47 protein-coding genes, 3 tRNA genes and 27 pseudogenes (1 of these 77 cut by a window edge) are annotated in these 56,161 nt (G+C 68.6%); 42 read left to right on the top strand and 35 right to left on the bottom strand.

All coding sequences use genetic code 11. From position 1 onward, the window contains the following. Positions 1–73, bottom strand: a tRNA-Leu gene (locus tag ACZ8AI_RS15850); it reaches 13 nt to the left of the window's first position. Between the two features lie 18 nt (positions 74–91). On the opposite strand from ACZ8AI_RS15850, the pseudogene ACZ8AI_RS15845 reads away from it, so the two are divergent. The 10 genes and pseudogenes from ACZ8AI_RS15845 to ACZ8AI_RS15800 form a co-directional block, all read left to right on the top strand. Continuing rightward, positions 92–451 (top strand): annotated as a pseudogene (locus tag ACZ8AI_RS15845) (DUF3662 domain-containing protein); the annotation flags it as partial. 100 nt (positions 452–551) lie between these two features. Continuing rightward, entirely contained in the window at positions 552–842 is a 291-nt protein-coding gene (locus ACZ8AI_RS15840; RefSeq protein WP_464858971.1) for an FHA domain-containing protein, read from the top strand. Continuing rightward, positions 839–1,390, top strand: a complete 552-nt coding sequence (locus ACZ8AI_RS15835) for an FHA domain-containing protein FhaB/FipA (RefSeq protein ID WP_464858970.1) — start codon at positions 839–841, stop codon at positions 1,388–1,390. Before ACZ8AI_RS15840 ends, ACZ8AI_RS15835 begins: the two co-directional genes overlap by 4 nt. A gap of 6 nt (positions 1,391–1,396) precedes the next feature. Continuing rightward, complete coding sequence (locus ACZ8AI_RS15830; protein WP_464858969.1) at positions 1,397–2,755, top strand: Stp1/IreP family PP2C-type Ser/Thr phosphatase; 1,359 nt, start codon at positions 1,397–1,399, stop codon at positions 2,753–2,755. 118 nt (positions 2,756–2,873) lie between these two features. Further along, positions 2,874–4,187, top strand: coding sequence for an FtsW/RodA/SpoVE family cell cycle protein (locus ACZ8AI_RS15825; RefSeq protein ID WP_464858968.1), 1,314 nt, complete (start codon positions 2,874–2,876; stop codon positions 4,185–4,187). Next, a complete protein-coding gene (locus ACZ8AI_RS15820) occupies positions 4,184–5,302 on the top strand; it encodes a penicillin-binding transpeptidase domain-containing protein (RefSeq protein ID WP_464858967.1) in 1,119 nt (372 codons plus the stop codon). The genes ACZ8AI_RS15825 and ACZ8AI_RS15820 overlap by 4 nt, the downstream gene beginning before the upstream one ends. Continuing rightward, a pseudogene (locus ACZ8AI_RS15815) lies at positions 5,260–5,382 on the top strand (hypothetical protein); the annotation flags it as partial. The gene ACZ8AI_RS15820 and the pseudogene ACZ8AI_RS15815, both read left to right, overlap by 43 nt. A gap of 31 nt (positions 5,383–5,413) precedes the next feature. Continuing rightward, positions 5,414–5,521, top strand: a pseudogene (locus tag ACZ8AI_RS15810) (hypothetical protein); the annotation flags it as partial. 117 nt (positions 5,522–5,638) lie between these two features. Continuing rightward, a pseudogene (locus ACZ8AI_RS15805) lies at positions 5,639–6,825 on the top strand (protein kinase domain-containing protein); the annotation flags it as partial. Between the two features lie 773 nt (positions 6,826–7,598). After that, positions 7,599–7,883: pseudogene (locus ACZ8AI_RS15800) on the top strand (Stk1 family PASTA domain-containing Ser/Thr kinase); the annotation flags it as partial. 416 nt (positions 7,884–8,299) lie between these two features. Here the strand turns inward: ACZ8AI_RS15800 and ACZ8AI_RS15795 are convergent. Beyond that, on the bottom strand, positions 8,300–8,581 hold the full coding sequence (locus ACZ8AI_RS15795) for a hypothetical protein (RefSeq protein ID WP_464859273.1): 282 nt from the start codon (positions 8,579–8,581) through the stop codon (positions 8,300–8,302). Between ACZ8AI_RS15795 and ACZ8AI_RS15790 the strand changes: the two genes are divergently transcribed. After that, positions 8,559–9,233: a PASTA domain-containing protein gene (locus ACZ8AI_RS15790; protein WP_464858966.1), complete on the top strand. Its 675-nt coding sequence runs from the start codon at positions 8,559–8,561 to the stop codon at positions 9,231–9,233. The two genes, ACZ8AI_RS15795 and ACZ8AI_RS15790, sit on opposite strands and share 23 nt — an antisense overlap. Positions 9,234–9,553: 320 nt before the next feature. On the opposite strand, the gene ACZ8AI_RS15785 is transcribed toward ACZ8AI_RS15790, so the two are convergent. Next, on the bottom strand, positions 9,554–10,195 hold the full coding sequence (locus ACZ8AI_RS15785; RefSeq protein WP_464858965.1) for an anthranilate synthase component II: 642 nt from the start codon (positions 10,193–10,195) through the stop codon (positions 9,554–9,556). An 81-nt stretch (positions 10,196–10,276) separates the two neighbouring features. Between ACZ8AI_RS15785 and ACZ8AI_RS15780 the strand changes: the two are divergent. After that, a pseudogene (locus ACZ8AI_RS15780) lies at positions 10,277–10,524 on the top strand (cell division protein CrgA); the annotation flags it as partial. Positions 10,525–10,947: 423 nt separating this feature from the next. On the opposite strand, the gene ACZ8AI_RS15775 reads toward ACZ8AI_RS15780, so the two are convergent. From ACZ8AI_RS15775 to ACZ8AI_RS15765, 3 genes and pseudogenes are all read right to left on the bottom strand, one after another. Further along, positions 10,948–11,448, bottom strand: a complete 501-nt coding sequence (locus tag ACZ8AI_RS15775) for a rhomboid family intramembrane serine protease (protein ID WP_464858964.1) — start codon at positions 11,446–11,448, stop codon at positions 10,948–10,950. After that, the gene (locus ACZ8AI_RS15770) at positions 11,445–11,606 is read right to left on the bottom strand and encodes a hypothetical protein (protein ID WP_464858963.1); all 162 of its coding nucleotides are present in this window, start codon (positions 11,604–11,606) and stop codon (positions 11,445–11,447) included. Before ACZ8AI_RS15770 ends, ACZ8AI_RS15775 begins: the two co-directional genes overlap by 4 nt. Positions 11,607–11,814: 208 nt before the next feature. After that, positions 11,815–12,355: pseudogene (locus ACZ8AI_RS15765) on the bottom strand (peptidylprolyl isomerase). A gap of 116 nt (positions 12,356–12,471) precedes the next feature. On the opposite strand from ACZ8AI_RS15765, the gene ACZ8AI_RS15760 reads away from it, so the two are divergent. Both ACZ8AI_RS15760 and ACZ8AI_RS15755 read left to right on the top strand, forming a co-directional pair. Continuing rightward, positions 12,472–12,792: a hypothetical protein gene (locus tag ACZ8AI_RS15760; protein WP_464858962.1), complete on the top strand. Its 321-nt coding sequence runs from the start codon at positions 12,472–12,474 to the stop codon at positions 12,790–12,792. Continuing rightward, a complete protein-coding gene (locus tag ACZ8AI_RS15755) occupies positions 12,789–13,205 on the top strand; it encodes a hypothetical protein (RefSeq protein ID WP_464858961.1) in 417 nt (138 codons plus the stop codon). The genes ACZ8AI_RS15760 and ACZ8AI_RS15755 overlap by 4 nt, the downstream gene beginning before the upstream one ends. Positions 13,206–13,483: 278 nt before the next feature. Here ACZ8AI_RS15755 and ACZ8AI_RS15750 read toward each other — a convergent pair. From ACZ8AI_RS15750 to dnaA, 19 genes and pseudogenes are all read right to left on the bottom strand, one after another. Next, positions 13,484–13,556: transfer RNA gene (locus ACZ8AI_RS15750), tRNA-Ala, on the bottom strand. A 32-nt stretch (positions 13,557–13,588) separates the two neighbouring features. Then, positions 13,589–13,665: transfer RNA gene (locus ACZ8AI_RS15745), tRNA-Ile, on the bottom strand. 75 nt (positions 13,666–13,740) lie between these two features. Continuing rightward, a pseudogene (locus tag ACZ8AI_RS15740) lies at positions 13,741–14,148 on the bottom strand (DUF3566 domain-containing protein). A gap of 260 nt (positions 14,149–14,408) precedes the next feature. Continuing rightward, entirely contained in the window at positions 14,409–14,555 is a 147-nt protein-coding gene (locus tag ACZ8AI_RS15735; RefSeq protein ID WP_464858960.1) for a hypothetical protein, read from the bottom strand. A gap of 30 nt (positions 14,556–14,585) precedes the next feature. Beyond that, positions 14,586–14,843 (bottom strand): hypothetical protein, encoded by a 258-nt coding sequence (locus tag ACZ8AI_RS15730; protein ID WP_464858959.1) that lies wholly within the window; start codon positions 14,841–14,843, stop codon positions 14,586–14,588. Between the two features lie 160 nt (positions 14,844–15,003). Beyond that, a complete protein-coding gene (locus ACZ8AI_RS15725) occupies positions 15,004–15,879 on the bottom strand; it encodes a hypothetical protein (protein ID WP_464858958.1) in 876 nt (291 codons plus the stop codon). 2 nt (positions 15,880–15,881) lie between these two features. Next, positions 15,882–16,661 (bottom strand): annotated as a pseudogene (locus ACZ8AI_RS15720) (DNA gyrase subunit A). A 415-nt stretch (positions 16,662–17,076) separates the two neighbouring features. Then, the gene (locus ACZ8AI_RS15715; protein ID WP_464858957.1) at positions 17,077–17,295 is read right to left on the bottom strand and encodes a hypothetical protein; all 219 of its coding nucleotides are present in this window, start codon (positions 17,293–17,295) and stop codon (positions 17,077–17,079) included. Then, positions 17,279–17,815 carry a hypothetical protein gene (locus tag ACZ8AI_RS15710; protein ID WP_464858956.1) on the bottom strand — a complete coding sequence of 179 codons (537 nt, stop codon included), beginning with the start codon at positions 17,813–17,815 and terminating at the stop codon, positions 17,279–17,281. The genes ACZ8AI_RS15715 and ACZ8AI_RS15710 overlap by 17 nt, the downstream gene beginning before the upstream one ends. Beyond that, positions 17,760–18,164 (bottom strand): hypothetical protein, encoded by a 405-nt coding sequence (locus tag ACZ8AI_RS15705; protein WP_464858955.1) that lies wholly within the window; start codon positions 18,162–18,164, stop codon positions 17,760–17,762. Before ACZ8AI_RS15705 ends, ACZ8AI_RS15710 begins: the two co-directional genes overlap by 56 nt. Next, positions 18,062–19,000 (bottom strand): ATP-binding protein, encoded by a 939-nt coding sequence (locus tag ACZ8AI_RS15700; RefSeq protein WP_464858954.1) that lies wholly within the window; start codon positions 18,998–19,000, stop codon positions 18,062–18,064. The genes ACZ8AI_RS15705 and ACZ8AI_RS15700 overlap by 103 nt, the downstream gene beginning before the upstream one ends. Before the next feature lie 93 nt (positions 19,001–19,093). Continuing rightward, positions 19,094–19,465, bottom strand: coding sequence for a DciA family protein (locus ACZ8AI_RS15695; protein WP_464858953.1), 372 nt, complete (start codon positions 19,463–19,465; stop codon positions 19,094–19,096). A 19-nt stretch (positions 19,466–19,484) separates the two neighbouring features. Continuing rightward, the gene (locus ACZ8AI_RS15690; RefSeq protein WP_464858952.1) at positions 19,485–19,637 is read right to left on the bottom strand and encodes a hypothetical protein; all 153 of its coding nucleotides are present in this window, start codon (positions 19,635–19,637) and stop codon (positions 19,485–19,487) included. 124 nt (positions 19,638–19,761) lie between these two features. Then, on the bottom strand, positions 19,762–19,911 hold the full coding sequence (locus ACZ8AI_RS15685; RefSeq protein WP_464858951.1) for a hypothetical protein: 150 nt from the start codon (positions 19,909–19,911) through the stop codon (positions 19,762–19,764). A gap of 4 nt (positions 19,912–19,915) precedes the next feature. Next, positions 19,916–20,359, bottom strand: coding sequence for a hypothetical protein (locus ACZ8AI_RS15680; protein WP_464858950.1), 444 nt, complete (start codon positions 20,357–20,359; stop codon positions 19,916–19,918). Then, positions 20,317–20,952: a hypothetical protein gene (locus ACZ8AI_RS15675; RefSeq protein ID WP_464858949.1), complete on the bottom strand. Its 636-nt coding sequence runs from the start codon at positions 20,950–20,952 to the stop codon at positions 20,317–20,319. The genes ACZ8AI_RS15680 and ACZ8AI_RS15675 overlap by 43 nt, the downstream gene beginning before the upstream one ends. 56 nt (positions 20,953–21,008) lie before the next feature. Next, a pseudogene (gene gnd, locus ACZ8AI_RS15670) lies at positions 21,009–21,909 on the bottom strand (phosphogluconate dehydrogenase (NAD(+)-dependent, decarboxylating)). 67 nt (positions 21,910–21,976) lie between these two features. Further along, positions 21,977–23,125 (bottom strand): annotated as a pseudogene (gene dnaN / locus ACZ8AI_RS15665) (DNA polymerase III subunit beta). Positions 23,126–23,633: 508 nt separating this feature from the next. Further along, a pseudogene (gene dnaA, locus ACZ8AI_RS15660) lies at positions 23,634–25,116 on the bottom strand (chromosomal replication initiator protein DnaA). Positions 25,117–25,616: 500 nt separating this feature from the next. Here dnaA and rpmH point away from each other — a divergent pair. From rpmH to ACZ8AI_RS15610, 10 genes and pseudogenes are all read left to right on the top strand, one after another. Continuing rightward, positions 25,617–25,747, top strand: a pseudogene (rpmH, locus tag ACZ8AI_RS15655) (50S ribosomal protein L34); the annotation flags it as partial. Between the two features lie 66 nt (positions 25,748–25,813). Continuing rightward, positions 25,814–26,095 (top strand): annotated as a pseudogene (locus ACZ8AI_RS15650) (ribonuclease P protein component); the annotation flags it as partial. A 65-nt stretch (positions 26,096–26,160) separates the two neighbouring features. After that, a pseudogene (locus ACZ8AI_RS15645) lies at positions 26,161–26,298 on the top strand (hypothetical protein); the annotation flags it as partial. Positions 26,299–26,655: 357 nt separating this feature from the next. Then, complete coding sequence (yidC, locus tag ACZ8AI_RS15640; protein ID WP_464859232.1) at positions 26,656–27,117, top strand: membrane protein insertase YidC; 462 nt, start codon at positions 26,656–26,658, stop codon at positions 27,115–27,117. A 196-nt stretch (positions 27,118–27,313) separates the two neighbouring features. Continuing rightward, complete coding sequence (locus tag ACZ8AI_RS15635; protein ID WP_464858948.1) at positions 27,314–27,544, top strand: hypothetical protein; 231 nt, start codon at positions 27,314–27,316, stop codon at positions 27,542–27,544. Further along, positions 27,545–27,979, top strand: a complete 435-nt coding sequence (locus ACZ8AI_RS15630; RefSeq protein WP_464858947.1) for a DNA-binding protein — start codon at positions 27,545–27,547, stop codon at positions 27,977–27,979. It abuts the gene before it with no gap. A 148-nt stretch (positions 27,980–28,127) separates the two neighbouring features. Next, positions 28,128–28,719, top strand: a pseudogene (gene rsmG / locus ACZ8AI_RS15625) (16S rRNA (guanine(527)-N(7))-methyltransferase RsmG). A 221-nt stretch (positions 28,720–28,940) separates the two neighbouring features. Continuing rightward, positions 28,941–29,897, top strand: a complete 957-nt coding sequence (locus tag ACZ8AI_RS15620; RefSeq protein ID WP_464858946.1) for a ParA family protein — start codon at positions 28,941–28,943, stop codon at positions 29,895–29,897. An 82-nt stretch (positions 29,898–29,979) separates the two neighbouring features. Then, the gene (locus tag ACZ8AI_RS15615; RefSeq protein ID WP_464859231.1) at positions 29,980–30,135 is read left to right on the top strand and encodes a ParB N-terminal domain-containing protein; all 156 of its coding nucleotides are present in this window, start codon (positions 29,980–29,982) and stop codon (positions 30,133–30,135) included. After that, positions 30,132–30,632 (top strand): ParB/RepB/Spo0J family partition protein, encoded by a 501-nt coding sequence (locus tag ACZ8AI_RS15610; RefSeq protein ID WP_464858945.1) that lies wholly within the window; start codon positions 30,132–30,134, stop codon positions 30,630–30,632. The genes ACZ8AI_RS15615 and ACZ8AI_RS15610 overlap by 4 nt, the downstream gene beginning before the upstream one ends. Before the next feature lie 701 nt (positions 30,633–31,333). Here the strand turns inward: ACZ8AI_RS15610 and ACZ8AI_RS15605 are convergent. The 9 genes and pseudogenes from ACZ8AI_RS15605 to ACZ8AI_RS15565 all read right to left on the bottom strand — a co-directional run bounded on the left by ACZ8AI_RS15605 (position 31,334) and on the right by ACZ8AI_RS15565 (position 39,891). Continuing rightward, positions 31,334–31,987: a D-alanine--D-alanine ligase family protein gene (locus ACZ8AI_RS15605; protein ID WP_464858944.1), complete on the bottom strand. Its 654-nt coding sequence runs from the start codon at positions 31,985–31,987 to the stop codon at positions 31,334–31,336. Positions 31,988–32,585: 598 nt separating this feature from the next. Further along, positions 32,586–33,891: pseudogene (locus tag ACZ8AI_RS15600) on the bottom strand (aminotransferase-like domain-containing protein); the annotation flags it as partial. A 280-nt stretch (positions 33,892–34,171) separates the two neighbouring features. Further along, positions 34,172–34,498 (bottom strand): thioredoxin, encoded by a 327-nt coding sequence (gene trxA, locus ACZ8AI_RS15595; RefSeq protein WP_464858943.1) that lies wholly within the window; start codon positions 34,496–34,498, stop codon positions 34,172–34,174. 130 nt (positions 34,499–34,628) lie between these two features. Beyond that, a pseudogene (gene trxB / locus ACZ8AI_RS15590) lies at positions 34,629–35,626 on the bottom strand (thioredoxin-disulfide reductase). Between the two features lie 92 nt (positions 35,627–35,718). Further along, on the bottom strand, positions 35,719–36,528 hold the full coding sequence (locus tag ACZ8AI_RS15585) for a lipid II flippase MurJ (protein ID WP_464858942.1): 810 nt from the start codon (positions 36,526–36,528) through the stop codon (positions 35,719–35,721). Positions 36,529–36,562: 34 nt separating this feature from the next. Continuing rightward, a pseudogene (locus tag ACZ8AI_RS15580) lies at positions 36,563–36,940 on the bottom strand (lipid II flippase MurJ); the annotation flags it as partial. 62 nt (positions 36,941–37,002) lie between these two features. Beyond that, a pseudogene (locus ACZ8AI_RS15575) lies at positions 37,003–37,956 on the bottom strand (DUF6049 family protein); the annotation flags it as partial. A gap of 26 nt (positions 37,957–37,982) precedes the next feature. Beyond that, positions 37,983–38,147 carry a hypothetical protein gene (locus ACZ8AI_RS15570; protein WP_464859272.1) on the bottom strand — a complete coding sequence of 55 codons (165 nt, stop codon included), beginning with the start codon at positions 38,145–38,147 and terminating at the stop codon, positions 37,983–37,985. A 70-nt stretch (positions 38,148–38,217) separates the two neighbouring features. Beyond that, entirely contained in the window at positions 38,218–39,891 is a 1,674-nt protein-coding gene (locus ACZ8AI_RS15565) for a DUF6049 family protein (RefSeq protein ID WP_464858941.1), read from the bottom strand. Between ACZ8AI_RS15565 and ACZ8AI_RS15560 the strand changes: the two genes are divergently transcribed. The 6 genes and pseudogenes from ACZ8AI_RS15560 to dnaB all read left to right on the top strand — a co-directional run bounded on the left by ACZ8AI_RS15560 (position 39,890) and on the right by dnaB (position 45,185). After that, entirely contained in the window at positions 39,890–41,326 is a 1,437-nt protein-coding gene (locus ACZ8AI_RS15560) for a CCA tRNA nucleotidyltransferase (protein ID WP_464858940.1), read from the top strand. The genes ACZ8AI_RS15565 and ACZ8AI_RS15560 overlap by 2 nt on opposite strands. Before the next feature lie 200 nt (positions 41,327–41,526). Next, positions 41,527–41,910: a 30S ribosomal protein S6 gene (gene rpsF / locus ACZ8AI_RS15555; RefSeq protein ID WP_071291675.1), complete on the top strand. Its 384-nt coding sequence runs from the start codon at positions 41,527–41,529 to the stop codon at positions 41,908–41,910. Between the two features lie 3 nt (positions 41,911–41,913). Beyond that, positions 41,914–42,499 (top strand): annotated as a pseudogene (locus tag ACZ8AI_RS15550) (single-stranded DNA-binding protein). Positions 42,500–42,546: 47 nt separating this feature from the next. After that, a pseudogene (gene rpsR, locus ACZ8AI_RS15545) lies at positions 42,547–42,805 on the top strand (30S ribosomal protein S18). 14 nt (positions 42,806–42,819) lie between these two features. Continuing rightward, positions 42,820–43,263, top strand: a pseudogene (gene rplI / locus ACZ8AI_RS15540) (50S ribosomal protein L9); the annotation flags it as partial. Positions 43,264–43,818: 555 nt separating this feature from the next. Continuing rightward, positions 43,819–45,185, top strand: a pseudogene (gene dnaB, locus ACZ8AI_RS15535) (replicative DNA helicase). 237 nt (positions 45,186–45,422) lie between these two features. Here the strand turns inward: dnaB and ACZ8AI_RS15530 are convergent. Continuing rightward, complete coding sequence (locus tag ACZ8AI_RS15530) at positions 45,423–45,683, bottom strand: hypothetical protein (RefSeq protein WP_464858939.1); 261 nt, start codon at positions 45,681–45,683, stop codon at positions 45,423–45,425. 105 nt (positions 45,684–45,788) lie between these two features. Here ACZ8AI_RS15530 and ACZ8AI_RS15525 point away from each other — a divergent pair, with 105 nt between their 5' ends. From ACZ8AI_RS15525 to ACZ8AI_RS15470, 12 genes and pseudogenes are all read left to right on the top strand, one after another. Then, the gene (locus ACZ8AI_RS15525; RefSeq protein ID WP_464858938.1) at positions 45,789–46,571 is read left to right on the top strand and encodes a UTRA domain-containing protein; all 783 of its coding nucleotides are present in this window, start codon (positions 45,789–45,791) and stop codon (positions 46,569–46,571) included. A gap of 175 nt (positions 46,572–46,746) precedes the next feature. Beyond that, positions 46,747–47,034: pseudogene (locus ACZ8AI_RS15520) on the top strand (glutathione ABC transporter permease GsiC); the annotation flags it as partial. Positions 47,035–47,141: 107 nt separating this feature from the next. Then, complete coding sequence (locus ACZ8AI_RS15515) at positions 47,142–47,663, top strand: ABC transporter permease (protein WP_464858937.1); 522 nt, start codon at positions 47,142–47,144, stop codon at positions 47,661–47,663. Next, the gene (locus tag ACZ8AI_RS15510; RefSeq protein ID WP_464858936.1) at positions 47,660–48,208 is read left to right on the top strand and encodes an ABC transporter permease; all 549 of its coding nucleotides are present in this window, start codon (positions 47,660–47,662) and stop codon (positions 48,206–48,208) included. Before ACZ8AI_RS15515 ends, ACZ8AI_RS15510 begins: the two co-directional genes overlap by 4 nt. A gap of 10 nt (positions 48,209–48,218) precedes the next feature. Further along, positions 48,219–48,530: pseudogene (locus tag ACZ8AI_RS15505) on the top strand (ABC transporter permease subunit); the annotation flags it as partial. A 49-nt stretch (positions 48,531–48,579) separates the two neighbouring features. Next, positions 48,580–50,097 carry an ABC transporter substrate-binding protein gene (locus tag ACZ8AI_RS15500; RefSeq protein WP_464858935.1) on the top strand — a complete coding sequence of 506 codons (1,518 nt, stop codon included), beginning with the start codon at positions 48,580–48,582 and terminating at the stop codon, positions 50,095–50,097. 10 nt (positions 50,098–50,107) lie between these two features. Next, positions 50,108–50,782 carry a cysteine hydrolase family protein gene (locus ACZ8AI_RS15495; RefSeq protein ID WP_464858934.1) on the top strand — a complete coding sequence of 225 codons (675 nt, stop codon included), beginning with the start codon at positions 50,108–50,110 and terminating at the stop codon, positions 50,780–50,782. An 81-nt stretch (positions 50,783–50,863) separates the two neighbouring features. Then, a pseudogene (locus ACZ8AI_RS15490) lies at positions 50,864–52,541 on the top strand (dipeptide ABC transporter ATP-binding protein). A gap of 106 nt (positions 52,542–52,647) precedes the next feature. Beyond that, the gene (locus ACZ8AI_RS15485; protein ID WP_464858933.1) at positions 52,648–53,331 is read left to right on the top strand and encodes a flavin reductase family protein; all 684 of its coding nucleotides are present in this window, start codon (positions 52,648–52,650) and stop codon (positions 53,329–53,331) included. A gap of 58 nt (positions 53,332–53,389) precedes the next feature. After that, positions 53,390–54,778: an NtaA/DmoA family FMN-dependent monooxygenase gene (locus ACZ8AI_RS15480; protein WP_464858932.1), complete on the top strand. Its 1,389-nt coding sequence runs from the start codon at positions 53,390–53,392 to the stop codon at positions 54,776–54,778. A gap of 46 nt (positions 54,779–54,824) precedes the next feature. Continuing rightward, positions 54,825–55,619 carry an LLM class flavin-dependent oxidoreductase gene (locus ACZ8AI_RS15475; protein WP_464858931.1) on the top strand — a complete coding sequence of 265 codons (795 nt, stop codon included), beginning with the start codon at positions 54,825–54,827 and terminating at the stop codon, positions 55,617–55,619. Between the two features lie 2 nt (positions 55,620–55,621). Continuing rightward, on the top strand, positions 55,622–56,113 hold the full coding sequence (locus tag ACZ8AI_RS15470) for an LLM class oxidoreductase (protein ID WP_464858930.1): 492 nt from the start codon (positions 55,622–55,624) through the stop codon (positions 56,111–56,113). The last annotated feature ends 48 nt before the right edge of the window (positions 56,114–56,161 follow it).

The raw sequence follows: 56,161 nt of genomic DNA, 5'->3' as shown, positions 1-56,161 counted from the left end.
GGACTTGAACCCCCACGCCGTTTCCAGCACACGGACCTGAACCGTGCGCGTCTACCAATTCCGCCACTCGCGCCAGCCCGAGAACACTACCATGCACAGACGCTGCCAGATGCCAACCACTACCATGCGTAAGGTCAGCGACCGAGAACACTGGAGACCCATGGGCCTGTTGGACAGCTTCGAGCGAGGGCTGGAGCGCGCCGTGAACGGCGCGTTCGCGAAGACCTTCCGCTCCGGCGTGCAGCCCGTCGAGATCTCGAGCGCACTCCGCCGCGAGCTCGACACGAAGGCTGCCGTGGTGTCGCGCGAGCGCATCCTCGTGCCGAACGAGTTCACCGTGCGCCTCGCGCCGCCGGACTTCACGCGGATGAACGACATCGGTCGTCCGCTCATCGACGAGCTCTCGCAGATGGTGCAGCAGCACGCCGTCGCGCAGAACTACTCGTTCTCCGGACCGGTGACGATCGCCCTCAAGCAGGACGGCACGCTGTCCACCGGGATCCTCGAGGTCGACTCGACCACCGTGCAGCGGGACGTCGTCTCGGGTCGCCGTGCTCGACATCGGTTCGCAGCGCCACAAGCTCCAGCGCGGGCGCACCGTCATCGGCCGCGGGACCGACGCCGACATCACCGTCGCGGACACCGGCACGAGCCGGAAGTACGTCGAGGTGATCTGGGACGGCAAGCACGCCCAGGCCAACGACCTGGGGTCGACGAACGGCTCGAAACTGAACGGCGAGCGCTTCCAGCAGGCCATCGTTGAGCCGGATTCCACGATCGAGATCGGTCGTACCCGTATGGTGTTCCGGGTGATCCCCGAGAACGACGGAGGTACCAGGTGACCACAGGGCTGACCCTGCTCGTCCTGCGCTTCGCGTTCCTCGCGGTGCTGTGGCTGTTCGTGTTCGTGATCGTCTTCGCGCTGCGCAGTGACCTGTTCGGTCAGCGCGTGCGCACCATCCCCACCGATCCGAAGGCCGGTGCGTCCGGTCCGACGACCCCCGCGGTGCCGGCAGCAGCGGCGCCGGCTCCGGCATCCAACGGTGCGTTCACGGATCTCATCGGACAGCCTGGAGGCGCGCAGCAGTCCGCCATGCCGGTCGCCACCCGACTGGTCATCACCGAGGGATCGCGCGAGGGCATGGAGATGCCGCTCGGCGGCGGACCGATCACGATCGGCCGGTCCAGCGAGTCCAACGTGGTCATCCGCGACGACTACACCTCGACCAACCACGCCCGCCTCGACCTGCGCGCCGACGGCTGGCTCCTCACCGACCTCGAGTCCACGAACGGCACCTTCGTCAACGGTCAGAAGGTGACCGCGCCCGTGATGATCGCCGAGCGGACGCCGATCACGATCGGGACGACGACGTTCGAGCTGCGGCGGTAACCCCGGATGACGGCTCGCACGCTGAGCGCCGCTGTGTCCCACGTGGGGCGCATCCGTGCCAACAACCAGGACTCCGGCTACGCCGGACAGCACCTGTTCGCGGTCGCGGACGGCATGGGCGGACACGCCGGCGGCGATGTCGCGTCGGCGATCGCGATCCGTCGCATCAGGGAAGTCGACCGCGAGTTCCCCTCCGCGCACGACGCCGAGTTCGCCCTGCAGTCGGCCCTCATCGCGGCCAACCAGCTCATCACCGAGACGGTGTTCGAGCACCAGGAACTGACCGGCATGGGCACCACGGTGTCCGCGATGATCCGGGTCGGCGACCAGATCGCGATCGCCCACATCGGCGACTCGCGCATCTACCGGCACCGTGACGGCGAGCTGCAGCAGATCACGTCGGACCACACCTTCGTGCAGCGCCTCGTCGACAGCGGCCGCATCACCCCGGAAGAGGCCGCGGTCCACCCGCGCCGCTCTGTGCTCATGCGCGTGCTCGGCGACGTCGACGCCGCACCCGAGGTCGACACCGCGATCATGGACATCCAGCCGGGCGACCGCTGGCTGCTGTGCTCGGACGGCCTGTCGTCGTACCTGGCGGAAGAGCGCATCCGGCACGCCCTCGCGTCGAACATGGACGCGAACCAGGTGACGCAGCGCCTCGTGAAGGAGACGCTCGACCACGGCGCGCCCGACAACGTGACCGTCGTGGTGATGGATGTCACCGACACCGAGCCCGACGACGACGACGACGCGGCCACCACCGTCGGGTCCGCCGCCGCACCCCTGACCTTCGAGGCGTCGACCGGCCGGAAGCCGATCCGCCTCCCTACGATCCTGCTGCACCCGCTCAAGGTCACGACCGCGCCCGAGGACTCGCACTTCGAGCCGGAGTCCGACCAGTTCTTCGCCGAGCTCATCGCCGAGGACCGCCGTCGCCGGATCCGCCGCCGGGTGTCGTGGACGATCGCCCTCGTGGTCGCCGTCGCCGTGCTCGTCGGCGCCGTCTTCCTCGGCTGGCGCATCATCCAGGACCACTACTACGTCGGCACCGACCGTGGCACCGTCGCGATCTACAAGGGCGTGCAGCAGTCGATCGGCCCGATCGCGCTGTCCGACGTCTACGAGGACACCGACGTCACCGTGTCCTCCCTGCCCGACTACACGCGGGAGAACGTCCGCTCGACGATCAACGCGCAGTCGCTCGACGACGCGCGCGACATCGTCGACCGCCTCCGGAAGGCCGCCGCGACCGGGCAGGACCAGGCCGGCACGGGTGGTGACGGCGGCTCGTCGTCGCCGACCCCCACACCGTCGGGCTCCCCGTCGTCGTCGCCCTCGTCCTCGCCCGGTGCGAAGCGATGAGCAACGCCACGGCACAGTCCTTCACGCAGGCGATCACGATCAAGCTGCGTGAGCCCGCGCGCGCCTGGAACCTCGAGCCGCGCTGCTCGTCATCGCGTGCGGCATCTGCGCCGGCGCGATGGTGCTCGTGCAGCTCGGCACGAAGGGGCGGCTGTTCGACACCTCGGCGCTGTGGGTGGGCGCGGGGATCCTCGGGCTCGCACTCGTCATGCACGTGGTGCTCCGCGTCGTCGCGAAGAACGCCGACCCGTTCATCCTGCCCGTCGCCCTCGCCCTGAACGGCATCGGCATCGCGGAGATCTACCGCATCGACGTCCACGCCGACCACTTCGGGTGGGCCGCGTTCGGGGTCAAGCAGATGGTCTGGACGATGCTCGCCATGGTCGCCGCCATCGTCGTGCTGCTGCTCGTCCGGAACCACCGGTTCCTCCAGCGGTACCGCTACATCTTCATGTTCGCGACGATCGCGCTGCTGCTCCTGCCGATCGTGCCCGGGCTCGGGCTGAACGTCGGCGGCGCGAGGGTCTGGATCAAGATCGGCTCGTTCACGTTCCAGCCCGGCGAGCTCGCGAAGATCACGATGGCGTTGTTCTTCGCGGGGTACCTCGTGACGGCACGCGACTCGCTCTCGATCGTCGGCCGGAAGTTCCTCGGCATGACCTTCCCCCGGGCCCGCGACCTCGGCCCGATCCTGGTCATGTGGGGCGCCGCCATGGGTGTCCTCGTGTTCCAGCGCGACCTCGGCACCGCGCTGCTGTACTTCGGCCTCTTCCTGGTGATGATCTACGTCGCCACCGGCCGGATCAGCTGGGTGGTCATCGGCCTCGCGCTCTTCGTCGGCGGCGCCCTCGTTGCGCAGTCCGCCTTCGTGTACGTGCACGGCCGGTTCGAACAGTGGCTCGACCCGTTCAACCCCGTCATCTACAACCGCCTGTCGCAGGGCAGCGGGCAGTTGGTGACCGGGCTGTTCGGCTTCGCGAGCGGCGGCATCACCGGTACCGGTCTCGGCCAGGGACGCCCGTACCTGACCCCTGTCGCGAACGCCGACTACATCGTCGCCTCGCTCGGTGAGGAACTCGGCCTCATCGGCGTCTTCGCGATCCTCGCGCTGTTCATCATCCTGGCCTCGCGCGGCATGCGGGTCGGCTTCATGGCGCAGGACGACTTCGGCAAGCTGCTCGGCGTCGGCTTCGGGTTCCCGATCGCCCTGCAGGTCTTCGTCGTCGTCGGCGGCATCACCCGGGTGATCCCGGTCACCGGCCTCACCACGCCGTTCATGGCAGCCGGTGGTTCCTCGCTCATCGCCAACTGGATCATCGCCGCGATGTTGCTGCGCCTGACCGACGCCATCCCCGCCGAGCAGCGCGTGCAGCAAGGCGCGATCCCAGCCGCTCGCGGACGTGGCACGACCAAGAAGGAGCGCACCCGATGAACCGACAGCTCCGCCGTGTCTCGACCGTCATCGTGCTCATGTTCGTGGCACTGTTCGTGTCGACGACGTCGATCCAGTTCTTCGCCGCGGACTCGCTCCGCGCCGACCCCCGGAACTCGCGCACGATCCTGAACAGCTACTCCACGAAGCGCGGGGCGATCCTCGTGCAGGGCAGCCCGATCGCCGAGTCGACCGCCGTGGACGACCAGTACCAGTACCAGCGGAAGTACACGAACGGCGACCTCTACTCGGCCGTCACCGGGTACTTCACCATCGGGCAGGGCAGCGCCGGCGTCGAGGCCGCCGAGAACTCCGTGCTGTCCGGCAACTCGGACGCCTCGTTCTTCCAGAACCTCAACGCGATCCTCACCGGCCAGGACGTCCAGGGCGACAACGTCAACCTGACGATCGACCCGAAGGTGCAGCAGGCGGCGTACGACGCGCTCGGCACGAACTCCGGCGCGGTCGTGGCGATCCAGCCGAAGACGGGCAAGATCCTGGCGATGGTCTCCAAGCCGTCCTACGACCCGAACACGCTCACGTCGCACGACACGGCGGACGTCGTCGCGAAGTTCAACGCCCTCGACCAGGCTGACAGCCACCCGTTGAAGAACCGCGCGTACGGCGGCGACCTCTACACGCCGGGATCGGTGTTCAAGCTCATCGTCGCATCGGCGGCGCTCGAGGGCGGCAAGTACACGCTGGACTCAGAGTTCCCGAACCCGTCGCGGCTAGCAGCTCCCCGGTACCAGCACGTACATCAACAACGCCGAGGGCGGCTCGTGCGGCGGCGGCGACAAGGTGAAGCTGCGCACGGCGATCCAGTACTCGTGCAACATCCCCTTCGCGGAGCTCGGGCAGAAGCTCGGCTACGACGCGATCAAGAGCATGGCCGACAAGTACGGCTTCGGCGACGCGATCGAGATCCCCATGCGCGCCACCGCCAGCCAGTACCCCGAGGTCGACTCGACGGCGCAGCTCATGCTCAGCTCGTTCGGGCAGGCCAGCGTCCGGGTGTCCCCGCTGCAGATGGCGATGGTCTCGGCCGAGCATCGCGAACGGCGGCAAGGTCATGCAGCCGTCCGTCGTCGACTCGATCACGACGAGTGATCTGAAGACGGTCGAGTCCTTCTCGCCGAAGCAGTACAGCGACCCGCTGTCCGCTTCCGAATCCGCCGACCTGACCGAGGCCATGCAGAGCGTCGTCAGCTCCGGGACCGGCACCAATGCCAAGATCAACGGTGTCGACGTCGCGGAGGAAGACGGGCACGGCCGAGGGCGGCACGGGCGACCCGTACACGCTCTGGTTCACGGGCTTCGCCCCGGCGAAGGACCCCGAGGTGGCCGTCGCGGTCGTCGTCGGGAACGGCGGCGGGCTCGGTCAGTCCGGGGGTCGGCAACACGGTCGCGGCCCCGGTCGCGAAGAAAGTCATGGAGGCGGTGCTGAACAAATGAGACCCACCAGCGGACTCACCTTCGGTGGGCGGTACCAACTCTCGTCCCGGGTCGCCATCGGCGGCATGGGAGAGGTGTGGCAGGCCACCGACCTCGTCATCGGTCGCACCGTGGCACTCAAGATCCTCAAGGACGAGTACCTCGGCGACCCGGGCTTCCTCGAGCGCTTCCGCGCGGAAGCCCGTCACGCAGCGCTCGTCAACCACGAGGGCATCGCCAACGTGTTCGACTACGGCGAGGAGGACGGCAGCGCCTACCTCGTGATGGAGCTCGTCCCCGGCGAGGCGCTCTCGACCATGATCGAGCGGGAGCACACGCTGCCGGTCGACAAGGTCCTCGACATCGTGGCGCAGACGGCGAACGCCCTGCAGGCCGCGCACGCCGTGGGCCTCGTGCACCGCGACATCAAGCCCGGCAACCTGCTCATCACGCCGGACGGCCGCGTCAAGATCACCGACTTCGGCATCGCCCGGATCGCCGACCAGGTCCCGCTCACCGCGACCGGCCAGGTCATGGGCACCGTGCAGTACCTCTCGCCGGAGCAGGCGAGCGGACACCCCGCGTCGCCCTCGACGGACATCTACTCGCTCGGCATCGTCGCGTACGAGGCCTGGCGGTCGCCGTCCCTTCACGGGCGAGTCGCAGGTCGCGATCGCCATGGCGCACATCAACGAGCAGCCGCCGGCGCTCCCCGGGGACATCCCGGAGCCGGTCTCGGCCCTGGTGATGTCCTGCATCGTGAAGAAGCCCGCCGACCGTCCGGCCACCGCGGCCAACCTGGCGCGGGCCGCGCAGGCACTCCGTCGCGGTGACGTCGCGGCGGCCACCGTCGCCGTGCCGGCCAATCGCCGCCGGTGGCACCGTGGCGTTCAACCCGCCGCAGGGCCAGGGGAACGACGCGGCGACCGCGCTGATCGGCACGACCCAGGCCGGTGCGGTCACGGGTGGTCCCGGAACGCCGGGTTCCCCGATCGACGGCGAGGACGAGGAGCCGAAGAAGCGCCGTGCGTGGATCTGGTGGCTCGTCGGGGTCATCGCCGTGCTGGTCATCGGCGGGGTCGTCGCAGCGTTCGCGTTGAACGGCAACCAGCAGCCCGAGCCGACGCGCTCGTCCACGAGCTCGTCCCAGTCCACGCCGACCCGGTCCCAGACCCCGTCGTCGCCGAGCGCCACGCCCACCCAGACGCGCGTGCTCGTCAACTCGGCGGACTACGAGGGGCTCTCCGTCACCGACGCCCAGACCATGGCCTGAGTCGGTCGGCCTGACCTCGCGCGTCGAGGACGGCGACCCGGCCCCGAGCGCCGACAAGGCGAACACGGTCCAGTCGATCAGCCCGACCGGCAGCCTCGCCCTCGGATCAGCTGGTCGTCATCCAGCAGTACACGGCGCAGCCGACCGTCAACCAGCCGAACTCGGCGTCGCCGGGCACGGTGTCGGCCGACGGCCAGGTCACCTTCAGCTGGGCAGCCGCCACGGTGCTCCGACGGGCTACACCGTGGCGTCGTACGCGTACACGATCACGGGCGGCAAGGACACCTCGAGCCAGACCTCGGGCACGCTCGACGCCGACCACCGCTCGGTCACCGTGCAGATCGACGCCGTCGGCAAGTCCGCGTCGCTGAGCTACACCGTGACGTGCGGCAACCTGACCGCGTCGGCCGCGTCGGAGAGCGCCCGCGAGCGACACCTGGCAGGCCACGGGCGAGCCGACGGTCGACCCGACGGACGGCAACAACCCCAGCCAGGCACCGCAGGACTGACCCTCGGACGGGGGCTCGCGACACCGTTGCGTAACGGTTCGGTCGGGGCCCCCGTCCCCAGCGTCTCACCAGGAACGGCTGCCGTACACTGGCCCGGACGGACATTCGGAGGAGTACGTGCCAGAAGGTGTGACCGCGGGGATCACCCTCCTCGCCAACCGCTACGAGATCGGTGAAGTCATCGGTCGGGGCGGCATGGCCACTGTGCATCTGGGCAACGACACCCGCCTCGGACGCAAGGTCGCGGTGAAGTTGCTCAAGCCGAGCCTCGCCAACGACCCGGCCTTCCGTACCCGGTTCCGGCAGAAAGCCCAGGCCGCCGCGCGCATGGCGCACCCGACGATCGTCCGGGTCTACGACGCGGGCGAAGAGACCGTCACCGAGACCTCGGGTGCCGAGGTGCAGGTGCCGTTCATCGTCATGGAGCACGTCGAGGGGCGTCCGCTCTCCGACATCATCGGCGACGGCCCGGTCGCACCGGACGAGGCCGTGCGCATCACCGAGGGCATCCTCACCGCGCTCGAGTACTCCCACCGTGCTGGGGGTCGTGCACCGCGACATCAAGCCCGCCAACGTCATGGTCACGCACTCCGGCCAGGTCAAGGTCATGGACTTCGGCATCGCCCGGGCCATCACCGACACCTCGGCGACGGTCGCGCAGACCACCTCGATCCTCGGCACGGCGTCAGCACTTCTCGCCGGAGCAGGCGCGCGGCGAGACCGTCGACGCCCGCACCGACGTGTACTCGACCGGTGTCGTGCTCTTCGAGCTCCTGACCGGCCGTGCGCCCTTCATCGGCGACTCCCCGGTCGCGCGTCGCCTACCAGCACGTCAGCGAGCAGCCGGTCGCACCGTCCACGCTCGTCCCCGCGGTCCTCACCCGCGCTCGACGCCGTCACGCTGCACTGCGCTCGTGAAGGACCGCACCCGCCGCTACCAGAACGCCGCCGAGTTCCGCACGGAGCTGCAGCAGGCCGCCGCGGGGCACGTCCCCGCCTCGACCCGCAAGCTGCACCAGGCCTCGGCCAACGACGCCTCGACGATGTTGTTCGGGGTCAACCCCCCGCCCGACGTCGAACCCGGCGGTCGCCTTCCGCGAGCTCGACGACGACACCGCCGAGCACCGACCGCAGCGCACCCAGAACCGTCCGCCCGTGGCGTGGATCTGGGTCGGCATCCTGCTGACCGCCGCCGTCATCGTGGCCGTGGTGTTCTTCGTCGCCAACCTGCAACCGGGCAAGCCGCCGATGTCGTCGTCGGTCAGCGTGCCGGCCAACGTCGCCGGTGCCACGTGGGAATCCGCTTCGACCGCGCTCGAGAAGCGCGACCTCGGTGCCGTCAAGGTCGAGGAGAACTCCGACGACGTCGAGAAGGGCACGGTCATCCGCACCGAGCCCGGCTCCGGTACCAACATCGCCCGCAGTCAGGACGTCCGCGTCGTCGTGTCGCTCGGACCACAGCAGATCGCCATCCCCGACCTGGCGAGCCAGGCGCAGGCCGCCGCCGAGAAGACCCTGAAGGACGCCGGCTTCGCGGTCGGCGCCATCAACTCGGACTACTCACCGGACGTCCCCGAGGGCACGGTCATGAGCACCGACCCGGCGAACGGCACCCAGCACACGAAGGGCACCGTGGTGAACCTCACGGTGTCGAACGGGAAGGTCGAGCTGCCGGACGTCACGCAGCAGCCGTTCTCGACGGCCAACGCCACGCTCGCTGCCCTCGGGCTACGGTCACGCCCGCGCCGACGAACTCCTGCACGGGCGGCACCGTCACGCAGCAGAACGCCCCCGCCGGTGACATCGCTCAGGGCAGCACCGTCGTCCTGACGCACTGCGCCGCAGCCGCTCAGCCGAGCCAGCCGGCGGCGCCGGGCGGAGAACGACAAGCGGCGGCGACAATGGTGGCGACAACGGCGGCGGCGACAACGGCGGGGACGACGGTCGCTGACCGACGCCGGACCGACGTGAGGCCCGTACCGGACACGTGACGTGCCTCCAGGCCCGTGTCACGGATCCAACGGAACGCGACCTGCCGAGCTGGCTGCCCGCGAGAGCACGGATCGCCTCCGGACAGCCCCGCCGGGGTGGGCGCCGGTCCACGGCCGCCCACCGGTCCGCGTCAGGACGCGCGGTGAGCAGTCGGACTCTCAGGCGCGGTGCGCGGCGATGAGCGGGTTGAGTCCCGCTGCGCGGTCTACGGCGCCGTCGAGACCGGTGGTCTCGAGCCAGTTGCCGACCATGCGGTAGCCGCCCTCGGTCAGCACGGACTCCGGGTGGAACTGCACGCCGTAGACGGGGTGCTCGCGGTGCTGCACGCCCATGATCACGCCGCCACCCGTCCGCGCGGTGACGGTGAGCTCATCGGGGACGGTGCCGTCGACGATGGCGAGCGAGTGGTACCGCGTCGCGGTGAAGGGGTGCGGGACGCCGGTGAAGAGCGCACTGTCGTCGTGGTCGACCTCCGACGTCTTGCCGTGCATGAGCTCTTCGGCGTGCGTGACGGTCGCCCCGAGGGCCTCGGCGATGGCCTGCGTGACCGAGGCAGACCCCGAGCAGCGGTGTGTCCGCGGTGATGGCTGCGTGGACGGTCGCGATGGAGATGCCGGCGTCGGCGGGTGTTCCCGGCCCGGCGACAGCAGCACGCCGTACTCGGCGATCCGGTCGGCGATCTCGGACTCGGGGAACGCGTCGTTCCGGACCACGTCGGTGTCGGCGCCGAGCTGCTGGACGTACCCGTTCAGCGTGTAGACGAAGCTGTCGTAGTTGTCGACGACGAGGATCCTGGTCATGGCGCTCCACCGTACTCGTGGGGGATGTGTGCAGCGGGCTGAGAGTCTTCCCACACACGTGGTCACGGTAGGATACCGGCCATGGCCAAGGACAAGGACCGCACCAAGCCCGCCCGGAGGACCCGAGCCGACTCGGTCGAGACCGCGGGGGACCAGCCGAACCCCGTCTGGTTCAAGCCGGTCATGTTCGGCTTCATGCTCATCGGGCTCGCCTGGGTGATCGTCTTCTACATCTCGAACACGACCCTCCCGGTGCCGTCACCGGCTCCTGGAACATCCTCATCGGGTTCGGCATCATGTTCGTCGGCTTCCTCATGACCACCCGCTGGCCCCAGCACCGGCCCATCGCTTCCCGACGCCCGTCGCACCGCAAGGTGCGGCGGGCGTCGTCGTTCCATCGGCGTGGCCGGAGCCGTCGTTCCCGGTCGCGCCAAGCGTCGTCGTTCCCGAGGGGGCGCGGTCCGAATCTGTTCTCCACAAGCCCGAGCAGCGCGTGGACCCGCTCTCCCCATGCTCGGACCGGTTCTCCACAGTTCTCCACACTTTCCACACTGCTGTCCACACCAGCCCCGAAGTTATCCACAACTCAGTCCACAGTGGGGATAATCACACCCGTGTAACTCACCGGTTTATCCACACCTGTGGACAACTCGCTCGTGCACGTGTGGAAAGCGTCACCGGACGACTCCGGGGCGAAACGACGAACGCCCCGTCGCGGAGGGCGACGGGGCGTTCGAGGAAGCGCAGGCGGGTCAGATACCGATCCCGACCTGCAAGGCGGTGTAGGCGGCGAAGATCGCCGCGATGACGACGACGGCCTCGGCCACGAGCAGGCCGATCTGCAGGCCACGCTGCCGGACGTTGCGCGTCTTCGAGAACACGAACCCGGTGATGAACCCGAGGACGATGCCGCCGACGTGCGCCTGCCACGAGATGTTCGTGCCGGGCAGGAAGCCGACCACGAGGTTCAGACCCATGATCACGAGGAGCTGGACGGCGTTGTACCCGAGGCTCCGCTGGATCACGAAGAACGCCGCGAAGAGGCCGAAGATCGCTCCGGAGGCGCCGACGACCTGGGTCCCCGGGCTCAGCCACGCGACCGCGAGGTCACCGCCGAGGCCGGCGAGGAAGTACAGCGCCAGGAACCGCCACGTGCCGAGGATGTTCTCGAGCATCCGCCCGAAGATCCACACCGCCCACATGTTGAACAGGATGTGGAAGAACGACGAGTGCACGAACAGGCCGGTGATCAACCGCCACGGCTGCGAGCCCACGAGGGCGTGTAGAAGCTCAACCAGGCGTTGACGTACCCCCCGCTGACCTGGTTGAGGAGCCACAGCACGACCGAGACGACGACGATGACGACCGTCGCCTTCTGGTCGAGCATGGCGAGCCGCCGGGCGACCGTCATCCCACTGGGACCGTTCGCCCGGCGGTTCGCCGTGAACTGTGCGCGCTGTTCACGCACGCACTCCGGGCAGTGCACCCCGACCGCTGCCGGCGTCTGGCACTCGGGCAGATCGTCCGCCCGCACCGCTGGCAGAGGACGAAGCTCTGCCGGTCGGGGTGCCGGTAGCAGGTGTTGTTCGAGTTGTACGCCGGATCACTCACGTGGTGGCTCAGACGTCCTCGACGTCGATGCTCTGGATGACGACGTCCTCGAGCGGCTTGTCACGGCCGTCCGTGGCGACACCCTCGATCGCGTCGACGACGGCGCGGGACTCGTCGTCCGCGACCTCGCCGAAGATGGTGATGCTTGCCCTGCAACCACGGCGTCGCCACCGTCGTGATGAAGAACTGCGAGCCGTTGGTGCCGCGACCGCCCTGGATGCCGGCGTTCGCCATCGCGAAGATGTACGGGTTCTGGAAGGTGAGCTCCGGGGAGATCTCGTCGTCGAAGCGGTAGCCCGGGCCGCCGATGCCCTGGCCGAGCGGGTCACCCGCCCTGGATCATGAAGTCCTTGATGATGCGGTGGAAGACCACACCGTCGTAGAGCTTGTCCGTCGACACCTTGCCGGTCCCGGGTGGGTCCATTCCTGCTTGCCCGTCGCGAGGTCGACGAAGTTCTTGACGGTCTTCGGAGCGTGGTTGCCGAACAGGTTGACGCGGATGTCGCCCTTGTTCGTGTGGATCGTTGCGACAGCAGTGTGCAGAGACATGTTCCGATTCTCGCATGTGTGACCTGCGTACAGACGAGACACATAGGGACGGCTCCGTGACCTGTCAGGCGCCCTGGTGGCAGGATGGGCACACGCCGTTCCGATGGAGGTACCAGATGACGACGATCGAACTGCCGCGCAAGCGCCGGAAGCAGATCAAGAAGCTCAAGGGCAAGACCGCCTCGCTCCTCGGCGAGCAGCGCAAGGTGCTCGAGCACGCGAACGAGATCCTCGCCGAGGCCCGCGCGCACGCCGCCGATGCAGCACGCAAGGACATCGCCCCCCGGGTGCAGAACGCGATCGACAACGGGATCCGCCGGCCGTGGCCACCGGTGTGCACGCTGCCACCTCGGCTGCGCAGACCGCTTCGCACCGCTTCCAGGCCGAGGTCATCCCGGGCTGGTCTCGACGGCTGGCTCCGTCCTCAGCGTGGGTGACCTCGCGAAGGACCCGCGGGTCAAGAAGCTCGAAGAACGCGCAGAAGAAGGCAAGAAGGCCCGCAAGGCTGCCGCCAAGTACGTGCCGGCCGCGCAGCGAAGAAGAGGGCCTCGGCTTCGGTGGCGTCGCGCTCATCGTGGTCGGCGTGGTCGCCGTCGCCGGTGCCGCGTACGCCGCGTACCAGACGCTCCGCGCTGACGACGACCTCTGGGTCGCCGACGACGCCGACACGGCGGAGAAGCCCATTCTCCGCCTGACCTCCCGGTTCGTACGAAGGGCCCGGCCTGCCGGGGCCGCTTCGTCGTTCCTCGGCCGAGCGGGTGGACAACGTCTCGCTCCCAACCGAGCGTGCCGTCTCGCACCCGCTCGGCGGACTGCCGACGGCAGGTCACGCCCGTACGCACCCACCTGACGGTCTGGAGGCGCGCACCGGCCCCGCCCCGCGCCTCCAGGCCCGCAGATGCGCCGCGCCGACGGCCGCGAGATCGCACTCCCGCGCCCCGACCCAGCCCACACACGCGCGCAATCGCGATCTCACCCGCACCCGCACCCGAGCCGGGCGCATACCGAGCGCAGGCCGAACGCCGGACGGGACCCATCGCGGAGCGGCGCGCCGAAGGTGCCGACGAACACGACCGGAACGAACCGGCGAGGCGAAGAACGAGCCGAGCAGCGTCGGCTTGAGTGGAGTGGAGCCTGGGAGAATCGAACTCCTGACATCCTGCTTGCAAAGCAGGCGCTCTGCCAACTGAGCTAAGGCCCCGAGACACCCATGGTACGGATGTCGGAGGGAAGTGGTGGGGCTACAAGGACTTGAACCTTGGACCTCTTCGTTATCAGCGAAGCGCTCTAACCGCCTGAGCTATAGCCCCTCAGACCGGATGAAAGCCTACCGTACCGATCCCGGAGAACGAAATCGAGTGGTCGGCCTCATCCGGCCGGGTGTGTCAGTTGTTCGTGAAGCCCACGGAGCAGGCCGCCCGTGATCCGCACACTGAGGTTGTAGAGGACGCTCACGATCGCGCCGAGCACGGTGCCGACGACCACGTTGAGGATGCCGACGATGGAGAACCCGAGTACCTGGCCCAGCGAGAACTGGTCCATGATCGAGTAGTTGTTCTGCCCCGTGACGTCCTTCAGGAGCGAGTCGATCTCGCCGAAGACACCGGTCTGGTTGAGGATGACCCACACGGAGCCGCCGTTGCCACGACGATCACGATGGAGTCGGCCAGGGCGATGAGGAAGCTGAGCTTCACCATCGACCAGAAGTCGACGTACACGAGCCGCAGTCGCACCTGACGGGTGCCGACGGGCCGCTTCGCCTTCTTCTGGAGCTTCTCGGCGACCCACTTCATTGCTCGGCTGGTCCTCTCGGCCTGGCTGGTCGCCAGGCGCGGTGTCAATGGGATCGGTGGAATCGAGCTTCTTGCCTCAGCGGGGCTCACTGGTACTCCACCGGTGCCGCGGGCTCGATCTCGGCGTCATCCTGGTCGTCCGGGTTCCGCTCGGTCATTCAGAATACACTGCGATGATCAGGTCGTTCTCCGCGAACCTCCTTGAAGACCACACCCATCCGTCTCGCGACCCTTGGCGAGCACCTCGGCCACGGCAGACCTTACCACCTTGCCCGATTGCAGCACGATGAGCACCTCGTCGTCCTCACCCACGATGAGAGCACCCACAGCGAGTCACCTCGGTCGGCGGCCAGCTTGGCCACCTTGATGCCGAGACCACCGCGGCCCTGCACGCGGTACTGGTCCACCGAAGTGCGCTTGGCCGTAGCCGCCCTCGGTCATGACCCGCAGCGTAGCCTTGTCGTCCGGGGCGGCCAGGGCTGCGAGGCGCGTCGTCGTCGCGGAACGACATGCCCTTCACGCCCGAGGTCCGAGCGACCCATCAGGCGCAGGGTGTCGTTCGTCGCGGTGAAGCGCAGAGACATGCCGTGCTTCGGTACGAGCAGCAGGTCGTCGTACTCGTCGACGAGCAGCGCCTGCACGAGGGTGTCGCCGTCGCGCAGGTTGATCGCGATGATGCCGCCGGTGCGGTTCATGATGTCGTACTCGGTCAGCGCCGTCTTCTTGACGTACAGGCCGTAGGCCGGTCACGGGCGCCGTACTGCCGCCGCCTCGTAGTCACGGATATCGAGCACCTGCTGGGTCTCTTGCTCGTCCGGCTGCATCGCGAGCAGGTTCGCGGCGTCCACGCTGGCCTTAGTCGCGGCTGGCCTGCACCTTGCAGTTCATGCACCTTGGCCGAGCTACGCGGCCTGGTCGGTGAGGAACAGCGGCCTTCGTGGTGCCGTCGTCGTCAGCGAAGAAGTGCTCGGCGACCTTGTCGTCCACGCAGAGCTGCGCGCCGCATCCGACCACCGAACCGCGGTGCTGCGAGCGGTAGTTGTCGCTGCCCAGGTCCACTTGACGTACCCGCCGCGGGTGATGGTGACCACCATCTCCTCTTCGAGGTAGGGGAAGGTCCTCCATGGACATGTCGCCGTCGAAGCCGAGCGGGATCTCGCTCCGACGATCGTCACCGAAGCGGTCCACGATCTCGTCGAGCTCGTCGCCGATGATCGTGCTGCTAGCGAGTCTCCGAGCCCAGGATGTCCTGGAAGTCGGCGATCTTCCGCTCGGTCTCCTCGGCTTCGTCGTCGGACCTTCTCCGGAACGCCTCGAGGCGCGTCCGGACGACTTGAGCAGCATGGTTCGGGAATCGCAACGCGCCTGGATCTCGTCGAGCGGACATAGATCCATCAGGCCGGTGCGGGCCTCTTCGACGATCGGGCGAACGGCAGGACGAGCGCGTTCGGCCTCGTCGAGGGCGTCGAGCGCCGCCAGGTAGCCGCCCATGGAGTTGCGCGCACCTTCTCGGCCTCGCAGCAGCCAGGTACACGCGGGTCCGGCGGACCCGGCGATGGCGTCGATCTGGTGGTCGACCCACGCTGAGATGAAGCCGTCGAGGGCGGGCGTGCGCAGCACCCCGTCGACGATCGCCGAGCATGTTCGCTTTCGAAGACCTTCTCCTGCAACTGCGTGCGACCAGTACAGGTTGTTGAGGACGACCTTGGCGACCGCGTCGCGCTTCAGCACGATCACCGAGGCGCTGGCCGTTGCGACCAGAGGGTCTCGTCGCGGATGTCGGCGATGCCGGAGAGCTTGCCGTCCTTGACGCCCTCGGCGATGCGGATCGCCAGGTTGTCCGGGTTCACCTGGTACGGCGGCTCGGTGACCACGAGGCCGGTACCGGCCCTGGATCTCCTCGACGTTGACGACCGCGCGCATCGTGGTCGAGGCCGACCGGTGCGGTAGGCGTCCTGGATGCCCTTGGTGCCGAGGATCTGCACACCGGTCTGGAAGTCGGGCCCTTGATCCCGCTGCATCAGTGCGGCGAGGAGTTCCTCGCGCGTCGCGTCGGGGTGCTCGAGCGCCCACTTCCGCGCCAACGCCGACCTCGCGCAGGTTGTGCGGCGGGATGTTCGTCGCCATGCCGACCGCGATGCCGACCAGGAACCGTTGGCGAGCAGGTTCAGGAGCCGAGGCGGCAGGATCGCGGGCTCCTGCGTGCGGCCGTCGTAGTTGTCCTGGAAGTCGACGGTGTCCTCGTCGATGTCCCGGACCATCTCCATGGCGAGCGGCGCCATCTTGGTCCTCGGTGTACCGGTGGGCCGCGGCGCCGTGGTTGCCCGGGGAACCGAAATTGCCCCTGGCCGAGCGCGAGCAGGTAGCGGGCAGCCTTCGCGGCTTCACGAGGCGGACGAGGTGCGGTCGTAGATCGCGCTGTCACCGTGCGGGTGGAACTGCCCCATCACGTCGCCGACGACGCGGAACACTTCGAGGAACGCGCGGTCGGGGCGGTAGCCGCCGTCGAACATCGCGTAGATCACGCGGCGGTGCACCGGCTTCAGTCCGTCGCGGACCTCGGGGAGGGCGCGTCCGACGATGACGGACATCGCGTAGTCGAGGTACGAACGCTGCATCTCGAGCTGCAGGTCGACCTGCGAGATGCGGTCTCCGGAGACGACGATGTCCCCGCTGTCGCCGTGGACGATCTCGGGCTGCTCTCGGCGCCGTTCTCGTTGTCGTCAGCCACGGCGGGCTTGGTCACCTTTCTGGTGGCCACTCCGGAGCGATGGCCTGGAGGCACTGGTTCCGCTTCGTCGCGCCGGGCGCGACGACCGACGATCGGGACTGGTCGACGCGGCTGGCACCGCGCCTCCTGTCCTCAGATGTCGAGGAAGCACGTCCTTGGCGTTCTGCTGGATGAACTGGCGTCGGGACTCGACGTCCTCACCCCATCAGCGTCGCGAAGACGCTGTCCACCGCCGCCGCGTCCTCGAGCGTGACCTGCAGGGGCATCCGGGTGTCCGGGTTCATCGTGGTGTCCCACAGCTCTTGTAGTCCATCTCGCCGAGGCCCTTGTAGCGCTGGATCCCGTTGTCCTTCGGGATGCGCTTGCCCTCGCAGGCCGGCCTGCATGAGGGCGTCGCGCTCACGGTCGCTGAACACGTACTCGTGCGCCGAGTTCGACCACTTCAGGCGGTACAGCGGCGGCTGCGGCGTGCACGTAGCCGCGCTCGATGAGCGGTCGCATGTAGCGGAACAGCAGGGTGAGCAGAAGCGTCGTGATGTGCTGGCCGTCGACGTCGGCATCGGCCATCAGCACGATCTTGTAGGTACCGGGCCTTGTCCGGGTCGATCCTCGCCGATGCCGGCGCCGAACGCCGTGATCATCGACTGGATCTCCTGGTTGGCCAGGGCGCGGTCGAGGCGTGCCTTCTCGACGTTGAGGATCTTGCCGCGGAGCGAGGAGGATCGCCTGCGTCATCGGGTTGCGCCCCTGCACGGCGGAGCCGCCGGCGGAGTCACCCTCGACCATGAAGATCTCGGAGACCGTCGGGTCCTTCGACTGGCAGTCCTTGAGCTTGCCGGGCATGCCGCCCGACTCCAGGAGGCCCTTGCGGCGGGTGGTCTCACGCGCCTTGCGGGCGGCGAGGCGATCCTGCGACGCCTGGATCGCCTTGCGCACGACGTCGCGGGCCTGCGTCCGGGTTGCTCTCGAACCAGTGGGTGAGCTCGGTGCCGACGACGCGCTGCACGAAGCCCTTGGCCTCGGTGTTGCCGAGCTTGGTCTTCGTCTGGCCCTCGAACTGCGGCTCGCCGAGCTTCACGGAGATGACGGCCGTCAGCCCTTCGCGGATGTCGTCACCCGTGAGGTTGTCGTCCTTCTCCTTGATGATCTTCGCCTCGCGCGCGTACTTGTTCACCAGGTACGTCAGCGCAGCGCGGAAGCCCTCTTCGTGGGTACCGCCCTCGTGCGTGTTGATCGTGTTCGCGAAGGTGTGGACGCTCTCCTGGTAGGAGGTGTTCCACTGCATCGCGACCTCGAGCGCGATCTTGCGCTCCGGTCCTCGGCCTCGAACCCGATGTCCGGGTGCACGAGGTCGGCCTTCTGGGCGTTGAGGTACTCGACGTAGTCGGCGAGCCCCCGCTCGTAGAGGAAGGAGTCCTGACGGGCCTCTTCCCCTTCGTCCGGGGGGCGCTCGTCCTGAGCGTGATGCGGAGCCCCCTTGTTGAGGAACGCCATCTGCTGGAAGCGGGTGCGCAGGGTCTCGTAGTCGAAGACGACCGTCTCGAAGATCTCCGCGTTCGGCCAGAACGTGATCGTGGTGCCGTGCTCGTCGGACTCCTCGTCCCAGAGCGGTGCGACCGGGACCCGTCGGTGTAGCTCTGGCGCCCAGACGTGGCCCTGCCGGCGGACCTCGACGTCGAGTTCGAGCTCAGCGCGTTGACCACCGACGAACCGACACCGTGCAGACCGCCGGACACCGCGTACCGCGCCGCCGCCGAACTTGCCGCCGGCGTGCAGGACCGTCAGGACGACCTGGACGGTGGAGACGCCCTCGGCCGCGTGGATACCGACCGGGATGCCACGGCCGTTGTCGACCACGCGGACGCCGCCGTCTTCGCGGATCGTGACGTTGATGGTGTCGCAGTAGCCCGCGAGCGCTTCGTCGACGGAGTTGTCGACGATCTCCTGCACGAGGTGGTGCAGACCGCGCGGCCCCGTGGACCCGATGTACATGCCCGGACGCTTCCGGACGGCTTCGAGCCCTTCGAGCACCTGGATCTGGTCTGCGCCGTACGCTTGGTCGCTCTGCGGGGTCGGCTCGGCGGTCGAGTTCTGTCGGTCGTCGTCAGATCCGGATGTCATTCGAGGGTGCTCCTGCCTGCGCGCGGAACACCCGCGCACTGCACTTCTCAGTCTACCTCAGGACCCCCTCGTCCGAGGGCCGAAATCGGCCGTTCAGCGGCCGAAATCGGTACCAGAGGATGATTTCGTCGGCTCAACCGGTAGGTATCGCGAGGACCACGCCCCTGGACCGTCCTGGGGCCGCGTTTCCAGGTGGGGGCGTCGGGGCCGGAAACCCGGATCGACTCGACCCCGGCTTCCGGGGTGCCGCTCGGCGATGGTCGTCGTGACGGTGCTCCGCATCAGTCGGAGCTGCGTCGCCCACGCCGTCGAGTCGCACCGGATGACCAGTGCACCGTCGTCGATCGTCATCGGGCGGGAGTGCTTCGCGAGTTCGTCACCGACCACCGCGGGCCAGTCGACGAAGAGCTCGGACCGGGCGAGTGGCTCCGTCCATCCGAGTTCCTGGGCGAGAGAACCGACCACGTCGCCGAGGCCCTTCGGCTCACGACCCGCGGCCGTACGGCACGGAGTCCGGGTCGAGCGCGCTCATCCGTCGTCGCCGGGCGTCGACACCACGCTTCGACGGGTCGCCGAAGACGGCACGGAGGTGGCGGTACGCGCGGGAGGGCTCGGTGGGCTTCCAGGGCTCCGGCATCAGGCGCCCACCCCCGTCGGATCGGGTGCCGTCGCGTCGTCCGCGGTGGCCGCGTCGGGTGCTGCCGTTGCGTCGTCCGCGGTGGCCGTCGGACTGGAGGCGCGGCTCGCCGCCGCCTCGTCGGTCACGATGGTGCCGGCCTCGATCCGACGGTGTGCGCGGCCAGCTGTCCGGGAACGTCGCCGAACACCGCCGCGGTGATGAGCACCTGTTCGTAGTCGGCGACCGCTCCGGCCAAGCGCTCCCGACGGGATTCGTCGAGTTCGGCGAACACGTCGTCAAGGATGATGATCGGGTCGCCGAGGCTGGACTCGGCCTCGGGGAATCGAGGCGCTGGCGAGCTGAATCGCGAGCGCGAACGACCACGATTCGCCGTGACTCGCGTACCCGCGCGCAGGTAACCCGTTCAGCTGGAAGAGCACGTCGTCGCGGTGCGGTCCGACGAGCGTCAACCCGCGGTCGAGTTCGTCGCGTCGGCGCCGTTCCAGCGCCGCGCGGAAGGCGTCGGCGGCAGCGGTCACCGAGACCGGTTCGTCGGGCGTCCCGAGCACCGGGTCCGTCGCGTTCGCGTCCTCGGGGTCGCCGCCCCGGACGCTCAGCACGCCCGCGATCGACGCCTCGTGCCGTTCGCCGGCGACGGTCGCGTACGCCTCGGCCACGAAGGGCGCCAGCCGCCGGGTCAGGTGGTCGCGCGCGGCGAGGATCTCGGCCCCGAACGCCACGAGCCGGTCGTCCCAGACGTCGAGCGTCGCCAGCGAACCGACTTCGCGCCGGTCGCCCGCGCCGACTTCAGCAGGGTGTTCCGCTGGCGGAGTGTCCGGTCGTAGTCGGCGAGGACGCCCTGCATGCGCAGCGCGATCTGGCCGAGGAGCTTGTCGAGCATCCGACGTCGGCCGGCCGGTTCACCGCGGACGAGTGCGAGGTCCTCGGGCGCGAAGAGCACGCGCTCGTGCAGTACCAGCGGAGCTCCCGGGGCTGGATCGCCGAGCGGTTGACCTGCGCGCGGTTCGCACCCGTGCGGTTGATCTGCACCTCGGCGAGGATGCGCACGTCCTCGTGCGGCGAGCCGCGCGCGGACGATCGCCGCGTCGCAGCCCCTGCCGCACGAGTGCCGCGTCGGTGGGGACGCGCGGTGCGAGCCGAGGGTGGAGAGGTACTCCGATCGCCTCGACCAGGCTGGTCTTGCCCCGGGCCGCTCCGTCCGACGAATAGGCCCTGGCCCGCGTGCGAGCCCGGCCGACGTCCGCCTCCCCCCCCCCCCCCCCCCCCCCCCCCCCCCCCCCCCCCCCCCCCCCCCCCCCCCCCCCATTTCCAAGTCGGTGAGCTGGAGATGGTCGTGACGTGCACGCGGGCCGATACGGGTCGAGGTGGTTACCTCGGCAGGACTACGCCTTTCTTGACGGCGTGACCGCCGAACTGGTTGCGGAGCGCCGCGACGGCCTTCATCGTCGGGGACGCACTGCCCTGACGCGAGACGAAGCGGGCGAAGATCGACGCCGAGAGCGCGGGCATCGGCACCGCGAGCTCGATGCCCTCTTCCAGTGTCCAGCGGCCCTCGCCCGAGTCCCTCGACGTAGCCCTCGAGCTCGTCGAGCTTCGGGTCCTCGTTGAGGGCGAGCACCATGAGGTCGAGCAGCCAGGAGCGCACGACGGTGCCGCGCTGCCATCCGGCGAAGACGGCGGGGACGTCGTGGATGATGTCCTTCGCCTCGAGGAGCTCGTAGCCCTCGCCGTACGCCTGCATGATCGCGTACTCGATGCCGTTGCGGACCATCTTCGCGTAGTGACCGGCGCCGATCGGGCCGGCGTGCGAGAAGCCCTCTCGCGCGGCCCTCGGGGCGGAGCGCGTCGAAGACCGGCATGGCGAACTCGACGTCCTTGACGTCACCGCCGACCATGAGGCCGTAGCCGTTGTCCTTGCCCCAGACGCCACCGGAGACGCCGGCGTCCATGTAGCGGATGCCCTTGCGCCGAGCTGCTCGGCGTGGACGGTGTCGTCCAGCCACTTCGAGTTGCCGCCGTCGATGACCAGGTCGCCCTCGGCGAGGACGCCGGCGAGCTCGGTGATCACGTCGTCGGTGATCTTGCCGTGCGGGACCATGACCCACACGAGCTTCTGGCCCTCGGGGAGCGCTGCCGCGAGGTCGGCGAGGTTGGCCACATCGGAGACGGCGGGGTTCGCGTCGTACCCGGTGACCTCGATGCCTGCGTTGCGGAGACGGGCACGCATGTTGTTGCCCATGCGACCGAGGCCGACAAGACCGATGTGCATGATTTCCTTCTGTTCGTCGTCGCGCTGATGCAGGTTGGCGCGTCAGCGCAGTGTTCGGTTGCTGCGCTTACCGCAGCAGGAGATTGGGTTGCAGCAGGTACCGGTATCCGTCCGCAGCCGGTGCCTCTTGGGGAGGTCTGACCGGTGATGAGCACTGGCCCCGGCTTGTTGGGGTTCTCCGTCTTGGTGAAGGAGATACGGACGAACTCGGAGTGCACCGCATTCAACCCGTCCAGGAGGAACGCGGGCTTCAGGGAGACCACCGTTTCCTCACCGGTCAGCAACGCACTGATCGACTCTGACGCCTGCGCTTGTTCGGAACCGATCGCCTCGAGCGTGAGCCCGTCGACCGTGAAGGAGAACCGGAGCGCGGCTTCGCGCTCCAGGACGAGGGAGACCCGTCACACCGCCTCGACCAGTTCCGCGGTGTTGATCACCGCGTGGTCCTGGACGGTCTCGGGGAAGAGCCGGCGCACCGGCGGGTAGTTGCCCTTGATGAGCAGCGACGTCACCGTCTTGTCGTCGGCGTGGAACGCGATGAGCTCGCGTTCGAGGAGCCGCTGATCGACACCGAGACCGTGGACGCCGAACCGAAGGTGCGGCCGACCTCCTGCAGGGTGCGGGCCAGCACGAGCGTGCAGCGGTGCGCTCTCGGTCTCGCCGGTGCGGCCGGAGTCCCACTGGATCGTGCGGACGGCGACGGGTACCGGTCGGTCGCGATGAGGGAGACGTCGTGGTCGCCGACCTCGAGCTGCACGCCGGTGATCACCGGGGTGACGCGTCGCGGCTGGCGGCGACGGCCACCTGGGACACCGCTTCGGAGAACGCGTCGCCGGGGATGACACCGGTCTGCGCACCGATCTCCGGGAGGGTGGGGTACTCCTCGACCGGCATCGACAGCAGCGTGAAGTGCGCGGAACCACAGCTGACCGAGATCTTGGCGTCCTCGGTGGTGAAGGTCACAGGGCGTTCGGCAGGCGGCTCGCGATGTCGTTCAGCAGCCGGCCGGAGACGAGCACGGTGCCGGGATCGTCGATCTGCGCGGTGATCGACGTCTGCGCCGAGACCTCGTAGTCGAACGAGGAGAGCGTGAGCCGGTCGCCCTCGGCGTGGATGAGGACGCCCGAGAGGATCGGAGGGTCGTGCGCTGTGGGAGGAGTTTCACCGCGAAGGAGACGGCTTCGGAGAAGACGTCCCGGTTGACCTCGAACTTCACAGCTGGAACCCCTGTCGATCGGTTGGACTGTCCGGCCGCCCTACTAGGCACAGCCCGGCGGAGCCAGGATTTCTTGTCATCCCGCCGTCCACAAGGTTGGCCCACTGAGATCAATCGTTAACCAGGAGTAATGGTATTAATCGCCTCATGCAACACCCTGTGGATAACCCTGTTGATGCCGCTCAGCGACAGGGAACTACAACCGTGTGACTTGTGAGCGGCGTGTGGGCGACCTCTGGATGAGTGAACCTCAGCTATCCACTTCCATCCCCAGTTTCCACAGTTGCGGCCCCTCCACCTGTGAACAACCGGGCGGCGTGTCCTCCACAGCGTTATCCACAGGCTTTCCACACTGTGAGAAGTCCGGCGCATGGAACCGTCTCAGATGTGGTGGATGCGCCGCCGAGGTGGGCCGATCCCACGGTCGTCAGTCGTACCTCCAGGCCTGGTCGACCCGATCTCGGACGGACGCGACGAGCGCGTCGGGAGACGGATCCCGGGACCGCGATCAGCGGTAGCGGCGGTCCTGCTTGATGCGGCTCGTGAGTTCGGTGACCTGGTTGTAGATCGACCGACGCTCCCGGCACCAGCTCGGTGATCTTCTTGTTCGCGCACATGACCGTGGTGTGGTCGCGGTTGCCGAACAGCCGCCCGATCTTGGGCAGGGACAGGCTCGTCAGCTCACTGCACAGGTACATCGCGATCTGTCGTGCGGTGGCGATGGCCTGCGAGCGGGACGAGCCGTAGAGGTCGCCGACGGAGAGCTTGAAGTACTCCGCGGTGTGGTTGATGATGTCCGTCAAGCGCGACCACGTTGTCGTCGTCGAGGGTGATCAGGTCCTTTCAGGACGGTCTGCACGAGCGCCATGTCGACGGCAGTCCGGTTGAGGCTCGGGCGGAACGCGGTGACGCGGATGAGCGTCCCCTCGAGCTCGCGGATGTTGCTCGACACCTTCGACGCCATGAACTCGAGGATGTCGTCCGGCACCTGCAGGTGGTCGGACTGCGCCTTCTTGCGGAGGATCGCGATGCGCGCCTCGAGCTCGGGCGCCTGCACGTCGGTGATGAGACCCCACTCGGAAGCGTGAGCGCATCCGGTCCTCGAACCCGGTCAGGTGCTTCGGTGCGACGTCGGACGTGATGACCACCTGCTTGTTGTGGTCGCGCAGCGTGTTGACCATGTGGAAGAAGGCCTCTTGGCGTCGAGTCCTTCCGCAGGTGAACCGGATGTCGTCAATCAGCAGGATGTCGATGTCGCGGTACCGCTGCTGGAACTGGTTCGAGCGGTTGTTCGCGATCGAGTTGATGAAGTCGCTCGTGAACTCCTCGCTCGACACGTACCGGACGCGGATCCCCGCCGGTAGAGGTCTCTCGGCGGAGTGCCCGATGGCGTGCAGGAGGTGCGTCCTTGCCGAGACCGGAGTCCCCGTAGATGAAGAGGGGGTTGCAGGCCTTGGCCGGGGCCTCGGCGACCACGACCGCCGCGGCGTGCGCGAAGCGGTCTTCGACGAGCCGATGACGAAGTTGTCGTAGCTGTACCTTCGGGTTGAGCCGCGACTCGGGACGGCCGCTGGCGCCCGGGGAGTCGATCTGGCTCGGGACGAAGGGCGCCTTGATGTACTTCGCCGGGGAGCGGCACTCTGCTCGACGGGCGCCGCTGCACGGGCTCCGCGTACTTCGGGGACGTGCGACGCGACGGTCGGGTCGACCCGGGGCTCGGACGCCATGTCCGGGTTCACGGTGATGGCGAAGTTCGCGACCGTGTCGTCACCGATGCGGGAGACGGCCTCGGTGATCGGGATCCGGATGCGCTGTTCGAGCATGCCGCGGGTGAGGTCGTTGGGGACCCCGAGGTAGAGGGTATCGACGAGGACGCCCTTCGGTTCGACCAGGTGGAGGAAGCCCTTGCGGCTGCGGGGTAGACGCGGTCGTCCTCCGAGAGGAGTTCCGAGGACCGATGACCAGAGGTCCTCGACGGGGTCGGCCGGCATCGTCAGCGTCGCGCTCGTCTCCTGGTCTTGTGTCGGCCGGGGGCCGTTCCGGGCCGCGCTCGACCGGCGTAAGTCTTCCGGCGGGGCGTCCGTGTCCGGGCGGCTTCTTCGACGGCCCGGGCCGCGTGTCGCCCCGCGGGTGACCCACAGGGTTGCCCACAGTCTTGTCCACGTCCGCCGGTGGTGCACATCGGGGAGACCCCCCCGTCCTGCCGGGCAACAGGCGGATCGATCACCCCACTGTAAAGGACCGGGGCGCGTCGTACCGAACGCACGTTTTCCCCAGTGTGGATAATGATCGTGCGCGGCCCCTCCGCGCAAGGGTCCGCGTCCCGCGTTTGACCTGCTCGCTGCTGTCACGTACCGTTAACCAGTTGACTGCGGCCGTCTGGTCGCGCCCATCCTGCGTCGTTCGGCACCGAGCGGCGACACATACGCGACGGCTGCGCTGCGTTCTTCCCGCCGAGGACGGAACCCGGGGCAGCCATGTGGAGATCATCATGAGCAAGCGCACCTTTCCAGCCGAACAACCGTCGTCGTGCCAACTGGCTTCCGTGCCCGCATGCGCACCCGCGCCGGCCGCGCCATCCTCGCCGCGCGTCGTTCCAAGGGCCGCACCGAGCTCAGCGCCTCGAACGAGTCCTCACCTGACCGGATCTCGTCCGGTCCGGTCCCGGCTGGGAACCTGGTAGCGATCGTGCTGGCGCGTGCCAACCGCATCGTCCGTGGTGACGACTACCGGTCCGTCGTGCGTCGTGGTCGCAGGAAGCGCCACGGCGCACGCCGTCGTATCGGTGGTCCGTCGCACCACCGACGACGGCGTGGTCGACCCTGGCCGACGCGGTTCGGCTTCATCGTCGCCGGCAAGACGGTGGGGAACGCGGTGACGCGGAACCTGGTCCGGCGTCGCCTCAAGGCGATCGCGCACGGGCTGCTGCCGGACGTCCCCGTCGGGTACGACGTGGTGGTCCGCGCACTGCTAGCGCGCTGCGCAGGCCGGGCTAGCCTACCCTGCTCGAAGATCGTCCCTGCGCTCCTGCGCGCGTGGTGTGGAGAAGGCAGCATGAACCCGCTGACCCGCCTCGCCTGGGGCATCGCAAGTTACTCCCGCGCAACGTGTGCGCCGTCGCGCTGCGTGCGTACCGGGCCGTCATCTTCCCGCTCTACGGGAACGTCTGCCGCTACCACCCCTCGTGTTCGCGGTACGCGCTCGAAGCCATCCAGCAGTACGGCGTGGTCCGGCGGATCGGCGATGGGCGCATGGCGCATCGCCCGCTGCAACCCCTGGGCAGCCGGGGGCATCGACGACGTCCGGCACGCGGCGTCGCCCCTACGACGTCAACCGGTTCGGGTTCGTGCTCGCGCCGAACCCGCAGCAGCCGCAGACCGCGGTCGGGACTCCCTCCCGGTCCTGCTCCCCCAGCGCACTTCGAAAGGCGTGACCGTCCCCATGGACCTCATCGGTACGATCCTCTGGCCGCTCAAATGGGTGGTCTCGGCCATCCTCGTCGGCTTCCACCGATCTTCGAGAACATCGGCATGGACCCCGGCGCGGGTATCACCTGGGTGCTCTCGATCATCTTCCTGACCTTCGTGGTCCGCGCCGCGCTGATCCCGATCTTCGTGCGCCAGATCAAGTCGCAGCGTCGCATGCTCGAGGTCGCGCCGCAGCTGAAGAAGATCCAGGACAAGTACAAGGGCAAGAAGGACCAGTTCTCGCGTGAGGCCAGCGAGCCGCGAGACCATGGCGCTCTACAAGCGGAGACCGGGACGAACCCGCTGAGCTCCTGCCTGCCGCTGGTCATCCAGATGCCGATCTTCTTCGTCAGACGCAGGTGCTGCACGAGGCGCAGATCAACAAGACCGGCATCGGCCTGCTCACGAACGACCTCGCCGGCTCGTTCGGCAACGCGTCGCTGTTCGGCGCTTCCGCTGCACGAGACGTTCACGAACGCCTCGGGCTGGGAAGTCCGCGCGATCGCCGGCTTCATATCGTCGTGATGACCGCGTCGCAGTTCATCACGCAGCGGCAGCTCGTGGCGAAGAACATGTCCCCGGAGACCAAGGCGTCGCCGATGTACCGCCAGCAGAAGATGATGCTGCCACATCCTCCCGCTGGTCTTCGTCATCTTCAGGTCTGTCCTTCCCCCTCGGAACGTCAACGCGTTCTACTGGCTCGTCCTCGAACATCTGGACGATGGCCCAGCAGTACTTCGTCATCCGCAGCATGCCGACCCCCCGTCCGAGGCCGCCCTCGCCCGAGAAGCCCGCCTGGCGAAGAAGGCTCAGCGTCGCGGATCGGTTACCCCGGTCCCCGCCGAGGCACGGTGCCGGTGCCGGTGCGGCCGAGATCGAGGCCGCGCGCGTCACCACGCAGCGTCAGCAGCCGGTGGGCAAGAACCGCTCCAAGAAGAACGGGAAGACGTAAGTGACCGAGCAGGACACGCGGACTCCGTCGAGGACTTCCGTCGAGACCGTCGAGAACGACGCTGAGGACGCCCGCGACGAAGCGACACGCAGCCGACTACATCGAGGAACTCCTCGACATCTGCGACCTCGACGGCGACATCGAGATCGAGGAGCGCGCGGAAGTCGCGTCTACCATCTCGGTGACCGACGAGGGCGATGCTCGGGTGCTCTCGAAGCCGGACACGGTGTCGGCGCGCTCCAGGAACTCACGCGCATCGCCGTGCAGGCGGAGACGGGCGAGTTCAGTCGGCTGATCCTCGACGTCGGTGGTTCCCGCGACGCCCGTGCCACCGAACTCCAGCGGCTGGTCGACACGGCGATCGAGCGCATCGAGGGCGGCTCTGTCCGCTCCGGCGGCACTCCTCGGCGATATCCTCGTACGAGCGCAAGATAGTCCACGATCTGGCCGCCGAGAAGGGCTTCCACCTGGAGTCCGAGGGTGAGGGTCGGGACACCACACGGTCGTCACCCGATGACGGAGACCGCTCCGCCGGTGCTCGAAGACGAACCCACTTGCCGCAGCGACGCTCTTCGGTGACCGGATCGACGTCGCTCGGTCCTTCACGAACGAGCTCGCCCTGCAGAGCGAAGAGCTCGGTCTGGATCGGTCCCCTCGAGCTGCCTCTGGCTCTGGACGCGACATATCCTCAATTCCGCGGTCCTCGCGCCCCTCCTGGAGGCGCAGGGTCGCGTTGCCGACGTCAAGTCTCGGTGCCGGTCTGCCCGGCCTGGTGCTGGCCATTGCGCGCCCCGACGTGCAGTTCCTCACGCTGGACCAGCTCGATGGAGCGTCGGGTGGACTGGCTCGGCACGTCGGAGGCGGCGCGACTGGGACTGACCAACGTCGATGTGGTTCGTGCACGTGCCGAAGACGTTGCGGACGAGATCGTCGTCGACCAGGTGATCGCCCGGGCCGCCAGCGCGCTGTCGAAGCTCATCCCGCTCATGACGGTGCCGCTCGTCCGCTCGGGCGGGCAGCTCATCCCGATGAAGGGCGCCCGCGTCGAGGACGAGATGGAGAAGGCTCGCAAGGTCATCCTCCGCAAGCGCCGGACCGACGTCGAGGTGCTCGAGCTCGGAGTCGGCGTAGCCGAGTGGAGACTCTACCTGAGTCTTCCGGGCTACATGCGCTGACTGGACGCGCTGCGGCCTGGGCCGAGTACCACCTCGGCCGCCAGTGGCTCCGCGTTCCACGTGAAACACCGAACCGGGGAAGAGGCACTGTTGGAGTTCATCGGGCCGATTACGACGCGTCGACACCGCTCGCTCGCGAGATCGCCGATCTGAACCGCCGTCGGCGCGCGATCGCGACGCAGCAGCTCAAGCTGCCCGCGAAGACTCGGGTCTTCACGGTGGTGTCCAACCAGAAGGGTGGCGTCGGGAAGACGACCACCACCGTGAACCTGGCGGGCAGCGCCGGCGCACGGCGGGGCTCGGGTGCTGGTCATCGACCTCGACCCGCAGGGGAACGCCTACAGCCCCTCGGTGTGGACCACCAGGCGGAAGTCGCGAGCATCTACGACGTGATCGTCGACGAGGCACCGATCGCCGACACCGTGCAGCGGTCCCCCGAGTCCGACACGCTCTGGCGTGTGCCTGCGACGATCCACCTTGCCGGCGCCGAGATCGAGCTGGTGTCGCTGGTCGCCTGCCGTGAACAGCGCTCTGCGGACTGCGCTCGACGAGTACCTCGCGTCACCTTCGAGGAGCCGTACCACTACGTCTTCATCGACTGCCCACCGTCGCTCGGCCTCCTGACGATCAACGCCTTCGTGGCAGCGCAAGAGGTCCTCATCCCGATCCAGTGCGAGTACTACGCGCCCGAGGGGCTGAGCCAGCTCCTGCGGAACATCGAGCTGATCGAGCGGCACCTCAATCCGAACCTCCGCGTCTCGACGATCCTGCTGACGATGTACGACAGCCGTACGAACCTGTCGAACCAGGTCGCGGCAGACGTTCGGGAGCACTTCGGTGGCCAGGTGCTGAACGCGGTGATCCTCCGGTCGGTCCGGGCGTCAGTGAGGCACCGAGCTACGGCCAGAGCGTGGTCGCGTACGACGTCAACTCCACCGGGTCGCTCTCCTACCCGGAGGCAGCGGCCGAGATCGCAGCACGAGGAGCACAAGCCTGATGGCACCGAAGCGAACTTGCCCCGCCGAGTGCACGCCCTGATCCCCACCGCCACGGAGCAGCAGGAACGCCCCGTCGACGTGTTCTTCCTCACCGTGGTACGCCCACCGGCGGTACGCCGTCCTCAGCGCCGACCGCAGAGGACCTCGTGGCCGTGCCCGGCGCCCGTCTGGCGAACCTGAACCCGCTCGACGTGGTCCCCGAACGCGCAGCAGCCCCGCAAGGAGTTCCGCGAGGAAGAGCTGCAGGAGCCTCGAGCACTCGATCCGCGAGATCGGTGTGCTGCAGCCCATCGTCGTGCGCCCGATCGCCGGTGCGACCGGCACGGCCCCCCAGTACGAGCTCATCATGGGTGAGCGTCGGCTATCCTGCCTGCGACGAAGGAGCTCAGCGGGCCCAGTACGATCCCTGCGATCGTGAAGGACACCCCCGATGACGCGATGCTCCGGGACGCGCTCCTGGAGAACCTGCACCGTGCGAACCTCAACCCGCTGGAAGAGGCCTCGGCGTACCAGCAGCTCCTCGCCGACTTCGGGATCACCCAGGAGCAGCTCGCTCAGCGCATCGGGCGTTCTCGTCCGCAGATCACGAACACCATCCGGTTGCTCCACCGCCCTCCCCGTGCAGCGGCGTGTAGCCGCCGGCGTCCTGTCGGCCGGGCACGCTCTGCGCGATCCCTTGCTGCACCGGATGCCGAGGCGATGGAGTACCTCGCCGAGAAGATCGTGAACGAAGACCTGTCCGTCCGTACCGCCGAGGCGCTCGCCCAGCAGCTTGCGGCGAAGACCCCGGTGAAGTCCAAGCCGGAGCCCCTCGAAGCGACGGTGGTCCACTTCATCGGCCACCTCCGAGCGCCTGGGGATCGGCTCAACACCCCACGTCAAGATCGCCGTGGGGGCTCGGAAGAGCTCAGTTGACGATTGATTTCGCCAATGGTGACGACCTCAACCGGATCTTGAGCGAGCTCGGCGTCGCGGACGTCTGGTAGCCCTCCTCGCCCGCTGTGCGCCCTGCTGAGACGTCGGGGCGGCGCGAGCCGGTATCCTTCCCAGAGACGGCCAGGCAGGCCCTCCAGGCGGCGTCCTGGGCGCTGAGAGTGGATGTTCCATTGGACCCGCCCTACAGTCCGCCAGAGTACGCACATCTCCGTAACGTAGGTATTTCACGTGGAACGCCCCCCGTGCGCTCAACGCGGCGAAGCGTCCGGAGTCTTCCGAAGCCCGACGGCAGCGAACAAGTGGCTTGAAGAGCGCCATTTCCCCGAGTCGGTAGTCGTCGGCCGCAGCAGGCGGGGTGCGAGATCGGGACGCTGCCGAAGCAGGTAGGCCCGGGCCTTCTCTGCGTGGAGTCCGTTCGACGAGAGATGATCCGGTCGAACTGCTCCAGCAGGGCAAGACGACATTCGAGACGTTCTTCCCATGTGGAACGGCTGTCGCGATCAACCAGGACAGACCCGGGCCAGTTCAGACGATCGACGATGAACGCGCGGAGCAGGCTCGAGCCTCGACAGTCCCGTGGACTGCTCCCCCACTCGCGATCAGCGTCAGGATCGTGACCGTGGCGCTGCATAGCACCTGCCGTCGCACTGCGATCCGCGCACGCCATCGGTTGATCGTGTTCACACGCAGAGACCCGCCGTTCCGGAACCCGAGAACGACGACGGCGACCAGCTCCCAGGGCAGCAACGCTGGGAGTCGCCGGGCTCGCAGGGACGTCGACACGTGGACCAATTCGCCCCAGCCAAGGACAGGCGGCAGCGGCGGTAGCAGCGGCAGGCTGGAGCGCAGGTGTTCCACGTGGAACACGCCGCTTCATTGATCAGGCCCGGTGGTCGCGGATGGCCTGCTCGGCAAGCTCGACGTAGGTCCACCCGGAGATCGAAGCCGGAAGCGGACAGGGCCTGCGGGACCAGAGAGGTCTCGGTGAGCCCCGGCAGCACGTTTGCCTCCGAGGAACCACGGTGTCCCCGCAGCGTCGATGATGATGTCGACGCGCGAGATGTGTCGAAGGCCGAGTGCCTCGTGTGCGGCGACCGCGGCTTGCAGAACGCTGACTGCGCGTTCTCCTCTGACAGGCGAGCAGGCGTATGAAAGTCGTCTCCCCCGGCGTTGTAGCGGGCCTCGAAGCCGTAGATCCCGCTCCGCGGGACGATCTCGACGGCCGACAGCGCCACGGGGCCGTCGCCCGTGTCGATGATGCCGACCGCGACCTCGGTCCCCGTGATGAGTTGCTCCACCACGACGTCGTCGCAGTACGTGTACGCCGTCACCATGGCTCATGCGCCAGGTCGTTGACGTCGTCGACCAGTGTCACCTCCTTGTGCGCTGCCGCCCCGGGCCGGCTGGTACCGCGAGGGCACGGGGTACTCGGGACGGCGATGCTCTCGAGGACTCCGACAGCCCCGAGCTCGCGGAAGACGTCGTGCGACAGGGTCACCGACCGCGGGGTGCGGACGCACCGGCACGGGCGACGAGTGCGGAGGCCGTGGGCTTGTCCCATGCCAACCGAGCCGATGTCGAACGCGAGCCGACGAACGGAGTGTCGAGCGCCTCCAGGATGCCCCGCAGGGCCCTGTCCCTCTCCGGAGGCGCCGTGCAGAGCCGGCCACACGACGTCTGGGCGGGTCTCCCGCAGGTGGGTCGGCAGGAGGGACGCGTCAGCGTCCCGCAGGTCGACCTGCCAGCCGTAGCCCGTCGTGACGGCAACCCGACGGCCCGATCGCAGGGAGACATACGCTCGTGTAGAGATCCACTCCGGCGACGACGACGACGTGACGACGAGTGAGCTCGGCCATGCGAGAGGACCTCCGGGCCGCGCGTGTAACGAGGGGCTGATCCGTCAACGATCGCGATGAAAGCGCTGATCAGAGTGTTCGGGGGCGGGGCGCTGACCGACGAGGTCGGGCGCACCACCGCGTTCGGACGAGTGGCCGCACCGAAGGTCCCGACCAGTTCGAGCTCGTCGTTCACCACGTTGGCGAGGCGGCACCACCGACGCGGATCTGCTCCGGCGTCGGGTAGCAGAACGACAAGCCGGATGTATTCGCCGCCGCGACCGTCCGCGTAGAACGCGGTCCCTGGCGTGTAGGCGACGAGCTCCTTCACGGCACGCGGCAGCAGCCGCCCTTCGAGTCCAGGCGTCTCCGGCAGGGTGAGCCAGACGAAGAAGCCACCGTTCGGCTTCGTCCATGAAGGTCGGCAGGAACTCCCCCAGCGCCGACAGCATGGCGTCCCGTCGCTCGGCGTAGATACCGCGGAACGGAAGTCGACCTGCCCCTTCCAGTCGATGGCCGCGTCGAGGTAGGCGTTGACGACGTACTGCCTGAAGGAGTTCGGGGCGAGGACCGCGGACTCGTTCGCCAGCACGAGCTTCTCGCGGATGGCGTGCGGGGCGAGTGCCCATCCGACCACGGAACAGGGCGAGGGCTTCCCGAAGAACAGGCCGAGGTAGACCACGCCACTCCTCGTCGATGGAGCGGATCGCCTGCGGCGCGGGCTCGTCGAACCAGAGGAGTCCGTACGGGTTGTCCTCGAGCACGAGGATGTTGTTCAGGCGGCAGACGTTGTCGAGGATCTCGATGCGACGCTCGCGGCTCAGCGTGACGCCGGCCGGGTTGTGGAAGTTCGGGATCGTGGTAGAGGAACTTGATGCGTTTGCCCTGCGTCACCAGGTTGGCGATCGCCTCACGCAGGGCCTCGGGCACGAGACCGTTCTCGTCCGTTTCCGTCGTGCACCGTCTCGGCCTGGTACGACCGGAAGACCACCGATCCACCGACGTAGGACGGTGATTCTGCCAGGACGACGTCGCCCGGATCGATGAACAGCCGCGTGACGAGGTCGAGCGGTGCTGCGAGCCGGTGGTCACCACGACGTCCTCGGCGCGGCAGGATGCCCTCGAGGCTCATCACGTTCACGATGTGCTCGCGCAGGGACCGCAGACCCTGCCCACCGCCGTACTGCCAGCGCCATGGCGGCGTCCTGCGCCATCACACGGTCGAGGGAGCCCGTGACGAGCTCACGCGGCAGCGCGGAGACGTACGGCATGCCGCCGGCGAGCGAGACCACCTCGGGACGCGACGCGACGGCGAACAGGGCTCGGACCTCGGAGGCGCTCAGCCCGGCGGTGCGCTGGGCGTAGGAGTCGTACCAGGGGTCGAGGCTGTTGCCGTTCGTCATCAGTGCTCCGTTTCAGTGGGACATTCCCGCCACACTACGACATCGGCCCCGGGAACCAGGGCTGCGGGACGGGGCCGATCCTGAACCAGTGGCCCGGAACGATGGCGGCCCCGCGTTCCAGAGCGAACGGAACGTCGACGGCCCCGCGTTCCGGAGTGGACGGAACGACGACGGCCCCGCGTTCCAGAGTGAACGGAACGACGACGGCCCCGCTCTCCGGAGTAAACGGAACGACGACGGCCCCGCTCTCCGGGAGAGCGGGGCCGTCGTGTGCCGGGACCTACGCGAGGAACTCGGCGAGGTCTGCCTCGAGCGCGGGCTTCGGCTTGGCGCCGATGACGGTCTTGACGACCTCGCCGCCATTGAAGACCTTCATCGCCGGGATCGACGTGATCTGGTAGTTCATGGCCGACTGCGGGTTGTCGTCGACGTTGAGCTTGACGATCTCGATCTTGCCGGCGTGCTCCGCTGCGATCTGGTCGAGGATCGGCGAGACGGCGCGACACGGGCCGCACCACTCTGCCCAGAAGTCGACGAGGATCATCTTGTCGGACTTCAGGACCTCGTCCGAGAAGGTGGCGTCGGTGACTGCCTTGGCGTTGGACATGTGTGCTCCTTCGGGAAGTCGTTCAGTGGGTACAACGGCCGAGCCGTCGTGGTATTCCGCGCGGACGCGGCCGGTCAGCTGGTCGGCCGAGCCGCCGGTCGGCCGAGCCGCCGGGCGGCCGCGCCGCCGGTCAGGCGCGAGCGGCCGTGACGTCGACCATCGCGGGCTCGGTCGGCGAGACGCCGTCCGCCTGGTCGGTCAGCTCGTCCTCGAGGTCGGCGAGGTACTTCTCGGCGTCGAGCGCGGCGACCGTGCCGGAGCCGGCAGCGGTGATGGCCTGTCGGTACGTCGGGTCGATGACGTCACCCGCGGCGAAGACGCCGGGCAGGTTGGTCTTCGAGGTGCGGCCCTGCACGGCGATGGTGCCCTCGGGTGCGATGTCGATCTGGCCGTGGATGAGGTGCGTGCGTGGGTCGTTGCCGATCGCGATGAACAGGCCGTCCAGTGCGAGCTCGGACTGCTCGCCCGTGACGGTGTCCTGCAGCGTGACGCCCTCCACCGCGGAGGCACCCGTGATGCCGGTGACCTCCTTGTTCCACGCGAACTCGATCTTCGGGTCGTTCATCGCGCGGTCCTGCATGATCTTCGATGCACGCAGGCTGTCCTTGCGGTGGATGACCGTCACCTTGTCGGCGAAGCGGGTGAGGAACGTCGCTTCCTCCATGGCGGAGTCGCCACCACCGACGACGGCGATGTTCTTCTGCCGGAAGAAGAAACCGTCGCAGGTCGCGCACCAGCTGACGCCGTGGCCGGACAGGCGCTCCTCGTCGGCGAGACCGAGATGACGGTACGCCGAACCGGTCGCGTAGATGACCGCGAGGGCCTCGTACGTCTCGCCGGAGCCGACGGTGACCTTCTTGACCTTGCCGGTCAGGTCGACCGAGACGGCGTCGTCGTACAGGACCTCGGCGCCGAACTTCTCGGCCTGTTCCTGCATCTTGATCATGAGGTCCGGGCCCTGGATCCCCTCGGGGAAGCCCGGGAAGTTCTCGACCTCGGTCGTCTTGGTGAGCTCGCCGCCGGTCTCGACGCTCGAGGCGACGATGAGGGCTTGAGTTCCGCGCGCGCGGCGTAGATGCCGGCGGTGAACCCGGCCGGGCCGGAACCGATGATGATGAGCTGGCGCATGCCTGGGAGCCCTTCCGTTGAGATCGCTGACCGGGTCAACACATGGTACCGGCGGGACATTCCACGGGGCCCGAGCGCCGGTCAGGCAACCGTCAGCGGCCGAGCCGGCTGCGCAGCAGCGACACGGCGTTCGCGATCTCGCCGTTCTTCGCGACGACGAGGGCGCCGAAGTACACGACGACCATCACCGCACCCGTGAGCACGAGGGTGATCAGGGCGCCGGTGACGTCGGCCATCGCGAAGCCGTCCGATGAGAACGCGCCGAAGAAGTTCGCGACGAGCAGGCCGGCCACGCCGGCGATGAGGGCCGCGATGATGAACTGCACGTGCGAGCGGGTCACGATCGGTCCCTCGATGCCACCGAGGCGCTTGCGGACGAGCACGAGGGCGACGATGGTCTGCGCGGACCCGGCGATGGTCGTGCAGACGGCGATGCCGACACCGATGGCCGAACCGGGCAGCATCGCGACGGACAGGGCGCCGATCACGAAGAGACCGGACTGCATGAGCTGCATGAGGAACGGCGTGCGGTGGTCGTGCATGGCCCAGAAGACGCGCTGGATGATGAAGAGCATGCTGAACAGCACGAGGCCGGGCATGTAGGCGACGAGCACGAGGGCCATCGCCTGGGTGTTGCCGAACTCGTTCTCCCAGATGCGGGCGAAGGGCATCGCCGTGACGATGAGCGCCACCGACGCGAACACGGTGAACAGCCCGACGATCCGGAGCGACAGGGACAGGTTCCGGCGGACGGCGGCCAGGTCCCCCCGCTCGGCGTCGTGGCTCATCCGGGTGAAGTACGCCGTCGCGATCGACACCGTGATGATCGAGTGCGGCAGCATGAACAGCAGCCAGGTCGTGCTGAGCGTCGCGTTCGGCGCCCGTCGCGAGCGACGCCACACGGGCCTGCACGATGCCGGCGAGCTGCGTCACGAGGATCATCGCGAACAGCCACCCGGCGGCCGTGCCGGTCGCCTTGAGGCCGACGCCGCGCCACCGGAAGTCCGGCCGGAACCGCAGACCGGCCCGGCGCCAGAACAGCGGCAGGAACGCCGCCTGCGCGAAGACACCGATCGACGCGCTCCCGGCGAGGACGGCGATCTTCAGGGGCGTCCAGTCGTCGGTGGAGGCGTTCTCGCCCCGGCCGCCGAACAGCGCGATGAAGACGATGAGCCCGGCGATCGCGATGACGTTGTTGATGAGCGGCGCCCAGGTGAACGGTCCGAACACCTGCTTGGCGTTGAGGACCTCGCCGAGCAGCGAGTACATCGCGTAGAAGAGGATCTGCGGCAGGCACCAGAACGCGAACGCCACGGCCAGGTCTGTCGTCGACGCACTGAACCCCTGCCCCCGTCGCCGGCGCTCTGGCTGTAGAGCCGGACCAGCACCGGGGCGAGCAGGGTCGCGGCGACCGTGATGACCAGGAACGCCGAGCCGCCGAGCGTGACGATCTTGTTGACGTACGCGGTACCGCCGTCGGTGTGCTGCTTCATGGAGCGCACGATCTGCGGGATGAGCACCGCGGAGAGCAGACCGCCGGCGATGAGCGCGTAGATGTTGTTCGGCAGCTGGTTCGAGACCGCGAAGGCGTTCGCCGCGTCGGAACCGGTGTTGCCGATGGCGAAGGCCAGGACGAACGTCTTCGCGAACCCGAGGACGCGCGAGACCATCGTCCCCGCGGCGAGCATCGCACTCGCCCGGCCGAGGCTGCGCTCGGCCACCGGTTCCGCGTCGACGGAGGGCTGGGGCTGGCTGGCGCTGATGGTCGGCTCCTGGGTGGTCGCGGACGGTTCGTCGCGGGGTGCGGTGTCGGCCTGGAGGAACGGCGCGCGTCCGTCGGTCGCGCTCGCGGCCGGCAGGCGGTCACCGGCGACCACCGGTTGGACCTCCAGGGGCCGGTTCGGGTCGTCGTCGTCCTCGTCGTCGAGCTCGCCGTTCCGGCGTCGGATCCGCTTGCGGATGCTCCGGAAGATGCCGAAGCCGAAGATCGCGACGAGAGCGACCGCGGCGGCCGCGGTGATGACCGTCTCCCACTGCGCCTGCACGTTGAGCTCGACGGTCGCCGGGCTCGAGATCTTGACGCCGGTGGGACTCGACAGGGACATGGTCAGGTTGACCTTGCCGTTCGCCACGGACTGCACGGGCACCGTCGTGCGGGTCGAGGACTCGGGCTGGATCTTCACCTCGATGTCGTTCCGCACGATGCGGAGCGCGGAGTTCGACGGCTGCACCGAGAGTCGCACCGTGACCGGGTACTTGAGGCTGTTCCGGACCGAGATCGGCAGGGACGAGCGGTCACCGAGCAGCGTCAGCGAGCTCGAGTCGACGATGCCCCACCTGCGAGACGACGTCCGCCTCAGTTCGCCACGCGGAAGTCCACCGCGGTGGCGAACGCGTCCGGGTCGAAGCGCGCCACGCGTTCGACCGCGAGCGCGAGCAGGTTGAGCCGTGCCGGCGCGGTCAGGGCGTTCGGGTCGTCCACCGCCGAGGAGTAGGCGGTCAGGTCCTCTTCGCCCTGCACGAGCTGTTCGAGCTGGCCGTGCGGGCATCGCCGTCCATGACCCCGGCCGTGAGGGTGAGTGAACCGGGGGTCACCGCCGATGCCGAGGACAGGTCGGCCGGGGCGACCCAGGGCGTGCTCTCGATCGCGTCGAGCGCCTGGCCGAGGCGCTCGGAGTTCCGTCGGCCACGAGCGGTCGAGCGTGAGGGAGTGATCGGTCCCCCGGCGGAGTCTGCACGAGCCGAGGTGGCGAGCGGGCGGTGAGCTTCCGGGACATCGCCGTCGCCCAGGCCTGCTGGTTCGTCGCCCTCGGCGGCGGTGCGGAGGAGCGTCGACGTGGCCTGGTCGGAGACGAGGGACGTGCTGGCCATCGATCTGCTCCGGACGCGGCGATCGTGGTGTCTGCTCCGGCGGAGGTGTTGCCGCCTCGAGCACGATCGTGGTCTTCGTGCCGGCCTTCGCGAGCGCGGGCAGGTCCGCCGCGGCGACGGTGCCGTCGGCCGGCCAGGCGATGGAGTCCATCGAGTAGGGGAAGTCGAGCTTGCCCGGCTGCGTCGTGGCCAGGACGGACGGCGTCTGGTCGTCCGTGCCCTGGTCGTCCGCGGAGCTGTCGGCACCGGCGGTCGCACCGTCGGACGGGGCGTGTCGGTCGCGCCCGGGTCGGCGGTGGGGGTTGACGGCTCCGGACGTGGGGGTCGGCGTGGCGGTCGCGGCACCGGGGAAGTGGGTCTTCGTCGACGGCCTGGTCGAGGGAGAGATGGGCGAGAGGATGCCGTTCGCCCCGGCCTGGCGCAGCCCGGTGACGTCCGCGTCGGCGTAGGGCAGGGCGAAGGTCTCGTTGCGGAGCGACTCGAGCCGGTTCAGCCAGGTGACCGCCGACGAGGGCGTCCTCGCCGAGGATCGGATCGAGGCGATGATCCGCGGGTCGATCGCGACGGCGACGTTGTAGTCCTCGGCGGCGAGCGAGCTGCTGCGTCAGGGTGCCGTCCACGGCGGTCGCGGCGGCGAGGGCACCGGGGCCGAGGATGCCGTCCCCGGTCTTCGGCATCGTGATCGGCATCGCCACGGAGACACTGACCGGCGTCTGCTCGAAGTCGGGGTACCAGGTGATCGCCGAGCGTGCGACGGCGTATGTGTCACCCGCGGTGTACTCGGCCGCGATGCGCCGGGCGCCGAAGGACGAGTACCCGCCGAGGGCGACGTTGCCGGACACGATCTTCACCGAGCCGAGCGTGACCGATCGGTGCGCTGGGACCGCCGGGACGTCCACGGAGTCCATCGCGGGGCCGAGGTAACCCGTCGTGGTGGTGTCGGAAAGCCAGTCGGCGAGGACGTCGCGCGTGCTCACCTGACGGAAGATGTCGAGGTCCACGGTGCCCGCGGGGACGTCCGAATCGGTGTCGTTCGTCACGGTGACCGACAGCTCGAGGTCCTCGTCGCGGCGGACGATCCCGCGGTCGGCCGGGGCGATCGAGACCGTCGTCTTCCCTGCGCGGCGGCCGCAGGGTGGGCCGTCCGGGACGTCGTGCTGCCGGCCGTGGAGGCCCTGGTGCTCCGTCGGTCGCCGCGGGCGCGACGACGAGACCGAGGGCGACGAGTGCCGTCGCCGCGGCGGCGAGCGTGGTGCGGAAGATCTGCATGCGGGAGGGCCCCGGGTCGGTTCGGGCCGTGACGAGTGTATGGAGGCGCGACCATGAACGCTCCCCGTGCGCGCGCACGTCGTGGAGAACTCGGGGCATCCATCTGGGAGGATGAGGACCGTCATGCAGTCCGTTGCCCAGGCCGTCGAACGACTCGACGCACTCGCCGTCACCGAGCCCGTCGCCCTCCTCGCTCGGGCCTTCGCCGACGCCGGACACGAACTCGCTCTCGTCGGCGGGCCCGTCCGTGACGCCTTCCTCGGCCGCCCGGTGACCGACCTCGACTTCACGACCGACGCCCGACCGGACGACATCCTGGCGATCGTCGAGCCGATCGCGAGCGCCACGTGGGACGTCGGCCGCCAGTTCGGCACCATTGCCGCGCGGGTCGCCGGCGAGCAGGTGGAGATCACCACCTACCGCAGCGACGTCTACGACGGTGAGACCCGGAAGCCCGAGGTCGCCTTCGGCGACACCATCGAGGACGACCTGCTGCGCCGCGACTTCACGGTGAACGCGATGGCGCTGCGTCTGCCGGCCCGCGAGCTCGTCGACGTGCACGGCGGCGTCGAGGACCTGCTCGCCCGGCGGCTGCACACGCCGCAGGCGGCCCGGGTGTCCTTCCGCGACGACCCGCTCCGGATGATGCGTGCGGCCCGGTTCACGGCGCAGCTCGGGTTCACCGTCTCGGACGAGGTGCGCGAGGCGATGACCGACCTGGTCGACTCGATCGAGATCGTGTCGGCCGAGCGCGTGCGGGACGAACTCGTGAAGCTGCTGAACACCGCCGAGCCCGTCGACGGCGTGCGCCTGCTCGTCGACACCGGTCTCGCCGAGCGGTTCCTGCCGGAGCTCCCGGCCATGCGCCTCGAGATCGACGAGCACCACCACCACAAGGACGTCTACGAGCACTCGCTGACCGTCCTGACGCAGGCGATCGACTACGAGGCCGAGCGGCACCCCGGTGCGGCGCCGGATACCGTGCTCCGCCTGGCCGCCCTGCTGCACGACATCGGCAAGCCCGCGACCCGCAAGCTCGAGCCCGCCGGCGCCGTGAGCTTCCACCACCACGACCTCGTCGGCGCGAAGCTCGCGAAGAAGCGCCTCCGGGCCCTGCGGTTCGACAACGACACGATCGCCGCGGTGAGTCGGCTCATCGAGCTGCACCTCCGCTTCTTCGGCTACACCGAGGGCGCCTGGACCGACTCCGCGGTGCGCCGGTACGTGCGCGACGCCGGCGACCAGCTCGAGCGGTTGCACGAGCTCACCCGGTCCGACGTCACGACCCGGAACCGGCGGAAGGCCGACCGGCTGGCGTTCGCGTACGACGACCTCGAGGACCGCATCAGGGTGCTGTCCGAGCAGGAGAAGCTCGACTCGATCCGGCCCGACCTGTCGGGGGACGACATCATGCGGATCCTCGACATCCCGCCGGGGCGTGCCGTCGGTGAGGCGTACCGCTTCCTCCTCGAGGTGCGCATGGACGAGGGACCCCTCGGCGAGGACGACGCCGAGGCGCGTCTGCGCGACTGGTGGGCGGCGCGGGACGCGACCGCCTGACGGTCGACCGGCCACGTCGAGACCGGGCACCGACCGTCTGACGGGGGCGAGCGGTTCTCCACAGCCGGTGGCGCGCCTCCAGGCCGTCCGCTAAGCTTGCCGGGTTGTCCGCACGCATCTGTGTGGCAGGACACATGCATCAACCCCTCCTGCCCCGGGAACTGCCCGGGGCCGCTGAGACCAGAGGAGGTGGGTTCCGCATGCACCAGTACGAACTGATGGCGATCCTCGACCCCGAGATCGATGAGCGCACCGTCGCTCCCAGCCTGGACAAGTTCCTCGCGGTCATCCGCAACGACGGTGGCACCGTCGACAACGTGGACGTCTGGGGCCGTCGCCGGCTCGCCTACGAGATCGCGAAGAAGTCCGAGGGCATCTACGCCGTCGTGAACTTCACGTCGTCCGCCGACTCCGCCAAGGAGCTGGACCGCCAGCTCGGCCTCTCCGAGGCCGTGCTCCGCACGAAGGTCCTCCGCGCCGAAGAGGGCATCGCGCAGGTCGCCGCCCAGAAGCAGCGCGACGAGGCCCGCGCGGCCCGCAAGGCCGCCAACGCGACCGCAACCGCGACCGCGAGCGCCGAGTAACCCGTGGCCGGCGAAACCGTCATCACGGTGGTGGGCAACCTCACCGCGGACCCGGAGCTGCGCTACACGCAGAACGGGCTCGCCGTGGCGAACTTCACCATCGCGTCCACTCCTCGCACGTTCGACCGTCAGGCGAACGAGTGGAAGGACGGCGACGCGCTGTTCCTCCGCGCGAGCGTGTGGCGCGAGTTCGCCGAGCACGTGGCGGGCTCACTGACGAAGGGCTCGCGCGTCATCGCGCAGGGTCGCCTCCGTCAGCGCTCCTACCAGGACCGTGAGGGCCAGCAGCGCACGAGCATCGAGCTCGAGGTCGACGAGATCGGCCCCTCGCTCCGCTACGCGACCGCACTGGGTCACCCGCGCTGCGGGTGGGGCCGGCGGCGGTCGTGGCCAGGTCGGTGGTGGCGCTGGCAACAGCGGCGCCGGCGGCAACGGCGGCGGCAACTGGAACAACGGCGGCAACGGTGGCAACGGCGGTCAGTCGGACGCACCCTGGTCCCCCCAGGGTGGCCAGCAGGGCGGCAACGCACAGTCGAACGACGTGTGGAGCACCCCGGGTGGCACGTACGACGACGAGACCCCGTTCTGATCCTCCGCGGTTCAACGGACACAACTTCTTCTTCTTAAGGACAAACAATGGCTGGAAAGAGCACCGGCGACCGCCGGAAGCTCTCGCGGTAAGGGCGGCAAGAACGCCGCTCCCGCGAAGTCGATCAAGGTCGGCGTCATCGACTACAAGGACGTCGCGACCCTTCGCAAGTTCATCTCGGAGCGTGGAAAGATCCGCGCCCGTCGCATCACCGGCGTCTCCGTCCAGGAGCAGCGCCTCATCGCCCGTGCCGTGAAGAACGCCCGTGAGATGGCGCTCCTCCCCTACGCCGGCTCCGGCCGCTGATCAGGAGGATCACCATGTCCAAGCTCATCCTCACGCACGAGGTCTCCGGCCTCGGTTCCGCCGGTGACGTCGTCGACGTCAAGAACGGCTACGCCCGCAACTACCTGATCCCGCAGGGCTTCGCTGTCTCGTGGTCCAAGGGCGGCGAGAAGCAGGTCGAGTCGATCCGTGCGGCACGTGCCGCACGCGAGCTCGCCACCATCGAAGAGGCCCAGGACCTCAAGATGAAGCTCGAGAACGCGACCATCAAGCTGACCGTCAAGGCCGGCAAGGACGGCCGTCTGTTCGGCTCCGTCCGTCCGGGCGACGTCGCTGACGCCGTCCAGGCGCAGGGTGTCGGCTCGCTCGACAAGCGCAAGGTCGAGGTCCCCGCGACCATCAAGACCGTCGGTGACCACGAGGCCACCGTGCGTCTGCGCGAGGACATCACTGCTGTGATCTCGCTCCAGGTCGTCGCTGCCAATAGGTCCGGCAGCACCACCGCTCACGACGGGCGGGTCTCCTCCGGGAGGCCCGCCCGTCGTTGCGTTGGCGAGGGGATGGTCGCGTCTCGTTCCGGCCTGGAGGCGCGGCGTGCGCTGGGCTGACGGGTTACCGCTCAGACACGGTCCAGTTTGCTGGGAACGGCTTGGGAAAGTCGTCCTCAGGTTCCGGTTTGTCAACCGTTTTTGCACAGGGGAACCGTGTCAAATCGGAACCTTCAAGGGTAGTTGAACCCGGGTTCTCCACACATGGTGTGAAACAGGAAACCCCAGGTCAAGTGGTCGAAAGTGTGTTCCCCACCCTACTTGTCCACAGCCCAGTCCACAGTTGTCCACACAGCATTCCGGCGTGTTCCGCAAACTTCCTCCACAGAGTTATCCACAGGGGCGTTTGCTGGGGATAACTCTGTCCCCGTAGCTTGGCCCAGCGACTCGGCGATGTCGGTCGCCCGGGGTAGAACTGGCACGGTCGGGCTGTCCGGTCGATCCGTTCGTTCAGCAAGTTCCGTCGCTCGAACAAGAGGAGTACGTGTGTCGATCGCGCATCTGGACCCCGCACCGCAGGACTACGCGGAGCGCGGTGGCATGGAGCGCACGCCGCCACGACCCCCTGGCGGAGCAGTCGACCATCGGTGGCATGCTCCTGTCGAAGGACGCCGTGGCCGACGTGATCGAGACCGCTCGTGGCGTGGACTTCTACATCCCCAAGCACGAGGTCATCTTCGACGCGATCCTGTCGCTCTACTCGCACGGCGAGCCCACGGACGTCATCGCCGTCACCGACGAGCTGACCAAGACCGGCCTGCTCTCCCGCGCCGGCGGTGCCGAGTACCTGCACAGCGTCACGAGCATGCTGCCCACCGCGGCGAACGCCGGCTACTACGCCGCGATCGTCGCCGAGAAGGCCGTGCTCCGCCGCCTCGTCGACGCGGGGACCCGGATCGTGCAGATGGGCTACGCGTCCGAGGGCGAGGTCACCGACCTCGTCAACAGCGCCCAGGCCGAGGTCTACAACGTCGCTGGCGGCGTGCAGACCGAGGACTACGTCCCGCTGACCGAGGCCATCTCCGCCGCCCTCGACGAGATCGAGGCCGCCAAGGGCCGTGACGGCCAGATGACCGGCGTGCCCACCGGCTTCGCGCAGCTCGACGGCCTCACCAACGGCTTCCACCCCGGGCAGCTCATCATCATCGCTGCCCGCCCCGCACTCGGGAAGTCGACCCTCGCGCTCGACCTGAGCCGTGCGGCAGCCATCAAGCACAACGAGACCGCCGCGTTCTTCTCGCTCGAGATGGGCCGCGCCGAGATCGCGATGCGTCTGCTCTCCGCCGAGCCGAGCGTGCCGCTGCAGAACATGCGCAAGGGCACCGTCGACTCCCGCGACTGGACGACGATCGCGCAGACCCGTGGGCGCATCAACGACGCCCCGTTCTTCATCGACGACTCCCCCAACATGACGCTCGTCGAGATCCGCGCGAAGTGCCGTCGCCTCAAGCAGCAGCACAACCTCCGCATGGTCGTCATCGACTACCTGCAGCTGATGACCTCGGGCAAGAAGGTCGAGAGCCGCCAGCAGGAGGTCTCCGAGTTCTCGCGTGCGCTGAAGCTCATGGCGAAGGAGCTCCAGGTGCCCGTCGTGGCGCTGTCGCAGCTGAACCGTGGTCCCGAGCAGCGCGCCGACAAGAAGCCGCAGATCTCCGACCTCCGCGAATCGGGCTCGATCGAGCAGGACGCCGACATGGTGATCCTGCTGCACCGTGAGTCGGCGTACGAGAAGGACAACCCGCGGCAGGGCGAGGCGGACCTCCATCGTGGCGAAGCACCGCAACGGGCCGACGGACACCATCACGGTGGCGTTCCACGGGATGTTCTCGCGGTTCGTCGACATGCCGCAGTGAGGCGGTGTGTTGTCGTCCGCCAGCCAACTTGTCCGGAGCCGGTGCGATCTTGCCCCTGAGATGATCTAGTTGTCCGGCTAGCTGTGGCGGCAGGAATCATAAGCCCCTGAGCTCTTGTGACTGTTCGCGGAAACGGCGTTGGCGCATTGAGGATGGGTGCTCGAGGTCACAGCGCCAGCTACGGTCTCACCGCCGACTACGTGTCGGCTCCACCAAAGACCTTCAGAAGACCCCTGGTCATTTGGGACGTACCAGCAGCCGATCGCTTGAGAGGACCTCCGGTGCGCCCTCACTCAGGCGGATCTGGGCCGCGACCGGCCTTCCCCTGACGGCGATGTTGGTGCGGTTCACTTCCGCGAACCGTGGACACGCTGAGGTTTGCCCGGTCGCGCTGATCATCGCCGGGGTGTTCCAGGTCAAGCTCGGGCACTGACCCGTGCGCCCGACTTCGACCACCGCGTAATCAACACGTAACACTCCGGGGTAGTTGAGCGACACGCGTCGTCCATAGGCTCACCTCCACCGAGGGGCCGATGGCACTGTCGGCTCCGGACTGGAGGCGCGTCGTGTACACCCAGACGGAACTCACCGAGGCCATCGGCCGTGCCCGGAGCGGAAGCGGTCAGCGTATCCGGGAACTCCTGCAGATCCTCACCCCGGCGGGCTCACGTGCTCCTGCGGGCGAGCATCCGCCGTGGCGTGCTCTCCGCCGGACGACCGGTCGAGGAACAGAGCCTCATCATGTCGATGATGATGAGCCGGAATAGCATCCGTTCGGCGCTGTCGATGCTCGGTGCCGAGGGACTCATCGAACGCAGGCAGCGCATCGGGACGAGCGTCGTGGCCTCGATCTCCGAACTGCCCTTGCTGGAACTCCTGCCGATCGGCGGCTGGACCCGTGCCGAGGAGGACCCCGACCGCCCCTCGGTGGACCTCGAGCTGACCGAGCTCGAACGCGCCACCGTGCTGGCCGACGAGCACATCCGCAGCCGGTTGGAGATCGACGACGAGTACGTGCTGATGCGCGAGGACCTCGTCACCCGCGGCGGCGAACCACTCGGGGTGCTCGTCGGGTACTACCCGATGGACGCACCGGACCTGCTCGTGGACGACGACGACCGGGACGCCCGACTCAACGCGATGCGGCAGGTCGCGCTGTCGCACGTCGAGGCGACCGTGGAGGCGGTGAACTGCGACGAGCGCACCGCCAAGGTGCTCAAGGTCGCGGTCGGTGCCGCGATCCTGGTGCGCGAGACGCTCGTGCGCGGCGCCGACGGTCGCGTCGGGATGCTCGCCTACGGCCACTACCGCGGCGACCGAGTGGCCCTGTGGGCGAAGCACGACGACGTGCCCGCGATGCTCAACACCCAGACGCCCCCGCGCTGACCCGCACGGCTTCACCCTCGGCGGCGGAAACGCCGCCGATCGGCTTGCCCATGCGGATCGACGGCGCGCAATCAACCGTTACCGACAGGTCACGGTGCGGAATCAATCGGCACATAGCGTCACCTGCACACCGAGGTGACCACCTCGGCCCACGCCCAGAAGGAAGGACCGTCCCATGGTGCGGTTCATCGGCTCCCGCGTCGCGCGGATCGTCGTCACGGTCCTCGCCGTGCTCACGTTCGCCTTCGTACTCGCCCGGCTGACCGGCGACCCCGTCCGGCTCATGCTGCCCGACCAGGCGACCCAGGCCGACGTGGACGCCGCCCGGCACAGCCTCGGCCTCGACCGACCGCTGCTCGTGCAGTACGTCGACTTCATGGCCGGCGCGTTCCGTGGCGACCTCGGGGACTCGATCCGCCAGGGACAGTCCGCCCTCGGGCTCGTCCTCGAGCGGCTCCCGAACACCGTCGAGCTCGCCGTGACCTCGTTCGCGATCGGCTTCGCGCTCGCCGTGGCCCTGGCCGTCGCCGCCGAGACCACCGGCAGCAAGCGGCTCCGGTCGACGCTGATGTGGCTCGCGACGGTTCGCCAGGCGATCCCCCGTACCTGTTCGGCATCCTCCTGGTGCTCGTCTTCTCCGTCTCGCTCGGACTCCTCCCCGCGATCGGCCGCACGAGCTACGCGAGCTTCGTGCTCCCCGTCGCGACGATCGCCACGTTCGAGGTGGCTCTGTACCTCCGGCTCATCTCGTCGTCCTTCGACGAGTCACGGACCCTCGACTACGTCCGGACCGCCCGTGCGAAGGGCGTCTCCCGCGGACGGATCGTCGTGCGGCACATGCTCCCGAACGCGCTCCTGCCCGTCATCACGATCGCCGGCATCAACCTCGGCGTGCTGATGGGCGGCACGGTCGTGCTCGAGATGGTCTTCAACTGGCCGGGCCTCGGACGCCTGATCGTGCAGGGCGTCACCGAGCGGGACTACCCGATCGTGCAGGCCGGCGTCGTGCTCATCGCGATGCTCTTCGTCGCCATCAACTTCATCGTCGACATGCTCTACGCGGTGCTCGACCCCCGAGTGAGGCTCTCATGACCCAGGCAACGACCCGGCTCCGCACACGCACCCAGGCGCGGTCCCTCACCGCCGGACTCGTCGGCGCAGCACCCTCGCTCGTCGTCGCGACCGTGATGCTCGTGATCGTCGCGCTGGTCGTCCTGGTGGTGCCGTTCCTGCCCGGCTTCAACCCGTACACGCAGGACCTCGCGAGTGCGCAGCAGAAGCCGTTCACGAGCGGCGCGCACCTGCTGGGCACGGACGCGCTGGGCCGTGACCTGCTCAGCCGGTTGTCGGTGGCGACGCGGACCTCGCTCGTCGTGGCCTTCGGCGCCGTGCTCATCTCGATGGTGCTCGGCCTCGCGATCGGGCTCGTCGCCGGCTGGCGCCGCGGTCGTCTCGACGCGTTCCTGATGGGCGTCGCCGACGTGCAGCTCTCGATCCCCGTCGTCCTGCTCCTCATCGTGCTGGTCGCCGCGCTCGGCTCGAGCACCACCCTGCTGGTGGTGATGCTCGGGCTGACGAACTGGGTCGGCTACGGCCGCGTCTCCCGGTCCATCGCGGTGTCCCTGCGGGAGCGTTGAGTTCGTCACCGCCGTGACCGCTGCCGGGGGCTCCGGCTGGTGGGTCGTCAGCCGCCACCTGCTGCCGAACGTGCTGCCGCAGATCGCGATCCTCGCCGCGTTCGAGGTCGGCACCGTCATCACGATCGAGTCCTCGCTGTCCTTCATCGGCCTCGGCATCCAGCCGCCGACCCCCAGCCTCGGCGGACTCATCGCCGACGGCCAGAACTACCTCCAGACCAACCCCGCGCTCGTCGTCCTGCCCGCGCTGATGATCCTGATGGTCATCGGCGGGGTCCAGTTCGTCTCGCAGGGTCTGTCCGCGCGCCGCTCGCGCCGCTGACCGCTCGTCCCACCCCTGCACCCCCTGACCCGGAAGGGACCACCCCCTCATGGCATCACCCCGGATCCACCGACTGCTCGTCGCGGTCGGCCTCACCGGCGCCGCGGCACTCGTGCTCACCGGCTGCTCGGGCTTCTCGTCCGCCGACGCCGGCAGCGGCTCGACCACCAAGGACACCGTCACCGCAGCACTCACCGCGGAGCCGTCGACGCTCGACCCGGTGTTCGACACGAACCTGCAGTCGCTCAACGTCTTCGAGAACGTCTTCGACCAGCTCACCACCATCGGCACGGACGGCAGCGTCGAGCCCGGCCTGGCGACCGAGTGGACCCACGACGACGCGCTGACGACGTGGACGTTCACGCTCCGTGACGACGCCGAGTTCTCCGACGGGTCCCCCGTCACCGCCGACGACGTGGTCTACACGTACGAGACGGCGATGAAGGACCCCGAGTCGAACCTCGGCGGGTACATGACCGCGATCGACTCCCTCGCGGCGACCGACGACACCACCGTCGTGTTCCACCTGAACACCCCGTACGCGCCGTTCGACCGTCAGGTCACCCTGGTGTCGATCCTGCCGGAGGCGATCTACTCCGAGGGCGCGAAGGCCTTCGGCCAGAAGCCGGTCGGCTCCGGCCCGTACGAGGTCGTGAAGTGGACCCGCGGCGACTCCATCACCCTGAAGCGGAACCCGGACTACTGGGGCAAGCAGGGCACCTACGAGAACGTCGTGTTCCAGTTCGTGCCGGACGAGACCACCCGTGCCAACTCGGTGCAGTCGGGTGACCTCGACATCGCCCTGCTCGGACCGGCCAGCGTCGGCACCGCGAAGTCGTCGGACGCGATCGACGTCGTCGACACGAAGTCGAACCGGGTCATCTACACCGGCTTCAACGCGACCGCGAAGTGGCTCGACGACGCCGACTTCCGCAAGGCCGTCAGCCTGGCCGTCGACCGCGACGCGATCTCCGAGAAGCTCATGGCCGGCACCACCGAGCCGGCCAGCCAGCTCGTCGCATCGGTGACCCAGGGCTACGACGACTCGATCGAGCCCACGGAGCAGGACGTCGCCGAGGCGAAGAAGCTCGTCAAGGCCTCCGGGTACGACGGGTCCTCGATCACGCTGAGCTACCCGACGACGACGCTGCCGCAGATCCAGCAGCTCGCGCAGTCGATCCAGCAGTACCTCGAGACGGTCGGCATCACGGTGAAGCTCGACGGTCAGGAGTTCTCGACGTTCTCGTCGAACTGGTTCGCGAACAAGTTCTCCGGCCTGTACATCTACGCGTTCGCCCCGTCGGTGCTCGACGCCGACCTGCCGCTCACGATGCTCACGAAGTCCGGCGGTCAGGGCTACGCGAAGAACGCCGAGATCGACGCACTGCTCGAGAAGGAGCTCGCCGAGCCCGACGAGGACGCCCGCGACGCCGACCTCGGCAAGATCTCGACGATCGTCAACGACAACACGTACTACGCGCCGCTCATCGCCGACACGTACACGTACGGCGTCACCAAGGGGCTCGACTGGACGCCCCGTCCCAACGGCATGATCCTCTTCAACTAGGAGTCGCACGATGACCACCACCATCCCCACCGAGAACACCGCCGTCATCGTCGTCGACATGCAGCGCGCGTTCTTCGACAACGACGACTCGCTCGGTCGCGCCGGCATCGACGTCACCCCGCTCCGGCACGCGATCCCCGGCACCGTCGCCCTCGTCGACGCCGCCCGCGCCGCCGGCGTCCCGGTGATCTTCACCCGGTACGTCTACATGCCCGGCATGGTCGACTTCGGCGTCACGAAGGGCGCCAAGGCGTCGGACCGCATCGCGGCGAACTCGCTCGGGTACGGCACCGACGAGATCGAGCTCATCCCCGAGCTCGGCGCCCGACCCGACGAGGTCGTGATCGACAAGTCCCGTCCGAGCGCCTTCTACGGCACCCGGCTCGAACCCGTCCTGACCGGACTCGGCGTCCGGAACCTCGTGGTCTGCGGCGTCACGACGAACATCTGCGTCGAGACCACCGTGCGGGACGCCGGTCAGCGCGACTACGCCACCTACGTGGTGCGGGACGCGGTCGCCGAGTTCACGCCGGAGCGGAACCACTTCGCCCTGTTCGGCATGGGCTGGTCGTTCGGTGAGGTCGTCGAGCTCGCCGACGTCGAGACATCGTGGGGCGGCACGCCGTCCTTCGCGGGCACGCCCCAGCCGCGCGTGGGGACCCCGCTCCCCACCGTCGCGGTCTAGTCCCACCCCTGCACGGGCCGGTCAGGTCGACCGGCCCGTGCTTCCCCTCGCACGTTCCGCTCCCGTCCCGAAGGCAGCCCCATGACGCAGCAGCCGCTCCTGTCCGTCCGCGACCTGGCCGTGACGTTCACGACCCCGACCGGTGAGTTCGAGGCGATCCGCCGGGTGTCGTTCGACCTGGCCGCCGGGGAGACCCTGGCCATCGTCGGCGAGTCCGGGTCGGGCAAGTCCACGACCGCGGCGAGCGTGAACCGCCTGCTCGCCGACAACGGCCGGATCTCGGACGGGAGCATCGCCTTCGACGGGGTCCCGATCCACGACGCCCCCGAGCGCACGATGGTCGGCATCCGCGGCAAGGGCATCGGCCTGGTGCCGCAGGACCCGATGTCGAACCTCGACCCCATCCACCGCGTCGGAACCCAGATCCGCGAGGCGCTCGAGGTGCACGGCATCGCCAAGGGCGCTGCGGCGCGGACCCGGGTCGTCGAGCTGCTCGAGATGGTCGGGATCCCCGAGCCGGAGCGCCGCGCCCGCCAGTACCCGCACGAGCTCTCCGGCGGCATGCGGCAGCGCGTGCTCATCGCGATGGGGCTCGCCTGCCGCCCGAAGCTCCTCATCGCCGACGAGCCGACGAGTGCCCTCGACGTCACGGTGCAGCGGACGATCCTCGACGAGCTCGACCGGCTGACGAGCGAACTCGGCACCCGCCGTGCTCCTGATCACCCACGACCTGCCCCTCGCCGCCGAGCGCGCCGACACGATCCTCGTGATGTACCGCGGGGACGTCGTCGAGCAGGGCCGTGCCGCCGGGATCCTGGCGCGGCCGGAGCACGAGTACACGCAACGACTCCTCGCCGCAGCCCCGGACTTCGGTTCCGTGCGGCTCGTCGGCGACGGCCCCGTCGCGACGGCCCCCCGAGCGACCGGGACGGACATCCCGGTGGTGCCCGCCGAACCCCTCGTCCGGCTGACCGACGTCCGCAAGGAGTACCCGATCCGTTCCGGCGGCTGGCGGCGGCAGGACCCCTTCGTCGCGGTGGCCGGCTCGACCTTCGACATCGCCCGCGGCGAGACCGTCGCGGTCGTCGGCGGGTCGGGGTCCGGCAAGTCCACGACCGCGAAGATGGTCCTCGCGCTCGAGCAACAGACGAGCGGCTCGATCACCTTCGACGGTGCCGAGGTGTCCGGCCTCCGCGGCGCCGACCTGATGCGCTTCCGCAGCCGCGTGCAGCCGGTGTTCCAGAACCCGTACGGGTCGCTCGACGCCCGCTGGACCGTCCGTCGGAGCATCGAGGAACCGATGGTCCTGCACGGCATCGGCGACGCCGTGTCCCGGAAGGCCCGCGCCCTCGACCTGCTCGACCGGGTCGCCCTGCCGGCGGCGACGGCCGACAAGCTGCCCACCGAGATGTCCGGCGGCCAGCTCCAACGCGTCGCCATCGCCCGCGCGCTCGCACTCCACACCGACCTCGTGGTCCTCGACGAAGCGGTCTCGGCCCTCGACGTCGTGGTGCAGGAACAGATCCTCGAGCTGCTCGTCGAACTGCAGCAGGAACTCGGGCTGGCGTACCTGTTCATCAGTCACGACCTGGCCGTCGTCCGGATGGTGTCGCACCGCGTGCACGTCATGGACCACGGCCACGTCGTCGAGTCCGGCACCCCCGACGAGATCTTCGGCGCCCCGCAGCACGAGTACACCCGGACACTGCTCCGAGCGATCCCCGGAGCCCGCGTGCTGGACGACGACCGCGCGGCCTGAGCCGGGCACTGCGACCGGCTGCCCCCGGGAGGCGCGCCGGCGCACCGGATCCGCACCGAGCCTCCCGGCCGACCCGTCCCACGAACGCGCCCCAGGAGGCCACCGCATGTACCTCGACACCTCGTCCGAACACGTCGACTTCATCTGGATGATCAAGAACGCGGTCGTGCCGCGGCCGATCGCCTGGATCGGTTCGGTCTCGCCCGACGGCGGGTACAACCTCGCCCCGTACAGCTACTTCCAGCTCGTCACGATGGACCCGCCGATGCTCATGGTGTCGTTCACCGGCAGCAAGGACACGCTCGACAACATCCGGCACACCGGGGACTTCGTCGTGAACCTCGTCACAGACGGCTTCGAGGCGTCCCAGACGGACACCGCGGCGCTGTTCGACGCCGACGTCGACGAGGCCGCCCTGCTCGGACTCGACACCACACCGAGCACCGTCGTCACCCCGCCGCGGCTCGCCGGCGCGAAGGTCGCCCTGGAGTGCCGGGCGGCCGAGGAGAAGGAGATGCCCGGCGCGACGCTCGTGTTCGCCGAGGTCGTCGGCGTGCACACCGACGACGGCGTCCTCGACGACCGCGGACGCATCGACATCGAGCGCTACCGCCCCGTCGGCCGGCTCGGCGGTGCGCTCTACACGACCATCACGTCGGCGTACCGGATCCCGGTGCCATCGGCCGACGCGGTGCTCGCCGGACACCGCTCCGGCGTATTGGCGGGAGCGGTGGCGGACCGGACCACCGGCGCGCACGAACCGCAGGCGGAAATCCCCGCCTCCGCCTGAAACCCCAGGTCAGCGCCCGGTACCGCTGACCAGCCGCCCGCGTAATCGAATCCTCACGGTGCGGCAGTCGCGGCGAAATCGCGCGCTGCTCGAATGGTCACACCACCACCTCAGTCCCCTCTGGAGCACGAATGGCAGCCGACCCTTCCACCTCGCGTGGTTCACCCCGTTCAAGACGCCCGCGTGGAAGTCCCCCTGGGCCGCGGACACCCTGCTCACCTGGCTCAACGGCGAGTACTACATGGACATGGCCCGCTCGCTCGAGCGCGCCGGCTTCGACTTCATGATGTTCGAGGACTCCACGCTCGTCAGCGACACCTACGGTGGCAGCACCGAGAACGACCTGAAGCACGGGCTGCACTCCCCCAAGGGCGACCCGGTGCCGCTCCTGCCGATGCTGGCGCAGGTCACCCAGCACATGGGGTTCATCGCGACGATGTCGACGTCGTTCTACCCGCCGTTCCTCGTCGCCCGCGTGATGGCGACCATGGACCACCTCACGAAGGGCCGCGTCGGCTGGAACGTCGTCACCAGCTCGGAGGACCTCGCCGGGCAGAACTACGGCCTCGACCACCTGCTTCCGCACGACGAGCGCTACGAGATGGCGGACGAGTTCATCACCGTGGTCAAGGACCTCTGGGACTCGTGGGAGCCGGGCGCGATCGTCGCCGACCGCGAGACCGGGTACCTGGCCGACCACACGAAGGTGCACCCGATCCACCACGACGGGAAGTACTTCAAGGTCCGCGGGCCGCTCAACCTGCCGGCGGGGCCGCAGGGCCACCCGGTGATCTGCCAGGCCGGTGGGTCGCCCAAGGGCCGGGACTTCGCCTCGCGGCACGCGAACGTGCTGCTCTCGGCGCCGAAGGGCGTCGACCAGATGCGGGAGTACCGCGACGACATCCGCGCGCGGGCCGTCGGGCACGGCCGGGACGCCGACGACGTCAAGGTCATGTACATCATCCAGCCGGTGCTCGGCGAGACGCAGGCGGACGCCGAGGAGATCGCGCGTCGTCGGAACGAGCTCACCCAGGACCAGATCGAGACGATCCTCGGCATCATGTCGATCACCACCGAGGTCGACTTCAAGCAGTTCGACCTCGATGCCCCGCTCCCCGACGATGTCAGCACCAACGGGCACCAGTCGGGGCTCGAGCAGTTCCGGAAGCGCACCCAGGGCAAGACGATCCGCGAGGCCCTGATGGGCCAGCAGACCGAGGCCGTCGAGCTCGTCGGCACCCCGGCGTCGGTCGCCGAGCAGATGGACGAGGTCATGGAGGCCGTCGGTGGCGACGGGTTCCTGATCCGCGGCGAGCCGGTGCGCACGCACTCCCGCCGCTACATCGACGAGATCGCATCGGGGCTGGCTCCGGAGCTCCGGAAGCGCGGCCTCGTCCGCAGCGACTACCCCGAGTCCACGTTCAAGGCGAACCTCGCCGCGTTCTGAGCGTCGGGACAGGAGCACTCATGACCGCCTCACCCTTCCACCTCGGGTGGTTCTGCAACGGCACGTCGGTGCCGCGTGGGCGCAGCCCTTCTCCGGCTCGATCGGCGACGACTGGCAGGACGCCCAGATCTTCGTCGACCTGGCCAGGGCCATGGAGCGCGCGAAGTTCGACTACGTCCTGATCGAGGACAACACCTTCGTCGGCGACCGCTACGGCGACTCGATGGAGGTGTACCTGAAGTACGCGATGCAGGCGCCCCGACAGGACCCGATGATCGTCGCGACCCTGCTCGCCCAGGCGACGGAGCGGCTCGGGATCATCGCCACCGCCGGCACCTTCGCGTACCACCCGTACCTGCTGGCCCGGATGGCGGGCACGCTCGACCAGCTGTCCAAGGGTCGGTTCGGCGTCAACGTGGTCACCGGCACGAGCGACCGCGCGCTGCAGAACTACGGACACGACGGGATGGACGAGCACGACTCCCGGTACGACGTGGCCGAGGACTTCGTCCGCGCGATGACCGCGCTCTTCGACACCTGGGAGCCGGGCGCCGTGGTCGCGGACCGCCAAACGGCGACCTTCGCCGACCACACCAAGGTGCGGTACGCCGACCACAGCGGCAGCCACTTCTCGACCCGCGGACCGCTGGAACTCCGGGCCCTCGCCGCAGGGCCGCCCGGTGATCTCGCAGGCCGGCGGGTCACCGCGCGGCATCGCGTTCGCGGCACAGCACGCCGACACGATCGTCGCGATCCACTCGTCGCCGGAGAAGGCGCGCGACTACCGGGACCGCGTGCGGGACGCCGCGCGCCGCAGCCGGGCGCGACCCCGACGAGGTGAAGGTGCTGTTCGGCGTCTGGCCGATCGTCGGGTCGAGCGAGGCCGAGGCGAGGCAGCGCGCCGACGAACGGGTGCAGCTCGCGATGGACAACATCGACATCCCGCTCGCGACCATGTCCAAGTCCACCGACATCGACTTCTCGACCGTGCCGCTCGACACCCCGCTCGGCGAACTCGACCTGGCCACGAACGGCACCCAGAACTTCGCGCTCTACCGCGACCGGAACGCCACGCTGACGCTCCGACAGGCGGTGGCGAAGGAGGCCGGTGGTGCCGGTCCGTCGCTCGTCGGCGCGGTCGAGCAGGTCGCCGACCAGCTCGAGGCGTTCGCGGACGTCTCCGGTGGCGACGGGTTCCTGATCGGCACGAACGGCGTCACCGGGCGGTTCATCGCCGAGGTCTGCGACGGGCTCGTCCCCGAGCTCCAGGCACGCGGGCTGACCCGCACCGAGTACGACCACGAACACCTGCGGGACAACCTGCGGGCGTTCTGAGCCCTCGCGAAAGGAAACATCATGCGCGGTTACGTCAACACCAACTGG

It is taken from the genome of Curtobacterium sp. AC273 (assembly GCF_979253735.1).
Note: the sequence above shows the minus strand (reverse complement) of the source record. Positions and strands in the feature narration are given on the sequence as shown.

What these genes read in the sequence shown, in the direction of transcription:
- ACZ8AI_RS15820 (WP_464858967.1), top strand. Translation starts at nt 4,184, where the DNA reads ATGAACCGACAGCTCCGCCGTGTCTCGACCGTCATCGTGCTCATGTTC.
- rpsF (WP_071291675.1), top strand. Translation starts at nt 41,527, where the DNA reads ATGCACCAGTACGAACTGATGGCGATCCTCGACCCCGAGATCGATGAG.
- ACZ8AI_RS15760 (WP_464858962.1), top strand. Translation starts at nt 12,472, where the DNA reads ATGACGACGATCGAACTGCCGCGCAAGCGCCGGAAGCAGATCAAGAAG.
- ACZ8AI_RS15785 (WP_464858965.1), bottom strand. Translation starts at nt 10,195, where the DNA reads ATGACCAGGATCCTCGTCGTCGACAACTACGACAGCTTCGTCTACACG.
- ACZ8AI_RS15770 (WP_464858963.1), bottom strand. Translation starts at nt 11,606, where the DNA reads ATGACGGTCGCCCGGCGGCTCGCCATGCTCGACCAGAAGGCGACGGTC.
- ACZ8AI_RS15485 (WP_464858933.1), top strand. Translation starts at nt 52,648, where the DNA reads ATGTACCTCGACACCTCGTCCGAACACGTCGACTTCATCTGGATGATC.
- ACZ8AI_RS15565 (WP_464858941.1), bottom strand. Translation starts at nt 39,891, where the DNA reads ATGACGGTCCTCATCCTCCCAGATGGATGCCCCGAGTTCTCCACGACG.
- ACZ8AI_RS15700 (WP_464858954.1), bottom strand. Translation starts at nt 19,000, where the DNA reads ATGACATCCGGATCTGACGACGACCGACAGAACTCGACCGCCGAGCCG.
- ACZ8AI_RS15510 (WP_464858936.1), top strand. Translation starts at nt 47,660, where the DNA reads ATGACCCAGGCAACGACCCGGCTCCGCACACGCACCCAGGCGCGGTCC.
- trxA (WP_464858943.1), bottom strand. Translation starts at nt 34,498, where the DNA reads ATGTCCAACGCCAAGGCAGTCACCGACGCCACCTTCTCGGACGAGGTC.
- ACZ8AI_RS15730 (WP_464858959.1), bottom strand. Translation starts at nt 14,843, where the DNA reads ATGAACCGCACCGGCGGCATCATCGCGATCAACCTGCGCGACGGCGAC.
- ACZ8AI_RS15500 (WP_464858935.1), top strand. Translation starts at nt 48,580, where the DNA reads ATGGCATCACCCCGGATCCACCGACTGCTCGTCGCGGTCGGCCTCACC.
- ACZ8AI_RS15825 (WP_464858968.1), top strand. Translation starts at nt 2,874, where the DNA reads ATGGTGCTCGTGCAGCTCGGCACGAAGGGGCGGCTGTTCGACACCTCG.
- ACZ8AI_RS15560 (WP_464858940.1), top strand. Translation starts at nt 39,890, where the DNA reads ATGCAGTCCGTTGCCCAGGCCGTCGAACGACTCGACGCACTCGCCGTC.
- ACZ8AI_RS15795 (WP_464859273.1), bottom strand. Translation starts at nt 8,581, where the DNA reads ATGCCGACCCAGATCCACGCCACGGGCGGACGGTTCTGGGTGCGCTGC.
- yidC (WP_464859232.1), top strand. Translation starts at nt 26,656, where the DNA reads ATGGACCCCGGCGCGGGTATCACCTGGGTGCTCTCGATCATCTTCCTG.
- ACZ8AI_RS15705 (WP_464858955.1), bottom strand. Translation starts at nt 18,164, where the DNA reads ATGCAGTGGAACACCTCCTACCAGGAGAGCGTCCACACCTTCGCGAAC.
- ACZ8AI_RS15830 (WP_464858969.1), top strand. Translation starts at nt 1,397, where the DNA reads ATGACGGCTCGCACGCTGAGCGCCGCTGTGTCCCACGTGGGGCGCATC.
- ACZ8AI_RS15635 (WP_464858948.1), top strand. Translation starts at nt 27,314, where the DNA reads ATGGCCCAGCAGTACTTCGTCATCCGCAGCATGCCGACCCCCCGTCCG.
- ACZ8AI_RS15605 (WP_464858944.1), bottom strand. Translation starts at nt 31,987, where the DNA reads ATGGTGACGGCGTACACGTACTGCGACGACGTCGTGGTGGAGCAACTC.
- ACZ8AI_RS15495 (WP_464858934.1), top strand. Translation starts at nt 50,108, where the DNA reads ATGACCACCACCATCCCCACCGAGAACACCGCCGTCATCGTCGTCGAC.
- ACZ8AI_RS15690 (WP_464858952.1), bottom strand. Translation starts at nt 19,637, where the DNA reads ATGCCGGAGCCCTGGAAGCCCACCGAGCCCTCCCGCGCGTACCGCCAC.